Annotated in this window: 45 protein-coding genes and 1 pseudogene (1 of these 46 running past the window's edge); 17 read left to right on the top strand and 29 right to left on the bottom strand. The window is 43.4% G+C overall.

Annotated features, from left to right (window positions below; genetic code table 11):
• From JFC07_RS07435 to JFC07_RS07425, 3 genes are all read left to right on the top strand, one after another.
• Positions 1–1,108, top strand: the 3' portion of a protein-coding gene (locus tag JFC07_RS07435; protein WP_068406426.1) for a 5-(carboxyamino)imidazole ribonucleotide synthase. It extends 257 nt beyond the left edge of the window; only the last 1,108 of its 1,365 coding nucleotides appear in the window; its start codon lies off the left edge, out of view; the stop codon is at positions 1,106–1,108.
• Positions 1,108–1,557: a YaiI/YqxD family protein gene (locus JFC07_RS07430; RefSeq protein WP_102077572.1), complete on the top strand. Its 450-nt coding sequence runs from the start codon at positions 1,108–1,110 to the stop codon at positions 1,555–1,557. Before JFC07_RS07435 ends, JFC07_RS07430 begins: the two co-directional genes overlap by 1 nt.
• A 322-nt stretch (positions 1,558–1,879) precedes the next feature.
• The gene (locus tag JFC07_RS07425) at positions 1,880–2,518 is read left to right on the top strand and encodes an NAD(P)H-binding protein (protein WP_068406419.1); all 639 of its coding nucleotides are present in this window, start codon (positions 1,880–1,882) and stop codon (positions 2,516–2,518) included.
• Positions 2,519–2,664: 146 nt separating this feature from the next.
• Here JFC07_RS07425 and epmA read toward each other — a convergent pair whose 3' ends face one another.
• The 3 genes from epmA to JFC07_RS07410 all read right to left on the bottom strand — a co-directional run bounded on the left by epmA (position 2,665) and on the right by JFC07_RS07410 (position 6,198).
• Positions 2,665–3,690: an EF-P lysine aminoacylase EpmA gene (epmA, locus tag JFC07_RS07420; RefSeq protein ID WP_068406417.1), complete on the bottom strand. Its 1,026-nt coding sequence runs from the start codon at positions 3,688–3,690 to the stop codon at positions 2,665–2,667.
• A gap of 87 nt (positions 3,691–3,777) precedes the next feature.
• A complete protein-coding gene (locus tag JFC07_RS07415; protein ID WP_068406459.1) occupies positions 3,778–4,890 on the bottom strand; it encodes a 4-phosphoerythronate dehydrogenase in 1,113 nt (370 codons plus the stop codon).
• A gap of 150 nt (positions 4,891–5,040) precedes the next feature.
• Positions 5,041–6,198: an AI-2E family transporter gene (locus tag JFC07_RS07410; RefSeq protein ID WP_068406415.1), complete on the bottom strand. Its 1,158-nt coding sequence runs from the start codon at positions 6,196–6,198 to the stop codon at positions 5,041–5,043.
• 956 nt (positions 6,199–7,154) lie between these two features.
• Here JFC07_RS07410 and JFC07_RS07405 point away from each other — a divergent pair.
• Entirely contained in the window at positions 7,155–8,858 is a 1,704-nt protein-coding gene (locus JFC07_RS07405) for an NAD+ synthase (protein WP_102077573.1), read from the top strand.
• Positions 8,859–9,153: 295 nt separating this feature from the next.
• Complete coding sequence (locus JFC07_RS07400) at positions 9,154–10,431, top strand: polyamine export protein PaeA (RefSeq protein ID WP_198328760.1); 1,278 nt, start codon at positions 9,154–9,156, stop codon at positions 10,429–10,431.
• A 221-nt stretch (positions 10,432–10,652) separates the two neighbouring features.
• Here JFC07_RS07400 and JFC07_RS07395 read toward each other — a convergent pair whose 3' ends face one another.
• Positions 10,653–11,417, bottom strand: coding sequence for a YggS family pyridoxal phosphate-dependent enzyme (locus tag JFC07_RS07395; protein ID WP_082894340.1), 765 nt, complete (start codon positions 11,415–11,417; stop codon positions 10,653–10,655).
• Between the two features lie 261 nt (positions 11,418–11,678).
• Between JFC07_RS07395 and JFC07_RS07390 the strand changes: the two genes are divergently transcribed.
• Positions 11,679–12,734 carry a type IV pilus twitching motility protein PilT gene (locus tag JFC07_RS07390; RefSeq protein ID WP_068406410.1) on the top strand — a complete coding sequence of 352 codons (1,056 nt, stop codon included), beginning with the start codon at positions 11,679–11,681 and terminating at the stop codon, positions 12,732–12,734.
• Positions 12,735–12,903: 169 nt separating this feature from the next.
• Positions 12,904–14,025, top strand: a complete 1,122-nt coding sequence (locus tag JFC07_RS07385; RefSeq protein ID WP_068406407.1) for a PilT/PilU family type 4a pilus ATPase — start codon at positions 12,904–12,906, stop codon at positions 14,023–14,025.
• A gap of 135 nt (positions 14,026–14,160) precedes the next feature.
• On the opposite strand, the gene fur is transcribed toward JFC07_RS07385, so the two are convergent.
• Positions 14,161–14,595, bottom strand: coding sequence for a ferric iron uptake transcriptional regulator (gene fur / locus JFC07_RS07380; protein WP_068406404.1), 435 nt, complete (start codon positions 14,593–14,595; stop codon positions 14,161–14,163).
• A 312-nt stretch (positions 14,596–14,907) separates the two neighbouring features.
• Between fur and JFC07_RS07375 the strand changes: the two genes are divergently transcribed.
• Positions 14,908–15,327: an outer membrane protein assembly factor BamE gene (locus tag JFC07_RS07375; protein WP_068406454.1), complete on the top strand. Its 420-nt coding sequence runs from the start codon at positions 14,908–14,910 to the stop codon at positions 15,325–15,327.
• Between the two features lie 22 nt (positions 15,328–15,349).
• Here JFC07_RS07375 and JFC07_RS07370 read toward each other — a convergent pair whose 3' ends face one another.
• The 4 genes from JFC07_RS07370 to JFC07_RS07355 all read right to left on the bottom strand — a co-directional run bounded on the left by JFC07_RS07370 (position 15,350) and on the right by JFC07_RS07355 (position 18,512).
• Positions 15,350–15,748, bottom strand: a complete 399-nt coding sequence (locus JFC07_RS07370; protein ID WP_227514961.1) for an RnfH family protein — start codon at positions 15,746–15,748, stop codon at positions 15,350–15,352.
• On the bottom strand, positions 15,736–16,875 hold the full coding sequence (locus tag JFC07_RS07365) for a hypothetical protein (protein WP_068406401.1): 1,140 nt from the start codon (positions 16,873–16,875) through the stop codon (positions 15,736–15,738). The genes JFC07_RS07370 and JFC07_RS07365 overlap by 13 nt, the downstream gene beginning before the upstream one ends.
• Before the next feature lie 270 nt (positions 16,876–17,145).
• The gene (locus JFC07_RS07360) at positions 17,146–17,814 is read right to left on the bottom strand and encodes a c-type cytochrome (RefSeq protein WP_068406399.1); all 669 of its coding nucleotides are present in this window, start codon (positions 17,812–17,814) and stop codon (positions 17,146–17,148) included.
• A gap of 362 nt (positions 17,815–18,176) precedes the next feature.
• A complete protein-coding gene (locus tag JFC07_RS07355) occupies positions 18,177–18,512 on the bottom strand; it encodes a c-type cytochrome (RefSeq protein WP_068406397.1) in 336 nt (111 codons plus the stop codon).
• Between the two features lie 396 nt (positions 18,513–18,908).
• Here JFC07_RS07355 and yihA point away from each other — a divergent pair, with 396 nt between their 5' ends.
• Positions 18,909–19,649: a ribosome biogenesis GTP-binding protein YihA/YsxC gene (gene yihA, locus JFC07_RS07350; protein ID WP_225211681.1), complete on the top strand. Its 741-nt coding sequence runs from the start codon at positions 18,909–18,911 to the stop codon at positions 19,647–19,649.
• A 330-nt stretch (positions 19,650–19,979) separates the two neighbouring features.
• Here the strand turns inward: yihA and JFC07_RS07345 are convergent, their stop codons facing one another.
• Positions 19,980–20,690, bottom strand: a complete 711-nt coding sequence (locus JFC07_RS07345) for an HAD-IA family hydrolase (RefSeq protein ID WP_198328759.1) — start codon at positions 20,688–20,690, stop codon at positions 19,980–19,982.
• 167 nt (positions 20,691–20,857) lie between these two features.
• A complete protein-coding gene (locus JFC07_RS07340) occupies positions 20,858–21,883 on the bottom strand; it encodes an RluA family pseudouridine synthase (RefSeq protein ID WP_227678303.1) in 1,026 nt (341 codons plus the stop codon).
• A 1,250-nt stretch (positions 21,884–23,133) separates the two neighbouring features.
• Between JFC07_RS07340 and JFC07_RS07335 the strand changes: the two genes are divergently transcribed.
• Positions 23,134–27,378 (top strand): Rne/Rng family ribonuclease, encoded by a 4,245-nt coding sequence (locus JFC07_RS07335; RefSeq protein WP_198328758.1) that lies wholly within the window; start codon positions 23,134–23,136, stop codon positions 27,376–27,378.
• 128 nt (positions 27,379–27,506) lie between these two features.
• On the opposite strand, the gene JFC07_RS07330 is transcribed toward JFC07_RS07335, so the two are convergent.
• From JFC07_RS07330 to JFC07_RS07320, 3 genes are all read right to left on the bottom strand, one after another.
• On the bottom strand, positions 27,507–28,430 hold the full coding sequence (locus JFC07_RS07330; RefSeq protein WP_198328757.1) for a DUF808 domain-containing protein: 924 nt from the start codon (positions 28,428–28,430) through the stop codon (positions 27,507–27,509).
• 76 nt (positions 28,431–28,506) lie between these two features.
• Positions 28,507–29,268 (bottom strand): IS5 family transposase, encoded by a 762-nt coding sequence (locus tag JFC07_RS07325; protein ID WP_198328756.1) that lies wholly within the window; start codon positions 29,266–29,268, stop codon positions 28,507–28,509.
• Positions 29,269–29,423: 155 nt separating this feature from the next.
• Entirely contained in the window at positions 29,424–30,500 is a 1,077-nt protein-coding gene (locus tag JFC07_RS07320) for an RNA-guided endonuclease InsQ/TnpB family protein (RefSeq protein ID WP_198328755.1), read from the bottom strand.
• 355 nt (positions 30,501–30,855) lie between these two features.
• Between JFC07_RS07320 and JFC07_RS07315 the strand changes: the two genes are divergently transcribed.
• The 5 genes from JFC07_RS07315 to JFC07_RS07295 all read left to right on the top strand — a co-directional run bounded on the left by JFC07_RS07315 (position 30,856) and on the right by JFC07_RS07295 (position 36,905).
• Positions 30,856–31,713, top strand: a complete 858-nt coding sequence (locus tag JFC07_RS07315) for a DsbC family protein (RefSeq protein WP_144297399.1) — start codon at positions 30,856–30,858, stop codon at positions 31,711–31,713.
• A gap of 223 nt (positions 31,714–31,936) precedes the next feature.
• Positions 31,937–33,298 (top strand): homoserine dehydrogenase, encoded by a 1,362-nt coding sequence (locus JFC07_RS07310; RefSeq protein ID WP_198328754.1) that lies wholly within the window; start codon positions 31,937–31,939, stop codon positions 33,296–33,298.
• Positions 33,299–33,398: 100 nt separating this feature from the next.
• Positions 33,399–34,580 (top strand): thiolase family protein, encoded by a 1,182-nt coding sequence (locus JFC07_RS07305; protein WP_198328753.1) that lies wholly within the window; start codon positions 33,399–33,401, stop codon positions 34,578–34,580.
• Between the two features lie 526 nt (positions 34,581–35,106).
• A complete protein-coding gene (locus JFC07_RS07300) occupies positions 35,107–35,955 on the top strand; it encodes a DUF2382 domain-containing protein (RefSeq protein ID WP_198328752.1) in 849 nt (282 codons plus the stop codon).
• A gap of 212 nt (positions 35,956–36,167) precedes the next feature.
• Complete coding sequence (locus JFC07_RS07295) at positions 36,168–36,905, top strand: YsnF/AvaK domain-containing protein (protein ID WP_198328751.1); 738 nt, start codon at positions 36,168–36,170, stop codon at positions 36,903–36,905.
• 104 nt (positions 36,906–37,009) lie between these two features.
• Here JFC07_RS07295 and JFC07_RS07290 read toward each other — a convergent pair whose 3' ends face one another.
• Together JFC07_RS07290 and secA are read right to left on the bottom strand one after the other, a co-directional pair.
• Positions 37,010–37,567, bottom strand: a complete 558-nt coding sequence (locus JFC07_RS07290; RefSeq protein WP_068406375.1) for a hypothetical protein — start codon at positions 37,565–37,567, stop codon at positions 37,010–37,012.
• 296 nt (positions 37,568–37,863) lie between these two features.
• The gene (secA, locus tag JFC07_RS07285; RefSeq protein WP_198328750.1) at positions 37,864–40,644 is read right to left on the bottom strand and encodes a preprotein translocase subunit SecA; all 2,781 of its coding nucleotides are present in this window, start codon (positions 40,642–40,644) and stop codon (positions 37,864–37,866) included.
• A gap of 455 nt (positions 40,645–41,099) precedes the next feature.
• Here secA and mutS point away from each other — a divergent pair, with 455 nt between their 5' ends.
• Both mutS and fdxA read left to right on the top strand, forming a co-directional pair.
• On the top strand, positions 41,100–44,204 hold the full coding sequence (gene mutS, locus JFC07_RS07280; protein ID WP_082894338.1) for a DNA mismatch repair protein MutS: 3,105 nt from the start codon (positions 41,100–41,102) through the stop codon (positions 44,202–44,204).
• 100 nt (positions 44,205–44,304) lie between these two features.
• On the top strand, positions 44,305–44,628 hold the full coding sequence (gene fdxA / locus JFC07_RS07275; RefSeq protein ID WP_068406370.1) for a ferredoxin FdxA: 324 nt from the start codon (positions 44,305–44,307) through the stop codon (positions 44,626–44,628).
• Between the two features lie 99 nt (positions 44,629–44,727).
• On the opposite strand, the gene JFC07_RS13345 is transcribed toward fdxA, so the two are convergent.
• From JFC07_RS13345 to JFC07_RS13180, 13 genes and pseudogenes are all read right to left on the bottom strand, one after another.
• Positions 44,728–45,045 carry a hypothetical protein gene (locus tag JFC07_RS13345; RefSeq protein WP_068406368.1) on the bottom strand — a complete coding sequence of 106 codons (318 nt, stop codon included), beginning with the start codon at positions 45,043–45,045 and terminating at the stop codon, positions 44,728–44,730.
• Between the two features lie 5 nt (positions 45,046–45,050).
• Positions 45,051–45,392, bottom strand: coding sequence for a PilW family protein (locus JFC07_RS07265; RefSeq protein WP_068406366.1), 342 nt, complete (start codon positions 45,390–45,392; stop codon positions 45,051–45,053).
• Complete coding sequence (locus JFC07_RS07260; RefSeq protein ID WP_145989809.1) at positions 45,392–45,967, bottom strand: type IV pilus modification PilV family protein; 576 nt, start codon at positions 45,965–45,967, stop codon at positions 45,392–45,394. Before JFC07_RS07260 ends, JFC07_RS07265 begins: the two co-directional genes overlap by 1 nt.
• The gene (locus JFC07_RS07255) at positions 45,961–46,410 is read right to left on the bottom strand and encodes a pilus assembly FimT family protein (RefSeq protein ID WP_068406364.1); all 450 of its coding nucleotides are present in this window, start codon (positions 46,408–46,410) and stop codon (positions 45,961–45,963) included. Before JFC07_RS07255 ends, JFC07_RS07260 begins: the two co-directional genes overlap by 7 nt.
• A 401-nt stretch (positions 46,411–46,811) precedes the next feature.
• Positions 46,812–47,615 (bottom strand): ComF family protein, encoded by an 804-nt coding sequence (locus JFC07_RS07250; protein WP_198328749.1) that lies wholly within the window; start codon positions 47,613–47,615, stop codon positions 46,812–46,814.
• A gap of 27 nt (positions 47,616–47,642) precedes the next feature.
• Positions 47,643–49,082, bottom strand: a complete 1,440-nt coding sequence (locus JFC07_RS07245; RefSeq protein WP_193030074.1) for a phospholipase A — start codon at positions 49,080–49,082, stop codon at positions 47,643–47,645.
• A gap of 394 nt (positions 49,083–49,476) precedes the next feature.
• Positions 49,477–51,636 carry a cytochrome c biogenesis protein CcdA gene (locus tag JFC07_RS07240; protein ID WP_068406354.1) on the bottom strand — a complete coding sequence of 720 codons (2,160 nt, stop codon included), beginning with the start codon at positions 51,634–51,636 and terminating at the stop codon, positions 49,477–49,479.
• A 77-nt stretch (positions 51,637–51,713) separates the two neighbouring features.
• A complete protein-coding gene (locus JFC07_RS07235; protein WP_198328748.1) occupies positions 51,714–52,274 on the bottom strand; it encodes a protein-disulfide reductase DsbD domain-containing protein in 561 nt (186 codons plus the stop codon).
• 275 nt (positions 52,275–52,549) lie between these two features.
• Complete coding sequence (gene gspG / locus JFC07_RS07230; RefSeq protein ID WP_286796058.1) at positions 52,550–53,011, bottom strand: type II secretion system major pseudopilin GspG; 462 nt, start codon at positions 53,009–53,011, stop codon at positions 52,550–52,552.
• A 486-nt stretch (positions 53,012–53,497) separates the two neighbouring features.
• The gene (gene gspF / locus JFC07_RS07225) at positions 53,498–54,700 is read right to left on the bottom strand and encodes a type II secretion system inner membrane protein GspF (protein WP_068406348.1); all 1,203 of its coding nucleotides are present in this window, start codon (positions 54,698–54,700) and stop codon (positions 53,498–53,500) included.
• A 79-nt stretch (positions 54,701–54,779) separates the two neighbouring features.
• Positions 54,780–55,847, bottom strand: a complete 1,068-nt coding sequence (locus tag JFC07_RS07220; protein WP_068406345.1) for a hypothetical protein — start codon at positions 55,845–55,847, stop codon at positions 54,780–54,782.
• Between the two features lie 355 nt (positions 55,848–56,202).
• Entirely contained in the window at positions 56,203–57,138 is a 936-nt protein-coding gene (locus JFC07_RS07215) for an AraC family transcriptional regulator (RefSeq protein WP_068406344.1), read from the bottom strand.
• Between the two features lie 343 nt (positions 57,139–57,481).
• Positions 57,482–57,671, bottom strand: a pseudogene (locus JFC07_RS13180) (hypothetical protein); the annotation flags it as partial.

Below are 57,671 nucleotides of genomic sequence, written 5' to 3'. Positions count from 1 at the left end.
GTTAGCGCATCTATCAAAATCAGGCAGCAAACAAGGCATGTTTCCGCCACCGCTTGCCCTTGATATCGCCCAAGATCGCTTAAAAGAAAAAGGCATGTTTAATGAGCTTGATATCGCCACCGTACCATTTATGGCGGTCAATTCTGAAGCTGAATTGAAGCAAGCTTGCGCTGAGCTAGGATTGCCGATAGTGCTCAAGACCAGCCGCGGCGGTTATGATGGTAAGGGTCAGTTTGTCATCAAAGAAGACAGCGATATCAAAGCCGCTTGGCATGAGCTAAAAGACGCGGTTAGCGGTAAAGGTTCATTAACCCCAACGCCTGCGCCATTAATTGCAGAGGGCTTTATTAACTTTAGCCGTGAAGTGTCTATCATTGCCGTACGCGCGCAAAATGGTCAGGTGCGCTGCTATGATTTGGTCGAAAATCACCATCATCATGGTATCTTAGCCAAAACTCGCGCCCCAGCCGTTGGTACCAGCCATTTATTTCAGCAAGCAACCGATGCCATTACCACGGTGATGAATCACTTGGGTTATGTCGGTGTGATGGCGCTTGAGCTGTTTGTGAGTAAAGATGCGCGCGGTAACGATTATCTGCTAGCCAACGAGATTGCTCCGCGCGTCCATAACTCTGGACACTGGAGTATCGAAGGTGCGATTACCAGTCAATTTGAAAACCATATCCGCGCGGTGGTCAATCTGCCCTTAGGCGATACCGACAACGTCCATCCAGCAATTATGCTCAACGTCTTAGGTCAATATCCTGATATCAGCGCGGTGCTCAATATCGATGGCGCCCATTATCATAGCTACCATAAGGCTGAGCGCGAAGACCGTAAAATTGCCCATATCACCTTGATGCCAAATGACGTGGCGGATTTAGAACCTGCGCTAGCAAAACTGGTTGCCGTCTTACCAAATAAAGTGGGGCTTGATAAAAAACTGGCGCCAACCATGACCGATAAGCAAGCACTTGTATCTGTACCAGAGCAATCTACCAATGCCGAAACTGAGCGTACTTTAGAAAATACTAAAAGTGACGTGAAAGGTAGTCAAAAAGATGCCTTAGCAGAGGCATTATTAAAGACCGATAAGGCTGAGAAATAATGCAGATTTGGGTAGATGCCGATTCGGTGCCATTGATTGCTAAAGACTTAATCATCAAAACGGCTGAACGTACCCAAACGATGGCGATATTTGTTGCCAATCAGCCGATTAAATTGCGCAAATCACCGCTGCTTGTCATGACCGTGGTGCCGTCAGGGTTTGATAAAGCTGATGATTATATCGTCGAGCAAATCCAGCCAGGTGATTTGGCCATTACTAGCGACATTCCTTTGGCCAATGACATTTTGGATAAAGGCGGTATGGTTTTGACCACCCGCGGTGTGGTTTATGATAAAAACAATATCAAGCAAAAGCTCAATATGCGCGACTTTATGGATACCATGCGCGGTACAGGCGTGCTTGAATTGCAAGAAATGAGCGGGCATAAACCTTACGGCGACCGCGACAAGAAAGCCTTTGCCGATGGTCTTAATCGCTTGGTTCGTTAATTGGTGCAGTCATTTCTTTTACTTATCAATTTGAAAACCCTACTTTTTAAAACTTCTTAAAAAATTTCTTATCTCTCTAAATATTAACCTTCACAAAGTCCATTCTTGCAAACCCTATACACTCCATAACCAAACACTATGCAATCAGCACGCTTCATAACGAAGTGTGCTCGTCATTATTGTTAGGCTATATGCAGCTCTTAAAACAAATTATTTTAAAAAAATAGTTTTTGATTAAACGGTTCTTGAATAATCAGTTTTAAAACATAAATCTTTAAATAAAGATAAAGCATATAAAATTCATATAATAATAGGAATGATAATGAAAATATTAGTAATTGGCGCTAGCGGTCGAGTGGGTTCTGATTTGGTTAAACAACTATTAGCGGATAACCATCAAGTGATTGGCACAACCCGTCAAGATGAAAAATTATTTAGCGATAACAATTATAGTCAGTTAGATTTAGATATTACTGCTGAGAAAGACGCCATTCAACAGCAAATTAAATCAGATATCGATGCGGTTTATTTTGTTGCCGGCTCTGGTGGGAAAGATGTCTTAGAAGTCGATTTGCATGGCGCGGTTAAGACGATGCAAGCGGTTCAAGATAAAGGTATCAAACGCTATATCATGCTAAGCACGGTATTTTCCTTAGATACCAGTAAATGGAACCAGCCTGGTATTGCCGATTTAAAAGAATACTATATCTCTAAGCATTACGCCGATCAGTGGTTGGTTAAGAATAGCAGTCTTGATTACACCATTGTACAAGCAGGTGCGCTAAAAGAACGCGCTGGTACGGGTAAAATCATTATTAATGATGATAATGCGGGCGAAAACGCTATTGAAGATGTGGCCATGACGTTAGCAGCGGTACTTAATGCTGATAATACGATTAAAAAAGTCTTTAGTATGCATAATGGTGAGACTGCCATCGATGCAGCGCTGGCTAAACTTTAGTAAGTAAAAGCTATAACAAATAATAAGTAGTTTGTAGTGTAATAAAAAGTACAAAAATAAAAAAACACGTAAGCCCTGGTTTACGCGCTTTTTTCTTATGGGTTTTTTAATCATTGGCGACTATGTCAAAATCTACTAGCAAGCAACTAAGCTAGGCCACTTGGAAATGGAATGACGTCTTCTAAGCTGCTAGCGCCTGTGATGACCATCAGTAATCTATCAATACCGACAGCGATACCGCTACAAGGTATTAAGTCATCAGATGCTGCTAATAAATGCTCATCGATTGGCATTTGCGGCAGATTATGCTGCTTGCGCAATTGATTATCACGCTCAAATCGCGCTCTTAACGCCTGCCCGTCCGCCAGCTCATCATAAGCATTGGCAATTTCAATACCGTTAATATACAGCTCAAAGCGCTTGGCAACTGTATTACCGTCTTTATCGATGGCCGTCTTTGCTAGTGCTGCCGTCGCAGGCGGATATTCTATAATCAATGTCGGCAAATCGTGCCCCAAATTTGGCTCGACGGCATGACTAAACAATAAATCTAACCAACTTTGGCGAATATCTTCTTCACTATTGCTGGCACCATTTTCTGCACTATTAAAATCAAACCCTGTTAAACCTTTGTCTTCTGCCACCGCTTGTAGCGCGGCAAGATTCGCCGTTAAGGGATGAATACCCACAAAATCCATAAAGGCATCGACGTAACGATAATGGCTTAGCACAATCGGATAACCGTAAAGCGCTTCCAATAGCTCGCCCAATTCAGTGCCCATGTCCTCTAGACTATAGTTCGGCTGATACCACTCAAGCATAGTAAATTCAATATTGTGGCGCACGCCTATCTCGTTATCACGAAATACCGGACAAATCTGATAAATGGGCATCTGCCAGCTGGCAAGTAGGCGCTTCATGGCAAACTCAGGCGACGTATGCAGATAATAGGTACAAGGTTTATCTTGATACGTGACCTGCGCCGCTACCGACTGTAAAAAGGTATCGGTATTACCCGCTTGTGAGAGCAACGGCGTCTGCACTTCAAGCACGTGGCGACTGGCAAAAAACTGCCGAATAGCATTGATAAATTGCGCGCGCCTTTGTGCCATCGCTAATGTCATCGTTGGCGCATAACTGGGTTTAGAGGAAAGGTTATTTGCTTGGGTCATTACTCTCTACTGTAGTTTTCGAATAAAAAATCAAATAATTAAAATAGGCTTTGAAATTGAGTTTTAATCTTTAAAGCTGGTTGTCTTCTAAAACTGCCATTCGCGACGTAAATGATAATCTCGGCGCAATTGATCAAAGTCAGTACCCTTTATTTGTCCGTCTATTAATTTATCTCGCAGTGCCGCATCATCTGCCATGATGTCATAAAATTTCACCAATCTATCTGGATGCGCCTTTAATTCAGACCATAAAAACATATTGAGTGGCAGCAATTTATGCATGGTTTGCACAGGGGTCACTGTTAATTTTTCACACAGCGCATCATAAATCATTTGCGTACCGCGGAGCTTACCCTCCAAGGTATAGCCAGCAATATGTGCTGTGGCAATCGCAAGTTTCGATAGCAAACTTTCCGCTATCTCAGGCTCATGCTCAAACACATCAAGCACCACTTGGCGTCCAGTACGGGCAATATCTGCCTGCAAATCACCGGCATTAATCACTGGTCCACGCGCGCTATTAATCAACAAAGTATCTACTGGCATCGCAGCCAATGCTTCTTTATCAATTAAATGACGAGTTGGATAGTCGCTACCATTAGGATTAGTGGCATCTTTTTTATCGGTTAACGGCACATGCAAGCTAATTACATTACTTTGGCTCAATACTTGCTCAAAGCTGGCGTTATTGATGTTCGATGCAGGCAGTAGCGGATCGTAACCCAATACTTGCCAGCCTAAATCATGGGCATATTGCGCAAGAGTACTACCAATATTACCCAGTCCGATAATGCCCAAGGTCGCGGGCGGCGTCGATTGCTGCCAATATTGCGGACGTAAAGTTAAGATAGCGGTCAATACGTACTGCGCAACCGAGTGCTTACTGCAACCTGCGGCATTGGCAAAGGTGATATTGCGCGCTGCCAAATAGGCTTGATCGACATGGTCGGTTCCAATCGTCGCCGAACCAACAAATTGAACGCTATTATTGTTTGCCAATAGCGGCTCGCCTACTGGCGTCACCGAGCGTATCAACAGCACATCAGGTTGACACTCTGCAAGCAAATCGGCATTGATCGCGCGCCCAGCAACGCTAATAATATTTACTGGTCGTTTATTATGTTGCCCAAGCGTCGACGCATTAAAAAACTCATCAAGGCTAGCGATATTGCTATCAGCAACGATAGTTAGAGGACGCATATTTTCATTATTTGAAGCGCTCGCATGTGGCATTTTTAAACATCCCTATTTCTAAAGGTTTATTATCAATGATTGCTGGATTAGCAAGGTGTATTTTTTATAGGTTGGTTTTAATAGTTTTTAAATTGCTGTTTAAATTAAGCACATACCCTAATCCGTAGAAACAATATTTTCGTCTTTATTATTTTGTGCCGTAACTTTTGGTTGCAGCTGGGCGTCAGCAAGCATATCTTCGTGCTGCGCAAATAAATCATTCTTATGCTGCGATATCCATTCACGCCATACTGCAAGGCCGATTGCCAATACCACAGGACCAATAAACAAGCCGACAAAACCAAACGCCGTCAGACCGCCCAATACTCCGATGAAAATAATAATAAAAGGAATTTTGGTCGCACCGCTGATGACGATAGGACGTATAAGATTATCAACCCAGCTGATAACCAGTATACCCCAAAGCGCCAAACCAATCCCTTCTACGGTATGACCTTGGCTTAATAACCAAATCGATACCCCGCCCCAAACAAATGGCGTACCAAATGGGATTAAAGCGATAATAAAAGTGACAATGGTCAGTAGAATAGGACTTGGTGCACCAGCGAAATAATAACCAATACCAGCGAGCAAAGCCTGAGCCAATGCGGTCAAACCAATGCCATAGACTACCGCGCGCGTGGTCGTACCGACCGAATCAATATAACCATCGATGCGATTGCCAATGATATTGCGTAAGGCTTGGCGGATTTGACGTACCAAACTGGTACCATCGCGATAAAAGAAAAACAGCGTCATCAGCGCCATCCCCATTTTGGCAAGACCACTGAAAACGACATCGAACGCGACTTTGCCATAATATAGATGCGACTGTACCCACAGACGAAAGGCCTCTAGCGTGCCTTCTGGGTTTTTATTAATTCTCCACAACACATCTTTGACTTGCTGTCCGATGACGGGTAAGTCCTTGATAGAGTCTGGCACATCCAAATAGCCAACCTTGATACGATAAATTAAGTTGCTAATCAGGCTTAAGGCTTCTTGCTGCAAAATAAAGATACCAGCAACGAGCGGCAGACCTATCATCAATGTGATACTCACCGTCATAATAGCGGCGCTAAAGTTTGAGCTAAAGCGAACGCGCTGATGAAAAAAATTATAAATAGGAAAGGTGACGTACGCCAAAATCGCTGCCCACAGTGCCGGTACAATAAAAAACTGTACGACTTGAAAGCACAATACAATCAGCACCACCAGCAAAGTAATAGCCAATAAGCGCTGAATAATAAATTCTTTTGTCCAGTTTTCGATCATAGCGTATAAACCAAGAGCGGGCAGCAGACAGCCAATTTGGCGCTGCTGTAACGTTTATAAATAGGTGGATAAAAATCACAGACCGTGTCCATTATTTATATCCCTTAGCGAGTGTGTTGCGTTATAAATTCTACGTTGTCAGCTTTGCGAGATATTTGCTTCATAAATTAGGCGAAATCATTGCGGAAAATAAGTCTAATAATAGCGCTACCGTACCATAGCGCGCTTTTATAAACATGTTATTTGGTTATAAAAAACAGTATTCATCTATAAAAATAATTGTGATTCATAAAATCGCTCTTAACTTGCCATTTCTCTATATTTAGAAGAGTAAGCCCAAACATAATAACGGCTTATTATGCCTCAAAGCCTGCCAAATAAATAAGGCTATGTTGTAATCTTTACTTACAATTACCTGCACGCTATCGGCACCAATATTATTAAGTATTAATAGGTACTTTCAAAAATACCTTATTAGAATCATTGCTTTAAAACAATAGTTATTTATCTGCTTTTTAATTACTTGTACGCTGACAACTTGCGCGCTAAATCACTGTGCAGTTCTATTTGTGCAGACAATTGATGTTATACTAAAGGGATTAATTTGCACATTTAAACGCTGTTAAGCAGGTTTGCTGTTATTGGTTTATAGCAAAATCAGCCCTAGCGTTATTAACACTATTTCTGAAAACCTTTATTGATTGCCCTATTCTAAGCGGTTTTAAGCACTACCATTTAGAGCAGCGCCGCATATTTTAGTAATACCGATATTCATTGTATTAATGGCTATCCAAGTGCCGCGCTCAGCATAGGCTCACGATTTATGAGCCTTGATATGGGGGCATAAGTGCATACTCATATTTTGCATTACTTTCATAACCTATTTTGCTTTGGTTTTATTTAAAACCCAGCTAGATTCAATACATTTACACAACCTATTGATAGGAACAATAACAATGTCAAAAGACACCACCAAAGATACTGACAATCCCAACTTTAATTCGTCAAACGAGGCCAATACAGGCTCTAAATCGCAAGACAGCGTTACTTTTGCGTTAGCACAATCGCATTTTTTGGTCGGCGATATCACCGCCAATGCTGAAAAAATGCGCGCCCTTGCCCTACAAGCCCGTGAGCAAGGCGCTGATGTCATCATTTTCCCAGAGCTTGCTTTATTAGGCTATCCTCCGCAAGATTTGCTGCTACGTCCTAGCCTATCTGGCCGTGTCAAAAGCGCGCTGTCTAGCCTGAGTGATATCGATGATATCGTGATGATCGTGGGCTATCCGCATGTCGATCATCATGGTACCTTTAACTCGGCTGCGATTTTGCATAACGGTCATCAAAAAGGCTTTTATCATAAGCAAATCTTACCAAATTATGGCGTTTTTGATGAGCGTCGTTATTTTGATAAAGGTCGCAATCAAGTCTTATTTGACTATAAAGGCATCACCATTGGTCTGCTAATCTGCGAAGATTTGTGGGAAAAAGGTCCGATTGCCGAGCTTAAAAAACAAGGTGCTGACCTTGTGGCCTGCTTAAATGCCTCACCGTTTGAAATTGAAAAACAAGACAATCGTAAAACCATGCTCGCCAAACGTAGCCGCGAAAATAACTTGCCGATTATTTATCTTAATGCCGTTGGCGGGCAGGATGATTTGGTATTTGACGGCGGCTCTATGGCCATCCAATCTGACGGCAGCGTTGCTCATGAAGCGTCGCGCTTTATGAATCAGCTTATGCTGACGACGTTTGACGTAAAAACCGCAAAATTCGATACGCAAACAAAAGCGCCGTTGTCATTGAGCCGCGAGTCGGAGATGTACCAAGCGTTGGTCGTCGGTTTGCGTGATTATGTCAACCTATCCGGCTTTACTGGTATTATCGTTGGCTTGTCGGGCGGTATTGATTCTGCGTTAACCTTGTGTATCGCTGTCGATGCGCTGGGCGCTGATAAAGTTTATGCGGTAATGATGCCGTACGAATATACTTCTCAAATCAGTTTAGAGGACGCGCAAGCGCAAGCGCGCCGCTTAAACGTTTCTTATACGGTTTGCCCGATTTTTGATGCCGTTGAAGGCATCCGTCATACTTTAGCGCCATTATTTAACAAATCGCCTGCTGATACCACCGAAGAAAATATCCAAGCGCGCGCTCGCGGTGTGGTACTAATGGCCTTGTCTAATAAATTTGGGCATTTAGTCATCACTACGGGTAATAAATCAGAGCTAGCAGTTGGTTACTCGACTTTATACGGTGATATGGCAGGTGGTTTTGACGTACTAAAAGACGTTTATAAAACGCAAGTTTATAAGCTTGCCAGCTACCGCAACCGTTTAGAAGACACGCCAGTTATTCCTGAGCGCGTCATCATACGTCCGCCATCGGCTGAGCTACGTCCTGATCAAGAAGACCAAGACAGCTTGCCAGACTATGACGTGCTAGATGGTATTTTGATGTCGTATATCGACGAAGATATGGGCTATCAAGATATTGTCGATAAAGGATTTGATGCCGATTTGGTCGCTAAGGTGATTAAGATGGTTGATAATAGCGAATTCAAACGTGCTCAAGCGCCGATTGGGACTAAAATCAGCCATAAAGCCTTTGGCCGTGAACGCCGTTTTCCTTTAGTCAATAAATGGTCGATAAAAGGCTAAGCGTCAACGACTAAAGTTGCTATTTCAATCTTTTAGATGTCTCTGTAGTCTGAATACACTATCCTTTAGATAAAGGCTAAAAGGTTGAATAACTTTACGTTTCTATATAATTTGATATAATATAATCAGAATGTTTTATAATAAGCTGGGTACTTACCCAGCTTTTTTAGTTTTTATTGATAAAGTTTTCTTTATATAAAACTCTTTGAATAAATAATTAAACCCAGTTCTCTACTTTTCTATATTTCAACTACTTTCAATTTAACTACCCTACCTATCGTTATCCGAGTCCGTCATGAGTTTGCTAACCGCTAGTATTTTTCTTTTATTATTACTGGCTTTGAGTGCCTTTGTTTCTGGGGCAGAAATTGCTATCGCTGCTGGTCGCAAGATTAAGCTGCAAATCATGGCAAAAGAAGGTGAAGTCCGCGCCCTTGATGTCCTGCATATGCAAGAAAATCCTGGTGGATTTATTACGGTAGTGCAAGTCGTGCTTAATGCTGTCGCCATTTCAGCTGGTGCGGTTGGTGAGTCGGCGATTAGCCCGTATTTACAGCTGTTAGTCAAGAATGAAGCGGTGTCATCGGTTATCTCTTTCGTCGTGATTACCAGCTTATTTTCCCTACTTGCCGATTTGATGCCCAGACGTTTGGCGATGTCTAATGCAGAAGTTTTTGCAGTGCGGCTGGTACGCCCTATGATGGCGCTGACATTTATTTTTAAGCCCGTTATTTGGGTCTTTGATGGCGCAGCAAACCTGATTTTTGAGTTTTTTAGTATCTCAACCACACGCCAAGATGATATGACGCCAGAAGACATCTATGCGGTGATGGACGCGGGCGCCGAAGCTGGGGTAATTAAAAAACAAGAACATCATTTGATTGAAAATATCTTTGAGATGCAAGAACGTACCGTTACTTCGGTCATGAATCCGCGTGAGCATATCGTCTATTTTGATAGCAAAACCAGCACCGAAGAAGTGGTTGAGGTAATGATTGCCCAGCCACATAATAAGTTTTTAGTCTGCGAGGAAGACGATTTAGAGCAAATTATCGGCTATGTAGAGTCGCGCAGCTTTCTAGCTTTGGTGCTCAATCAGCAAGAAGTTAGCCTAACCGATAAAGCGCTATTAAAACCGGCGTTATTTGTACCTGACACCTTGTCTTTGTTTGAAGTGTTGGAGATGTTTAAATCGACCGGCGCTGACTTTGCCGTGATCGTCAATGAATATGGCTTGGTAGTTGGTGTCATTACCCTACGCGATGTGATGAGTATTGTCATGGGTGAGCTAGTCACGGTTGAGGAGCAGCCTATCGTGCAACGTACTGATAATTCTTGGCTCATCGATGGTATGACGCCCATTGAAGATGTGGTTCGCGCGCTCGATATCGTTAATTTACCGCGCAGTCAAAACTATGAAACCATTAGCGGCTTTATGATGTATATGCTGCGTAAAATCCCTAAAAAAACCGATACCATCGAATACGCCAACTATCGCTTTGAGATAATCGCGACTGACAATCTGAAAATTACCCAGCTACTCGTCACTAAACTTGAAGAAAAAGTTTTGTAAAAGCTGCATTTTAAAGTGCACTTCACGATAAATAACCGTATAAATTTAGAGAGTTTGAACCCCACTCTCAACTTATTTTTCTAAGGTATTGGTTTACTTAGTTTTTAAAATTTCAGTTAAAACAATTAAAATTTTAAATTCTATAAAAATCAAAGGCCTACGATAAGTTGAGATTGGCGTAGTTTGACCCTCAATTAATGGATTTAATGACATTAGAATAATCAGCCACGCGCGCCAAATATGGCTGTGCCAACGCGTACCATCGTAGAACCATTGGCAATCGCGGCGCTCATATCATCACTCATGCCCATACTCAGCGTATCCCACTGCTTTAATTCCGGATATTCTCGCTTGATACTGTCAAATAATTGTTTGGTTCGAGCAAAGGCGTCGGTATTAGCTTTCGCTGGAATAATCATCAGCCCGCGCAATTGCAAGCGCTCGTAATCTTTAATCGTGCTTATCAAGTTTGGCAGCTCAGCTGGCAAACATCCTGACTTACTGTCCTCGTTATCAATATTGACTTGTATCAACACATTAAGCGCTGGCAGCTCGGCTGGGCGCTGCTCATGTAAACGTTTGGCGATAATCTCACGCTCAAGCGTTTGCACCCAATCAAAATTCTCAGCAATATCACGGGTTTTATTACGCTGGATACTGCCAATATAGTGCCAAACGATGTGTTCGCATTGTGGCTGTTGTCGTAAAGCTTGTATTTTCTCAATAGCCTCTTGCAAGTAGTTTTCACCAAAATCTCGTTGCCCTTGACGCGCCAACGTCGCAATCATCTCAGCAGGTTTGGTTTTAGACACTGCTAATAAAGTGATCTCGTCTTTCTGCCTTTGCGCCTGTACAGATGCTTGCGCCACCTGCTCGCTTACTTGCTGCCAATTTGCAATCAATTCTGCCGCATCAAAATCATCTTCATTGTTTTTTTTATCAGCTAAACTCGTAGCGTTGTTTTGTGGTGTAGAGGTAGTGTTCATAAAAAACTCACAGAAATATTAGGTGATTATTTTATTAATTATAAATAGAAGGAGCTATGAAATTAAGCAGTTAAAATTTTGATAAAAAACAGACATAAACTTATATTAACAAACCAATGTATATTTGGATTATTTTTACATTTTATGCATATAGTAGATGGTTAAATAGTGGCATAGAATCGTAAAGTATCATAATTTCTAAGCGTTTCTTTGTCCATTCTTGTTTGGCTCATTTTTGTCTATCAATAGGGATATTCCACTATGGCTGAAAAGCATCGTTTAAACATCGAAGACTTGTTGCGCTTTACCGTTAAGCACAAAGCGTCGGATTTACATATTTCAGCCGGTATGCCAGCGATGATTCGTGTCGATGGTGAGATGACCCGTATTAATATGCCTGAAATGACGCATCAAGTGGTGCATCAGCTTATTTATGACATCATAAATGATAAGCAACGCGCTGACTTTGAAGAGTTCTTTGAGACCGACTTCTCTTTTGAGATTCCAAATCTAGCACGTTTTCGTGTCAACGCCTTTAATCAAAACCGCGGCGCTGGCGCTGTTTTTCGAACCATTCCTTCTAAAGTTCTCACTATGGAAGACTTAGGTATGGGTGACGTCTTTAAACGAGTATCCGACTTTAAACGCGGTGTGGTACTGGTCACGGGGCCAACGGGTTCAGGGAAATCTACCACGCTTGCTGCCATGATCGATTATATCAATGAAACCCGTAAAGAGCATATTTTAACCATCGAAGACCCGATTGAATTTGTTCATGAGTCTAAAAAGAGCTTGATTAACCAACGTGAAGTCCACCGCGATACTTTGGGTTTCGAGCCAGCATTGCGCTCGGCTCTACGTGAAGATCCAGACGTTATCCTCGTTGGTGAGTTACGTGACCTTGAGACCATTCGCTTGGCATTGACCGCCGCTGAAACAGGGCATTTGGTCTTTGGCACCTTGCACACCAGCTCTGCTGCCAAAACCATTGATCGCGTGATTGACGTCTTCCCTGCAGCCGAAAAAGATATGATACGGGCGATGCTCTCAGAGTCGCTACAAGCGGTCATCTCACAAACGCTACTACGCCGCCAAACCGGCGGACGTATTGCTGCTCATGAAATCATGCTGGGCACGCCTGCGATTCGTAACTTGATACGTGAGAATAAAATCGCGCAGATGTATTCTGCTATCCAAACTGGTGCTGGTGAAGGCATGATTACTCTTGATCAAACGCTTAAAAACTTGGTTTCAAAAGGCACAATCAGTAAAGATGTCGCTCGCCCTTATGCCAAGCAGCCTGAAGCCTTTATTTAGTATGGGTTTACATAGTATTAAAAGTTTTAATATAAATTTTTGTTAAAGTTATAGGTAAACGATGAAAAACTCTTACTCAGCTTTAGTTATTTTAACGGTTGTTGTTATTGCCCGCTTTAAAAGTTTATTGCAGCAGTTTTAAACTATATATTCCAAATGTAGGTACGTTATGGACATTGATAAGCTTTTACAATTAATGATTAATAAAAACGGCTCTGACCTTTTTATTACTGCTGATGTCGCGCCGTCCATGAAAATCAATGGCAAAATCTTGCCGGTGGGTAAAACGCCGTTAACCGCTGAGCAAACCATGAGATTGGTCAAAGGGGTGATGACCCCAAGCCAGCAAAAAGAATTTGACGAAACCAACGAGTGTCAATTTGCGATTTCAGATCAAGCGCAGCAAGCGCGCTTTCGGGTAAGTGCTTTTATTCAGCGCGACATGGCAGGGATGATTTTACGGAAAATCGAAAATAAAATCCCGACCGTTGAAGAGCTACGCCTGCCCCCAGCGCTAAAAGAGCTGGCCATGAAAAAGCGCGGTATTATTTTGTTGGTTGGGGCTACAGGTACGGGTAAATCAACTACCCTTGCGGCGATGATTGGCCATCGTAACCAGAATTCACACGGTCATATTATTACCATCGAAGATCCGATTGAGTTTGTGCATAAGCACCGCGGTTGTATCATTACCCAGCGCGAAGTTGGTATCGACACCCATTCTTTTGAGGCAGGTCTTAAAAACACCTTGCGCCAAGCGCCTGATGTGATTTTGATTGGTGAGATTCGTAACCGCGAAGTCATGAGCTACGCGATTCAATACGCTGAAACGGGGCATTTGGTCTTTGCAACTTTACACGCCAATAACGCCAACCAAGCGATTGACCGTATCATTCACTTTTTTGAAACCAGTCGCCATAATCAGTTGTTTATGGATTTATCATTAAACTTGCAAGCTATTATCGCTCAGCAATTGATTCCAACGCCTGATGGTAAAGGACGCCGCGCCGCTATTGAGATTTTATTAAACTCACAGCTGATCAGCGACTACATCCGTAAAGGCGAGGTGCACGAAATCAAAGATGTCATGACGCGCTCACGTGATAGCGGCATGCAAACCTTTGACCAAGCGCTGTTTGATTTATATAAAAATGGTGAAATCACTTATAAAGAAGCCATTCTGCACGCTGACTCCCCTAACGATTTACGCTTAAAGATTAAGTTAAGTGGTAAAAATGGCAACGTCAACTTAGATGAAGGCGCCGATAGTTTATCGTTAGATATCACTTGATATGGCACTACTTACCTAGAATTTCCCATAAAAAAGCCCTCATCAAATGTGAGGGCTTTTTTGGCGTTTAAGTTAATACTTGAATAGTAATAGACTATAAATTATCAATATCAGATAATTTTTTTTCTAAAACGCTTACTTAGCGTTGTCTCTACAGGCTTGATTATCACAAATACCGTACAGCACCAAAGAATGACCAGATAGCTTAAAGCCATGCTCTGCCGCTACTTTGGTCTGCTCTTCTTCAATGGTTTTGTTATGGAACTCGACGATTTTGCCGCAGACATCACAAACCAAATGGTCATGATGCTCTTCTTGAGTAATCTCAAACACTGATAAATTGTTTTCAAAGTTGTGGCGCTCAACGATACCCGCTTGCTCAAACTGGGTTAATACGCGATAAACGGTTGCCAGCCCCACATCTTCACCTTGGTCAATCAGTGCTTTATATACCTCTTCAGCACTCATATGATGCAGCTCCGCACTTTCGAGCAGCTCTAAAATTTTGATACGTGGTAACGTTACCTTTAAACCCGCTTTACGTAAATCTTGATTGGTAAAAGAAGCCATAATATCCCTTCTGACTATGAAAGTCTTAGCAAATGAATTCAAAAAACAGGAGTTAAATAAACATCAATAGTTAATAATAAGTGCTGATAAAATATAAAAACAATAAAAAATGAACGATTATGCAGAGCATTTTTTGCGAAAAATCGCTGCCAAGTGTTTGAATTTAAAATATAAATAATAAAGGCGGTAAAATAGCACTTGGTAAATAATGTCGTAAGTGGTAGGCAATTGCAAGTAAATGACGTATCATTTGTGCAAGATTGCCTGCAAGACCCACATTATCGGTTTTTAGCGGCGCCTAACCCATTTTTTATGAGTCATTTTACCATGATAAAGACCTTTAATTTTCGTTCGTTAAGCTCTGCAAACGCATTACGTAAGATTGCCATGACGACTATGCTCGGTGCTACTGTGGCTATGTCTGGCTGCTCGTTACTGAGTGTCTATAAGATTGACTTGCCCCAAGGCACTGCCATTACCCAAGCGCAGGCGCAAAAAGTGCAAGTGGGTATGAATCAAAATCAGGTGCTTTATATTCTTGGTAGCCCAGCAATCAGAGACACGCTCGCGCCAAAACGCTGGGACTACATTTACGACTATAAAGCCGGAACAGAAGGTCGCCGTAAAGGTATCGCCGATGTCAAAAATGCCAGCCAGCATTTGATTGTTTATTTCGATGATAACGGTATAGTGACCCGCATTGAAGGTATCGATAGCCTGCCTGCATCATAAGTCTGATAGAAATTTCTAAAAACTAACCGCGAGATTTATTTTTGCGCTGAGACATGGGATCAGCGCTTAAGCTGCGATATACCTCTACCCGATCAGACGGCTGCAATATATAATTGAGTGGCTGCTTTTGCGCGTATACCCCAACATGCCAGCGCTTAGCCGTTGGCGTCATCGTATTGGCAACCTGCTCGCACCAGCTTGCTAGCTCTTCAAACTGTTTTAGCCAACCTGCCTGAGCCAAGGCCTCATACAAAGTTGTGCCCTGCCTAACTTGAACAGTTTGATAATGCTGACGCGTCGCCTCTTCTGCATACGCCAGAAATACTGTTATCAAATCACTCTGCTCAGCCTGAGTTAGGTTAACGTTAACCTCATCTTTATCAGCTGTACTATGGTTAGCAGCAGTCCTCAGCTTAACCACTGCATCACCCAACCGATTAACGCTAACAGTAATGCCAGCGGCACAATAAGGCGTATCGCCACCCGCCACAAGTTATAAAAAGCTTCATTGCCAAAGTTTAAAGACTTACGCAAGTGGCTAATTTTCATCTGCCAACCAGCAAAGACGGACAATAACAGCACGGCGATACTACTGATAATCACCAAAATACCGACTAGCCAATTGGTCGGTATGGCGACAACTAACAATAGCGCTAGCACAAACGTTAACACCACACTGACTAGCAAACCAAATTTATGCGCCAATTGCTGCGTACTATAATGGAGCAAATAGCTGACCACAAACAGCACCCCAACCCAATAAAGTAACTGCCCAATCGGTGGTAGCGCCATGCCACTGATAAATAAAGCGACCACACCAACCACTAGCTGTAATATCCAAATCGGTAATACCAGCTTGGTTGCGCGATATGCTTGCGCGGCACTATTACGAGTGGTTTGCGCATTGTGATTATCAGCCCTTACCGCCGTGACCGTTTGCTTGCTCACTAGGTGTTGACCAAACCAGTATAAACCTGTACCCGCACCGACGCTCACTAATGCCAACGCCACGGCGCGCGCCCACTCGCTCAAGCTGACATCGGTCATGGCAAAAGCGATATTTGGCAGACCGTTGGCCACACCCAATAATAAACCGACCAGCATTAAACCCAAGCCTATTGGTAACGGTGCCACGCCTAGTAAGCTTAATAAGACGGCGATAACCATCAATCCTGCAGCAATGGCGAAGCTTGGTATATTAGGTACGCTATTGAGCTCCGTCAAGGCGGCTAAAATGCCGGTGCTTGCTCCCGATATGACAAGCGCCGCAATGAGGATAGAAACCAGTGCCGCGAGCCAACCAAAACTGCGCCAAAAGGTGCTGGCATCGGCTTCACGCGTAAGCTTTTGCATACCCGCTAAAGGTGCTTCAGCGCTACGATAAGCCAACGCAATTTCCGCATACACAACGGGCAGCGAAACCAATACCATCGCCACAAGCCACAGCAACCAAAAGTCAATCTCGCCTATGGATGCGGGCGCAAACCAGCGAAATAACAATAGCGGTAGCAACGCGGCGATAAAGTAAGAAGCATAGCGAATCATCATAATCTAAATCCAAGCGATTCAAAGTGAATAATAGTTAAGGCTATAAAGTACTGATAGACATCTATATTTTCTATGATAGCGTCATATGAAAGCGCTTAATTCTTATAAGGGTTATCAAAGCTTATGCAAATTATATAAGGACTAACAGTTATAAAAAAACCCCGAAATCGGGGTTTAAGAGCTAAATCATAACGGCGGCAGCAAATTGCTTCACTTATTATATAATCTCACTAAGCGCGTCAAAGTGCGAGCCGCTACATAGGTAGCAGATTAGTGAATCGCGCTCACATAATCTGACAAGATACGAATATCGCGATCAGACAGTTTTGCCGCAACCATCTGCATCATACCCATCTCGCCTTCTTTTTCCGCATCGTTAACACGTTTTTGCTCATCGCTATCGATATCATCAACACGACCAGCAGCACGGAAAAGCTTTAGCTGAGTGGCAATATATTCAGCGTGCTGTCCGCCTAAACGCGGAAATGCAGCCCAAACGTTACCCGCAGCATCTGGACCATGACAGCCTGCACAACCGATCACGCCACGGGATTTGTCACCACCTAAAAACAGCTTAGTCGCTTCTTGCGTCGTCGCAGGATTACCAAATGCGACGCCCCAAGGTTTTTGGCTGGCATAATAGCCTGCGACGTTGGCTAAATCTTGCTGAGATAAATTGGCAACTTGTGACTGCATGATACCGTTTTTACGGTAGCCTGATTTAAAATTGACCAATTGCTTATATAAGTACTTTACGTTTTGACCGCCAAGATTCGGCTGGGCTGGCACAGGACTGACACCATCAACACCATGACAAGCCGCACAAACGGTTTCTGCAATTTGCTTACCTGCATTGACGTCATGTTCAGGAACAATAATAGCAGCTTGTACGCTGAAACTTGCAACACATAAGCTGGCGGCAGCGATTAACTTTTTCATTGATACAAATCCTACTAACTCGACGTAAGCATTATTTAGAGTGATTGCATTATCAAAAGCCGCACCCACTACAAAGATAGCATCTAATCAGCTACGCTATGTATTACGCGGTCTTTATCACAAGCAGCCCGAAAGTACTTACTAATATCAGGGTTTATTTTGGATTATTATAGCAAGACTTTTTACTATTTGCCTACTTAATCGTAGCATTGGTTATTTTTTCTGGCTGTTCGATATTTATTCACTTAATAAAAAAACAAAAAGCGCAATAGGTTTACTCACCCTGCGCCTCGTATCATTTATCATTACATTTATTTAGCCATACAAAACTACTTACTGCTTGGCTATTTATTATTCATTTACTACTTGCTCATATACTCGATAAGCTTACGGTAATCGTCATCGCTACAGTCTTGGCATAAGCCGCCCGCTGGCATTTGAATCATGCCATTTTTGACAGACTTAACCAGCGCTGGCATACCTTTTTGTTTGATAAGCTGTTGCCATTTGGCACTATCGCCTTTTTTAATCGCATTAAGTGCGCCACTATCGTGACAGGCGGCACATGAGTTATTATAGGATGTTGCAATATCGGCGGCGCCTGCACTACTGATCGTCGCCATACCAATGATTAAAGCAGCACTACTGGCAGCTAAGAAACGATAGCTTTTGGCAAAAATGTCGGTGATTGAAAACATAAGACACCTCGTATCTTTTTCGTTTGCTTAATCCATGATTTTATTAAGCGTTTATTGTGCAATTGTCATTCACTTTATCTGACTAAATATTGTAACAATATATGTCATATTAATATATATAAATATGGTTTAGCTTTGTTAACAATGTTTATTGGAATAAAAATCGGGGCTCAAACACGATTTTATTTACGGTTATGTTGTCATTAATATGAGGGTAATTGCCTTTATTTCAATAACTAAGCGCTATAATAGTATAGAATAGGCGTTATCCTAAAATGCTCATGTTATTAACGGCCTACTTTTGCCGCTCACCTATTTTTGGCTTTGCTTACTGCCCTATTTTATTCACAAACTTTTCACTACTGTATCTAATTTTTTAAGATTAATGAGTCATTTATGAGTACCCCGTTTAAAGATGTCGCCGCCGAACATGCGGATTTTAATACCAAAGCCCGTCAGCGCATTCAGCAAACTGAATTTATGACGTCCGCGCCGACTTTTCGTCTTTGTCCGCCCGATGTAGGGCTCGAAGTCGCTTTTGCTGGTCGCTCGAACGCGGGAAAGTCGTCCGCTATCAACGCCCTAACCAATCAACGTCAACTGGCGCGCTCGTCTAAAACGCCTGGGCGGACGCAAATGATTAACTTCTTTAGTATCGGCGATACCTATACGCGTTTGGTTGACTTGCCGGGCTATGGTTATGCGGCCGTGCCCCTTGAGATGAAAAAAGAATGGCAAGTTGAGCTTGAAGAATATCTGGTATCGCGTTCAAGCCTAGCAGGTTTGGTACTGATGACCGATATCCGTCATCCGCTTAAATTCTTTGATGAGCAAATGCTGCATTGGGCAAAAGATGGCGAGCTGCCGGTGCATATTTTGCTCACCAAAGCCGATAAGCTTAAATATGGCGCGTCTAAAACTGCGCTGCTTAATACCCGTAAAAGACTTAAGCAGTTGGGTTTAGACTGCACGATACAGTTGTTTTCCGCATTAAGAAAAGAAGGTCTTGATGAGCTGGCAGGCGTCATGGGTAATTGGTATCAATATCAGGCCAAGGAGGATAAAAATGCTGAAGCGTCTGTTATTGAAAACCAAGAAAATAGAATAGAAACTAACGACCAAAGCGCTGATAAGTAAAAAAGTGCTAAATAGACTACTCAGTTTATTCAGTAGAAATCTCAAAAGGGTTTATCGTTGATAACGATAAACCCTTTTTTATGGAAATTTACTTTTCAATAATTCTATTTACTAGGGCGTGTCCTCATTTTAAAAATGGTGATAAAAATGAGATAAATTGCCGTCAAACGAGGAAAATAGCGCAAATAATATCGAGATATTAGTCAGCTATTTGACGATGTTTGATAAAATTTAGCCATTTTTAGCCCATTTAGATACAAGCGCTTGAATTGAGGACACGCCCTAGGTTTAAATGACGTTTTATTTACATACATAATTTACACGCACGATTTATGCACATAATAATGCCACTAATTCTTGCGGGGTATCCACTTGATAAGTTGGCTGCTCGGCAGCAAGCTCGCTGCTTGACGCTGTGCCATAATTGACCGCAATACTGGTCATGCCTAAACGATTGGCCATTTGAATATCGTAAATACTGTCACCGATAAATACTGCCTGCGAGATTGGCTGGTTGGTGTAATCTAAAATATCGCGCAGCATTTGCGGATCAGGTTTGGAGCCGGATTCATCAGCACAGCGCGTGATGGTAAAATAGTGATGGCTAGCAGAAGCCTCTAATACTCGATCTAACCCCTTTCTTTTTTTGCCGGTAGCGACCGCAAGCTGCTTATCTTGCTGCTTTAACGTCAGGAGCATATTTTCAATAGGCGTAAAAAACGGCGTACGATGGCTGTTCGGAATATAGTATTCTGCATAGCTTTGCTGAATGGCGAGCTTTTGCGTATCGCTTGCTTGCGGATATAAAATCTCAATGCCGTACATTAAGCTCAGCCCGATAATGTCTTTGACGGCCTGATCGGTAGTCCTAAAGCCATGCGCCTCGCCCGCTATATGCATAGACTCAACGATTAGGCCAATCGAATCCATCAAGGTGCCATCCCAATCAAAAATGATCAGCTTTTTACCCGCTAAATGATGCTCGGCTGCTAACTCAGAAATATTGGTTGGCGCTGTTTTACTAGCGATAGATGCTGTCATGGTCTAACCCTTTAAAAATAACAAATGGCAAATATGAAAACGTCACAGGTACTTATTTGGCGAATGTATGCGCAAATAAGCAACTGTGACGATTGTGTTAAATAGTCATTTAAAAACTGCATTGACTATCAGTCTTTAAACAGCCTTTAAAAAGAAATTTTTAAAACTTATTCAGGCAGCTGAATATCTGCTGGTAACCAATCCATCATCTCATCTGGTAATGGCGCGGTAATGGCTTCATAGCCAGGAATATCTAAACGCCACGCATGTAAACACAAACGATGCACGCCCGATTTGTCATGCACATTGTATTTATCGTCACCTAATATAGCATGGCCGATATGCGCCAAATGTACGCGAATTTGATGGGTGCGACCGGTCAAAGGTTTTGCTTCAAGCAGGCTCACTGGCTGTTCATTTAAGGTAAAGCGACCATGCACAATGATATCTGTCTGGCTTTCTTTCGCCTGTGGGTCTTGCGCATCTACTTTTACGCGGCGCTCACCGCTAGCCAACGTATAGCGCAGTAATGGCGCGTCGATACGCTGCTCATTGAGCGCAGGTTGACCTTTTGCTAGGCAAAGATAATGCTTTTGAATGGTTCTATCGACAAGATGCTGCTGGAGCACTTTCAACGCTGAGCGCTTTTTAGAAATCATCAGCAGACCTGAAGTATCTTTATCGATACGATGAATCAGCTCGAGATACTTTTTACCTGTCACTTCGCGCATGGCCTCGATAACGCCAAAATCTAAACCACTACCGCCATGCACAGCAATACCAGCAGGCTTATTAAGTACGATTAGACCCTCATCTTCGTAGACTACCCGCGCCAATAAGCTATTGGCAAATTCAGCGCTGATAATCGGTTTGTCACGAGTCGCGAGCTGTACAGGCGCAATACGCACCACGTCTTCACGCTGCAATCTGTCATGCGCTTTACAGCGTTTATTATTAACGCGCACTTCATCTGAGCGAATCATCTTGTAGATGTGGGATTTTGGCAGACCCTTTAGGCGATTAAGCAAAAAGTTATCCAAACGTTGGTCGTGCTGATGGCGCGTGACTTCAAGGTAATTGACCTTTTCAAAGTTACTGATTTCGTCATCGGCACTTTGCGGGCGCGTTTTACTATTAAAGATAGCGGGCGCTTCGTGGATAGGCTGTTCGGTTGGCATTTTTGAGTTTGTCATTTTTAGTTAGGTATTTACACAAAGATTTGCTATAGTTTAGCATGTTGAGCGCCAATTAAGCAGAGGCTGCGACAATAATTCCTTGTTGTTACAGACAATATTGCGCCGTTGCTACTACTGGTTAGTCAGGCGATGGCCGTTATAAAGGTTGCCAAACTTGTGCGTTTCATCTGATTTTAAGGGTGTTATATCCCTTGATATACCCTATAATGCCCCATAAATTGTAAGAACAACGCTGATAATTATCTATATATAGGATGTATCAGTACCCAAAATTTTTAGTACAACGTTTTTTAGTAATATAGTTTTTTATCAAGACAAAACACGCTGATATTAAACGACATCGCTTTGATAAATTGGCTAACAACCATTTTATCGCGCGATAACAACATAACATTTACTCACTACCGCCTAACCACGACTTATTTTGATAATTATTTATCACGCATAACTAATTATCAGCCAGTCCTTTAGCGCACAGTTGAGCAAGTTTGGGTCGCTTAAAGCCAGAATCGAGCATCATTGATTGATTATCGATAGCTGCCTGAGTATTGGTGGTCAAACAGAGCACGCGAAGTAGGATAGACAAGAGACACCGCGCCGATAAGCCGGTCATTTATTCTGTTTGCCAAGTACGCCCCGCTGATGATTAGAGCAGCGCCACCTAGCTTTGAGTTACCCCAGATATTTTTGACGTGATAGCCAAAAGAACGATAAATAAAGAATGACCAATTGCTTTACCTAAAAGGATAACCGCTGCACGGTACTGTTTTATGCACTAGCACTTACCGATAAAACAGTTCTTTATTAACAGCGCTATGATTGCTAGACCTTGATTGATTAATTGTGACAACACGATGCTTTTTTGGTAATTGTGACCTCTTAAATCTCAGTCCTTATCCATCGCCGCCCTTACAAGGTGTGCGGATTAAACTTGGATAAATGACTGTCAAAAAGACCACAAACCCGCACGTGCCTTAATCGTTAGACCAAGCCTACTCATAATATGATATAGATAGTAGCTTTACACCCTACCTTATCTATACGAACGTTACCGACATTAGCAGGATAAATGGCTAATACATTTTAGGTTAACAGCAGTGACGAAAAGCTCATGTGCTTGCCGATATTTCTGCTTTACGTTCTCCCGCTCATTAACATCTACTCAGGTTAATTTACCCTTAACCGCACTTGCTCCCTTGCCCGAAAGCCTGCCCCGTCGTTGTTATGCGTACTCATAGGATTCAAACATGAAACGCATTTTAATCAACGCTACTCAAAACGAAGAAATTCGCGTTGCCCTTTGTAAAGGTAATCATCTTTACGATTTCGATTTAGAAAACCGTACCCGCGAGCAAAAAAAATCCAACATTTATAAAGGTCACGTCACCCGTGTCGAGCCATCGCTTGAAGCGGTATTTGTCGAATATGGCTCACAGCGCCAAGGCTTTTTGCCGATTCGTGAAATCTCTGCTGAATATCTAAGCGGCAATCCACGCGATGAAAACATCAAAAAACTAATCAAAGAGGGTGACGAGCTGATCGTCCAAGTCGAAAAAGAAGAGCGCGGCAATAAAGGTGCAGCTTTATCAACGTATGTATCTTTGGCAGGGCGTTATTTGGTATTGATGCCAAATAACCCTCGTGGCGGCGGTATTTCGCGTCAAATCTCGGGCAAATTGCGCGAAGATATGAAGCGCATGCTTGGTAATCTTGATTTGCCAAAAGGCATGAGCGTCATCATTCGTACTGCTGGTATTGGCAAGACCCAAGAAGATTTGCAACACGATTTAAATCACTTGCTTAATATCTGGCAAGCCATCCAAGAACAAAATCAAAAATATCCGTCACCGCGTTTGGTGCACCAAGAAGCAGGCGTCGTCACCCGTGCCGTGCGTGATTATCTACGCGATGATATTAGCGAGATTTGGATTGATAACGAAAACGCTTATATCGAAGCGGCCGGTTTTATCGATGCCGTGATGCCAAAACAAGCAGAAAAATTGCGTAAATATACCGATTATGAGCCGATGTTTTCGCGCTTTAATATCGAAAAGCAGATTGAAACAGCTTATCAGCGTGAAGTTCGCTTGCCATCAGGTGGCTCAATCGTTATTGACCAAACGGAAGCCTTAGTATCTATCGATATCAACTCAGCAAAATCAACCAAAGGCTCAGATGTTGCTGAAACTGCCTATCATACCAACCTAGAAGCTGCCGATGAGATTGCACGCCAGTTACGTCTGCGTGATATGGGCGGTTTGATTGTCATTGATTTCATCGATATGAATGACAATAAGCATCAAAAAGAAGTGGAAAAACGTCTGGTTGACGCGACCAAATACGACCGCGCGCGTGTACAGTTTGGTGATATTTCTAAATTTGGTTTGATGGAAATGAGCCGTCAGCGCCTGCGCCCATCGCTAGAAGAGTCGACCGGCTATATTTGCCCGCGTTGCCATGGCAATGGCATGATTCGTGATTTGCGCTCGCTATCATTGTCGATTATGCGTCAGATTGAACAAATCGCCTTAAAAGAACGTCAAGGCGAAGTACAGGCCGAAGTGCCAACCGATATCGCGGCTTTCTTATTAAACGAAAAGCGCGATAGCTTGGTTTATTTGGAGCAAGACAGCGGTACGCGTATCACGATTTTACCGCACGCGCATTTAGAATCGCCAAACTTTAAGCTACATTTTAATCGTGATGGCTTTGCGCCATCGAGCTATGAGCGTATCACCGATACCCAGCAGCAAGAGCATAGCGATTTAGGTTATAACGTCGACTGGCAGACCGCTGATTCAGTGCGCCCTGAGCAGCAGCCAACGCGCCAGCCTCGTCAAGTAGCTGATAATGGTAGCAATAAAAACAGTCAAGCGACTCCTCGAGCCAGTAGTCAGCAGCAAAACACGACCAGTCATAGTAATGACCATCGTAGCAATGCCAATACTAACGCTAGCAATGCAACAACACGTGCGCCCCAACCCCAAACTCAGTCACAAAACACCCCAACTGTTGCGACTACCGCGGCGCCAGTAGCTTCACAAAACAATAACGCGACTGCTGCCCAACCGCAAGCAGTCGCTTGGTTATCCAACCTATTTGCCCAAGCGCCGCAAGCATCGACGACGCCTAAGGTCAGTAGTCGTGATGCTGCCAAAGCCATTGAAGCACTGGTAAACACGGGCGCTCAAAGCCTTGGCTCATTTGGACAAATCGATAACAGCGCCCTAGACGCCAACACTCAAGCCGCAGCAGCGCCGCAAACGGCAAGCAATCAGCAGAACACTGAGCAACAGCCGAACACTAATCGTCAGCAAGCCGCTAATAGTAATACTGATGATAACAACGACGCTGAAGACAGAAGAAGACGTAAATCGCGTAAATCAAGACCTTCTAAAACGCGTCAAAGAAAAGAGCAGTCAGATGAGTCCAATGGTAATGCTGCTAGCAACAACGTAGACGACAGCCGCTCAACCGGCACTGACGACAAGCAGGCTGATAGCCAAGATAAACGTCAGCATGATAATCGACGCACCAACGACCGTAATCGTAACAACCGCCAAGACAGCGGTCGTAATGGACATGACAATAGCAATACCGAGCACAATGACGCTGCTAGGAAAGACGCTAATACAATAGATGAGCAAACGCGTGCCAAGCGTAAATCAAACAGTCAGCGCTCCTCACGCGGCAAAATTGAGCGCGGTGAGACGTTAAGTGCGAATAACGAGCATAGCAATAAAGAAACTAGTAACGGTAATGACAAAAGCCAATCAAGCGCGCGCCGCAACCAAGACCCTAATGAAGTGGTATTACAGGTCAATGAAGCGTCTACAGAGCTCAAGTCGCCAGAAGTTGTGCACTTGTCTTTAGATGATAGTAAATCTGTAGCAGCCACTCGCCAAGCGCCTGAAAAGCAAAGCGCTGAGAAAGCTATCAATGAAGCTGATAAGCAGAAAGCAAGTCAGGAAGACAGCACTGCGAAAAATGCAGATAAGCAGGAAGCCGTTGAGCAAATTACTGATAGTCAAGCTGCTAAAAACCGCCGTGACTCGGTTGATAGTAGTCAAAAAACCAGTACGCAAACTGTGACTGCCGACGCTGCTAAAAGTGACAATCCTGCAAGTGGCGATGCAGTGATACCTGCAGCAAAAACGGATGAAACCAAGCTAAGCTCTACTGATGATAAAGTGCAAAAGTCTGACGCTAACTCTGTAGACGAGCGTAATGTCGAGGCTACACAACCAGCAGCAGAAAAATCATCAATGTCTAAAAGTCGTGATGCTGTCGAAACTAGCGGCAAAGATGACGATGTAGCACCTACTGAGAAAGCGCAGAAAACTGGTTCTAATGTTGATTTTAATACGGATGATACTGACAGTAGCAATCAAGCAGCGTTTGAACTTGACCATCAAGCTTTATTTGCCAAGCGTTATGTAACGGCTGAAAAGTTCGGTCAAGCCAGCAATGATCCACGCGTGGTTCGTCGTCAGCATGCTCAAGCCTCGACAACCACAGCATCGGATAACCAATCGCCTGTGGTAAATGAGCAACGCGCTGTGAACGCTCCAGCTATCCGCGGCACGGTTGGCGAGTTTATCCGCGCAACCTTGCCAGAGGCGCCAGCGCGTTTAGCCGCTGAAGGCGTGATTAATTGCTTTAATGCGGCTATCGCTTTGCACCTAGAGCAAGCTAACGCTGTTAACGAAAAAGTAGATAGTAACAACGAGTCTAAAGTCGAGACTGGCGAAGCTGCCAAGCAAGATTTTGACTTTAGTAACTATGGCTACGAGCCTTTAGCAGCGGATTATCTCGCAAGCTTTGAGGCGATGACGCAAGCCGTCAGTCAGTTTGCTGCGGCGCAAGGTAAAACAGCCGTTGAGCCCCGCCCTATTAGCAAGCGGGCGAGCAACGATCCACGTGGTCAGCATCCTGACTATCAGGAGCCAGCTGCAACCACAGTCGCCGAAGCGCCTAAAAATGGCTCTCTAGCAGCTGACAGCGACGTTGACGTTGACGCTCAGAATGTAGATGCGACTGCACTGGCCAATCAAGCTCAGACAGACGATGTCAGCGCTGATAGTGAAGAACTGCTAAAAGTAGAGCAAGCACTAGAAGCAGAGAACGCTGAGCAACCTGAGGTTAATGCTGTAGAAGCGGACAAAGTTCAGACAGTAGATACTGAAGCTAAAGATGCTGATGGTGACTCTGATGTTGTGCAAAACGAAAACGAGCAAGCGTCTGAGTCAACTGAACAGCTATCTGAGCAAGCGACAAAAGAGGAAATTCAGGCGGCGAAGTCAAAAACGACCATCGCCAGTTATAAAAACATGATCGAAAATGTGGCTGAGCAATTACTACCACAAAAAGGCATGTTTAATTTAACCACGCCAAAAGTCCCAAAAGCGCGGACGCGTAAGCCGAAAGCGGAGCATAAAAAGCCGACGCAAGCGGAAAAATCAGAGAATGACGATTCTGATAGCGAAAGCTAATAGCTATCATTAATACTCTTTTATAAAATATCAAAGCCCCAAAGTTGTTAGCAACTTTGGGGCTTTTTCATTAATAGAGCTTTATATCAATGCCAAGCTTTGATAAACAGAACTTTTGAGCAACAAGATCAATGGGCAGTAGGCTCGTCTTTATGACGTATCTTATTGATAACCGTAAATAGCGCAACGATAGCAGCGCCAATAATAAAACCGATAACGCCATTTAATAAGGCAGTGGTAAAGCTTTCAAACACGCCTGTCAAATGCGCAATATCTTCAACCTCATGATGCAAAAAGTTAATACCGTGCACCAAAATACCGCCACCGACTAAAAACATCGCCAAAGTCCCAGCGATAGATAAAAACTTCATTAATTTAGGCGCTGCCGTAAATAAAACCTTACCGACTTTTTGAGTAAAATCACCGTCTTTCTCCATCATATGCAAGCCTAAGTCATCAATTTTAACGATGCCCGCGACCAAACCATAAATACCAACAGTAATACCGATGGCTAAAATAGAGAGCACCAAACTACGCTGCAACAACGTAGCAGTTGCCGTCGCACCTAGCGCAATCACAATAATTTCTGCCGATAAAATAAAATCAGTACGCACCGCCCCTTTGATTTTTTCTTTTTCAAAGGCGACCAAATCAACGTTTTGATCTGCGTTGGCTTGCCGACGGGCATTTTGCTCTTCATCATCTGGCAAGGCATGCGGCCAAAAGCGATGAATCACTTTTTCAGCGCCTTCATAAACCAAAAACAGGCCACCACACATCAGTAAAAAGGTGATTAAAGGCGGATAAATGGCGCTAATAAGTATAGCTGCTGGCACCAAAATAAGCTTATTAATAAACGAGCCTTTGGCGACCGCCCAAACGACTGGCAGTTCACGATTTGCTGTGACGCCGGTGACCTGCTCGGCATTCAACGCCAAATCATCACCCAATACCCCCGCGGTTTTTTTGGCGGCGACCTTCGTCATGACCGAAACGTCATCGAGTATCACACTGATATCATCAAGTAGGGTTAATAAACTGGCACCAGCCATAGGGTCTCCTTAGAAAGTTAGAAAGAAATTAGAAAGAAAATTTATTTTAATGGATAATTTAGGGTGTGTATAGAATTCAAATGAGTGGCAACCAGATAAAGACACAAGCAAGCATTACCGCTGCTGCATAGCTATCTTTGAGCTTATCATATCGCGTGGCAATGCCCCTAAAATGTTTCAACCTAGCAAAAGCGTTTTCTACCAAGTGACGGCAACGATACAAATACCAGTCTAGTGTGTCATTGTTGCTATTTTTAGAGTTCGACTTAACGGGTATGACTGACTCAGCACAGTGCTTGAAGATACACTCTCTAATATCACTACTATCGTAGCCCCTGTCTGCAATCACCGCTTTAGTCTGGTTATTAATCGTGCTATCTATCAACGTCTTTGCCATCTTAGCGTCATGTACTTGCCCACCTGTCAGCTCAACATGTATAGGGTTACCACAAGCATCGACCACTAAGTGCAGATTGCTGCTATTACCTGCAACACTTTTACCAATGGCCTCATCAAGATGACTGGCTGCATCTGAACTATGCTGATGAGCTTTGACCACGCTACCGTCTATGAATAACCATTCACTATCATAGTTTGCTGTGATTATTTTCATGAGCTTTTGCCATTTACCGGTTTTACGCCAATAACGGTATTGATGATATATGCGAGACCAATGACCGAAATAAGAAGGTAAGTCTCGCCATGGACAGCCTACTCTTATGCGGTACAGCATGCCTTCAACGGTACGTCTTAGATTGGGCTTGTTATATACGTTAATTTGTCGCAATATAATAAATAGCTTGTGCCAAAGTTCATCGTTGAGCTTGGTGCGAGTCATAAGTGATGCCTTATTTCTTTGTTGTGGTAAACAGTAGAGTAAGGCGTTGCTTATGTTTTTCAATGGTTCCTCAATTCTATACAGCCCCTAATGTTTATGACAGTAGCCTACCTAGACTTGACTTCCTCCCCGACCTAAAGGAACGGGGATTCCTACTAAAGACGGCCAAGCCCGACCGCGAGAATGTTTTTTGCTCCATTAACGTCACGTTGATGGGTCGTTTTACAAGAACGACAAAACCATTTTCTTATACCAAGACCTTCTCTACCTTTCGGACTGTCTTGGCGAGAGCCGCAACACGAGCAGGTTTGGGTGGTGTACGCTTCATTTACTTCGATATAGTGGCAACCTGCGTTCGCGCATTTGTAGTCCAGTTGTCGCTTTATCTCAAACCAACCCGCATCATAGACGGATTTGGCGAGTTTGCTTGAAGTAAATGATTTTGACTTGATTTTACCAACTACGATTAGGCTGTTGGCTTTAACAAGCTTTGATGTAAATTTATGAATCAAGTCTAATCTAGTATTTTTAATCTTGGCGTGAATGGCCTTAACTCGTTTTTTGTTTTTGGCTCTTTGAGCAATGGCCAGTTTTTCTGCGTATTGAGTCGTCAGCTTAGTAGTTAGAACCTTGCCATCACTACTGACTGCGGCATCTTTACAGCCCAAATCAATACCGACTTGACCGTCACCACAGGCTGTTTCTGAAAACTCTTTAACAGTGATACAGGCGTACCAGTGGCCGCGAGAATCTTGTACCAACTCGCACGTATTGATGCTGTAGAGCGAGAGGTTATAGCTGTCCCACACATCAATAATCAGCTTTTGACCCTTAGCCAAACTGAATTGTAGAGTTGTTTTTAGAGATTTTTTGCCACTTTGTTTAGTGCTTAGATGCTTGATAGCAGTTTTTTTAAAAGGAATCCAGCCCAAACTTCTTTTCTTGGCTTTAGGATTGTTTGTGCGCCAGTTTAGTTTGGCTTTTTTAAACTGTTTACGGCTTTTGGCGTGAACCTCACTAATCGCTTGCAAGGTTTGGCTGTGCAGGTTCAGGTACTCACCAGCGCCTTTGGTGTAAGCGGCCAAGTCGTAGGCTGAAAAGAATTTGCCTGTGCGCTTAAGATGTTTAAAACTTAGCTCATTAACGTAATTCCAGACAAAGTTGACCGCACCAGCTAAGATATTTAGCTGAGTGGCATGTTTGTCTTTGATGCGTAGCTTGAGCGTCTTCATGGGTTTAGTATGATCCCAATGCGTTTGGTTAACAAGGTTCTTTTAATCTTAGGTGACAACGGCTGACGCCTGATATCCACGCCCTAGAAGGATGTGGTTTTACGGCGCTGGATGATAAATTTGGCGATGCCAATAAAACATCAACAAATAGCCTTTGGTGGTTATTTCTAAAAATATGTTAATATAACCAGTATTGCTACTTATCTTTTATTATCAATAAATTGCCCCTCGTCCTTGAAATATATCGCTCTGATAACAAAATCTAGTGGATACGGGATAAGCGTTCATACACTATCTATGTCCCTGTTTTTATATCTATATCTTGCTTAGGCACCACCGCCTAAAGGAAATACCTATGTTTTTACCTTCTTTCTCTAAAGCCACTTCTGCTCGCGCTCTATTTTCTCGCAAACCTTTATCGAGGATGATGATGGGCGCGTTGCTGGTCGTGGTTGCAGCAGGCTGCTCGAATAATGCGGCAGATGCGACCAGCAATACAGGTATCGTCAATAGCGCTAATGCCAAAGTCAGCACCGCACAAGTCGCCGATAATGATGCAGCAGTGGTCAAAGCCTTACAAACAAATCTAAAAGCCTCAGGGATTGAAGAAGAAATCATTTCAGCCGTACCAACGGATATGGACGATATTTACTGGGTAACGGCATCGGGCTTACCATCGTTTTTTACCGATAAATCTGGCAAACATATTATCCAAGGACAAATCATCGCAGTTGGGCAAGAGGCGCCAGTTGATATCAGTGGCGCTTTGGTTGCCAAAGCCGCGCAAGACGCTCTAAAAACGGTCGATAAAAAAGACATGGTTATTTATCCAGCAAAAGGCGCCACTAAATCAGTTGTTTATGCCTTTACTGATGCCGACTGCCCTTACTGCACCAAGCTTCATGAAGAAATGAGCGATATCAATGCACGCGGTATTGAAGTGCGTTATTTGGCATGGCCACGCAGCGAAGGCAGTATCCCAAAAATGGAAGCTATTTGGTGTAGCGAAGATCGCAAGGCGGCGATGGACCAGGCAAAAATGGGCGCTAATGTCCAAGCGCCTAGCTGTAATAACCCAGTAAAAGAGCAAATCGAGCTTGGAATGTCGTTAGGAGTACGCGGCACGCCTGCTATCTTTACCGAGTCTGGCCAACAAATCGGCGGCTATCTACCCGCGGCGCAATTGGCGCAAACAGCGATCGATGCCAGCTAGTCCTCTCCCCTCATATTGTTGACTTTACCGACAGTGAGATTGGGTAGACGCCACAAGCGCTTATCGGTATGATACGATGAAGCGCTAGGTAAAATTAGCGGTGTATTTTTATACTTTTCTTCTTTATATCAGCCTCATTTATAAGCACTTTTATATAAGTCTTTTTATGTAAGCGCTGTCATAGAAGCATTTTTATCCAACTCTATAATCTCTTGAGGATACTGTGAGCAAATCCATCAAACTAGCGATACTTGGTCTGGGCACCGTCGGAACGGGCGTGATCAATCTAATCAATGACAATTTAGATGAGTTAAAACGCCGTAGCGGACGCGACATTGTGATTACCGAAGTCGGTACCCGTCGTCAGCGCGATGATATCGACGCTACCATCGTACAAAATAGTGACTTGATGGCAACCGCTGCCAGTGACAATGTCGATATTGTCATCGAAGTGATTGGCGGTACGACCTTGGCTAAAGATGTGATTATGCATGCCATTAAACACGGCAAACATGTGGTCACTGCCAATAAAGCCTTGCTCGCCGAACACGGCAATGAGATTTTCGCCTTTGCCGAAGCCCATAATGTACACGTTGCTTATGAAGCGGCGGTGGCAGGTGGTATTCCAATTATCAAAGTCATGCGTGAAGGCCTTGCTGCCAATAAGATTGAGTGGTTAGCTGGTATTATCAATGGCACTGGCAACTTTATCATGACTGAAATGCGTGATAAAGGTCGCCCGTTCGCCGATGTTTTAAGCGAAGCACAAGCACTTGGTTACGCCGAAGCCGATCCAACCTTTGATGTCGAAGGCATTGATGCGGCGCATAAGCTTGCGCTCCTCGCCTCTATCGCCTTTGGGATTCCGCTACAGTTTGACAAAGTTTACTGCGAAGGTATCACCGGTATTACCTTGCAAGACGTCAACTACGCCGAAGAGCTTGGTTACCGTATCAAACATCTAGGCTTTGCGGTACGCCGCGAAGACAACGGTTCAGGTGATGGCCAAGGAAATAACGGCGCGGCTGGTATCGAGCTGCGTGTTCATCCAACCCTCATTCCACAGAACGCCCTACTTGCCAACGTTAATGGCGTAAAAAATGCGGTATTAGTCAACTCGCACCCACTTGGTCAGACGCTATATTGCGGTGATGGCGCTGGTGCTGGAGCAACGGCTTCTGCAGTCATGGCGGATGTCATGGATTTGGTTCGCGTTCTTGGTAGTAAAGATAACAACAATGAAAGCACGAACGGACACCATGTGCCGCATCTAGCGTTTATCCCAGAGCAATTATCAGACACACCCATCTTGCGTGCTGAGCAAATGATTACCGGTTATTATCTGCGCGTGCATGCGCATGACAATCCGGGCGTTTTAGCGGATATTACCCGTATTTTGAGTGACGCGGGTATCAATATCGATGCCATTTTACAAAAACCTGCGCATAAGCTTGGTCAAGTACCAGTGATTATTTTGACGCTGCCTGTGATTGAAAGTCAGATGAATCTGGCGATTGAAAAAATCGAGAAGCTCGATACCATTACAGATAAAGTCGTCCGTATTCGCTTAGATGAGTTGGCGTAATTTATCCAGCGATTCATCTATAAACCTGTGACCTTAGCTAAAAACTTTTTTTAATGACTAAAAAACTTTCGTTTCAAATACCGAAAAAGGAAAAATAACGATGTCAAATGATGCAATTGTAATTTTAAATGGCGCCCGTACTCCGATGGGTGGTTTTCAAGGCGCTTTAAAGGACGTCAGCGCAACTGAACTTGGCGCAACCGCTATCAAAGCAGCCGTTGAGCGTTCAGGCGTGAGCGTTGATAATATTGATGAAGTCATCATGGGCTGTATCTTGACTGCTGGTCTTGGTCAAGGCCCTGCCCGTCAGGCGATGCGTAAAGCAGGTCTTAACGATGCTACTGGTGCCGTTACCATTAATAAACTTTGTGGTTCTGGTCTAAAAGCAGTTATGCAAGCGCACGATGGTATCAAAGCGGGCAGCTTTAACGTCGCAGTGGCTGGCGGTATGGAATCAATGACCAATGCGCCTTACATCATGCCAGGGTCACGCAGCGGCTACCGCATGGGACATAAAGAAGTCAAAGACCATATGTTCTTAGACGGTCTAGAAGATGCCGAAACCGGCAAATTAATGGGGCAGTTCGCGCAAGAAATGGCCGATGAAAAAGGCTATAGCCGTGAGCAAATGGACGAGTTTGCTATTGAATCGCTAAACCGTGCTTTGACAGCGATTAAAGACGACCATTTTAAAGATGAAATCGAGCCTGTCACTTTCAAATCGCGTAAAGGCGAGCAAACGGTTGATACCGACGAGCAGCCTGCCCTTGCCAATGCTGAGCGCATTCCTACCCTGCGCCCTGCTTTTGCAAAAGAAGGGACGATTACAGCGGCAAACGCCAGCTCAATCTCAGACGGCGCGGCGGCGGTTGTGATGATGAAAGAGTCGCAAGCAAAAGCCGAAGGTTTAGATTATCAAGCACGTATTGTTGCCACCGCCTCTAACTCGCGCCACCCAAGCGAGTTTACCATTGCTCCGATTGGCGCGATTGAAAAAGTTCTGGACAAGGCGGGTTGGTCAATTGCAGACGTCGATTTATGGGAAATCAACGAAGCTTTTGCGATGGTGACCATGGCAGCGATGGATAAGTTAAAAATCGACCACGCTAAAGTCAACGTCGAAGGCGGCGCTTGTGCACTTGGCCATCCAGTTGGCTGCTCTGGCGCGCGTATCTTAGTTACCCTTATCAACTCGCTTAAACGTACTGGTGGTAAAAAAGGCGTTGCAACCTTATGTATCGGTGGCGGTGAAGCTGTTGCCGTTGCCATTGAACTGGCTTAATTTTAAGCCAATTCAACGTTTGAGCTTTTAAATTCGAAGTTCTGATTTAAAATATCGACTGATTTTCTTAAAATTTTAAGACCGCATAGCTACTAGCTGTGCGGTTTTTTTATACCTAAAAATGACAAATACCGCAAAGCGGTAAACACGCTGTAAGAAAGCCTTAACTTAATTTTATATAGTAACGGCGTCATTTACAGCCTATTACACGCAATTACCTCAAGCGCACACTTTGCTACCTTGCTCATATATCGTATCGAAAAACCTGCTGCTACGATAATAACAAGTTGATGGAGAGGCTGCTTATTAACGATAGCTAGTCCTTAATGATAGCGAGATTCTATTAATAACCACGGTAATATCTTCTTCATCTAATCTTGTTGATTTATAAAATCTAAGTTTAAACAAGTTCAAAAGAAATAGCCGACATTTTTTTAGCAACGCAAATTTTTACTGTATTGCTATTTTATAAAAAATAATTATTAATCCAAACAAATAAATTTACTCATAAAAAAGGAAGACAATAATGAGCCAACTAATTCGTTTAAGAGATATCCAAGCAACTCACCGTGACCTAATTGGTGATGACTATTATGACCCAACAGGTAAAACTGCTTATGGCGTCAATGAAGAAAAAATCGGTAAAATCGAAGGTGCGCTAGTAGAAGATACTACTGGTCGTATTCGTTATTTAATCGTTGATGCAGGCGGTTGGTTCAGCTCAAAAGAAGTTCTAGTGCCAGCAGGTCTCGCTCGTATCGTCGGTGATGACGTTTTCTTTGATAGTTTAACGCAAGCACAAGTAGAAGCGATGGAAGTATACGATCACGATTATCAGTACAGCTATAAAGAGCAGTACGAAAAAGATCGTCAATCATTCGCTGCTGATACTGTACCAGAAGCAGAGCGTATGGAGATTGCCGACCATGCGTATAATGCGCCAAACACGCTAGAGCTACTAGAAGAGCGTTTGACAGTCAATAAAGACCGCATCGTTGCAGGCTTAGTAAAAGTTGGTAAGCATGTCGTTACTGAAGAGCGCAACATAGATGTTGACCTTGAAGAAGAGCATGCCAATATCCAACGTACCAATGTAGATCGTCCAACAGACCGCCGCATTGGTGATGTAGATGGCAATCAAACGGTCGAAGTTGAACTAGAAGCAGAACGTGCACGTGTGAATAAAGAAACCTATGTCGCTGAAGAAGTAAACGTTGGTAAAACTACCGAACGTCATACTGAAACTATTGCTGAAACCATTCAACGTGAAGAATTAGATATCGATGGTGATGGTAATGTGGTTGACCGCGAAGGTAACCTTTTTGACCGCGATGATATCACTGCCGAAGATGTCCGCCGCGCTCGTGGTATGTAATACGCAATACTTGCGCACCTTGCATAATTCTTAAGGAAGATTTCTTAGCAATTGATAATAAGAAATAATCATTAGAAAAATAATCGTTAAATGTGCATCGCGCGATAGTAATGAGCAGCTGAGTTTCAAGCTCAGTGACTAAGACCAGAGCTTGCCTCTGGTCTTTTTTTATACCTCTTTTTAAGCTACCTCACCATTTAAGGAACACTACCATGATTAACGACGACAAAAAAATTGACCCACAACAAACGCATCCACGCTCATCTTTGGCAAATGCCCCTAATCCTACTTCGCATTTAGAGCAAATTGCCAATCATAGCGGTGAGAACAAATTGCCTGCGCCAGATTTGTCCGCTACGGATTTATCCAATACTAATCAGCAGCAAACTGTGTCAAGCAGTACACAACAAGGCTTAGCAAATAATTTATCTACTAATTTAGCAAACCATCAAACCGATACAGGCAATGGTGGCTATTTAGAATTATTAGAAGAGCGTCCTGTCATTAACAAAGAACGCTTGGATGTTGGCAAGGTCACAGTAACCAAGCACAGACGCACCAAAACCATTGAGGTGCCTATTGAGCTGGTAGAAGAATATATTACCGTGCGTACCGACTATCAAGACGTACAGAGTCAGGATTTACTATCAGGTGATTATGATGATAAGGACATATTGCGTCATGTTGAGCCGTCGCTAGATAGTAAAGCAGTCGTGACCATCAATGGCAAGCAGGTTGAGATTGGTGACGCGCCGATTGAGATTATCTTATCGCGTCAGGTAGCGACGATTACCAAAGACACTCATGTGATCCAAGAAATAGAGATTAATAAAACCACGCATACCCATACCGATAGCATTCAAGTAGCGCTCCAACACGAGGAGCTAGACGTTAAAGAAGAAGGTTATCTAGCCCATGAGCAACAAAGCAATGCCGCTGATAAAAAATAGCGTTTATAAAAAATAGGCTGATAAAGCATTTTTGTAAGCAGTCGTAAGACCAAACCAAAAAAAAGCAACGTTAACGTTGCTTTTTTTATGCGAGGTATTTGTTGTTAGGCGGCTGTTTCTGCCGTTTTAGTTTCAGACGCTGGTGATGTTTTACATTCATAGGTACTGACGTTTTCTGAATCGGCACCAGCAGTACGCATCACACCAGTTTCACGATCTTCGTGCGCCACGCGCCACTGGATAAAGCCTTCACCACCGTCAAACGCTGTATCTAGATTGAAAACTTCAGGGTTGGTCGCATCATTGGTTTTGGTCAGAGTTACTGTACCTTGAGCAGTCTCAAGAATCACTTGTTTGTCAGCGTCTTTGTAAGTGGCTTCGACGGCTAGTGCCGGTGAACATGAGTAGCTCATTTGCTTGACGCCAGAATTAACAGACGCTACGGTATCCTCTTCCACATCGCTGACTGGCGCATCTACCACCACATCACTTGGCTCGGCAGGCTCAGCGGACATAGGCACCGATTGCTCTTCACTGATGCTGTCTTCTAGACTTGGTTCTGGCTCTTGCTGTTGTTGACAAGCACTAATTGTCATCGCGCCAGCGAGCAGACCGGTAACAACGACAGAGGTACGAAATTGTTTTAATAATTCTATATTCATGACACTCTCCAAAAAAATATGTTAAACACTATAGCGTGTATGTAAATTCACGCCTATGTTGAATTTGTAATTAATCACTACAAAAGCGCTGTTACTTTTATATTCTTAATAGTTAGACTATTTATTAATAGAGTTACAGTCACTTAAAAGTGCTAAAAAGAAAGGTAGAAGATATCGCCCGATAATTTTTCCTATCGAAATTCTTATGGCTATAAATCTTATCGCTATAAAAAAGTCCCTATCTAAATAAGACAGGGACTTTTTATCATAGCTTAACAATTTTTGATTATCAATATTTAGATTTTACCGTGACATTGTTTATACTTTAGGCCTGAACCACAAGGACATGGCGCGTTACGGCTGATATTCATCCCAGCGTATGGGTCAGGCTCACTGGCATTGTTGCTACCACTGCTCGCGATAGACCCTGCTGTTACGCCAGCAGCAACGCTACGGTTTTGCGCCGCTGGTCGCTCTACGCCGCCATCCATATTGTCGATATCACTGTGTTCAAACTGCATTTGCATATGCGCGGCGTTTTCACGCTGCTGAGCTTCTAACGCTTCTAACTCTTCTTTGGTTGGGATATGGACGCGTGATAAATCTTGTACGGTTTCAGATTTAATCGCACCAAGCATCATTTGGAACAGCTCAAACGATTCACGCTTATATTCTTGCTCAGGATTTTTTTGCGCATAACCGCGCAAATGGATACCTTTACGTAGCTGATCCATTTGGGTTAAATGCTCTTTCCAGTGCTTATCCAAACTTTGTAGCATAAAATGACGCTCGAGCTGGGCGGCATCTTTTTCGCCCATTTGCTCACGGCGAGCATGATAGCGATCCAGCGCAGTTTGGATAATTTTGGCACGTAAACCTTCTTCATCTAGGCGGCGGTCTTCATCCAGCCAATCGTTAATCGGCATGGAAATTTTAAACTCATCTTCAAGCTCGTCTTCTAAGCCGTCGATATTCCACTGATCATCAATAGAGCCTGGCGGGATAAACTGATCAATCATGGCATTGTAGACTTCATGATGCATGACTTCGATGGCCTCCAATAAATCCATCTCTGCCAGCAAGTCATCGCGCTGACCATAGATAACTTTACGCTGCTCATTGGCGACGTCATCGTATTTCAATAGGTTTTTACGGGCATCAAAGTCACGACTTTCGACTTTACCTTGGGCATTTTCAATCGATTTTGAAACCATTTTATGCTCGATGGCTTCATCTTCTTTTAGACCCATCGCCCGCATCATATTAACAACGCGGTCACCGGCGAAGATACGCATCAAGTCATCTTCAAGCGATAAGAAAAAGCGCGACATCCCAGGGTCACCTTGACGACCGGCACGACCACGCAACTGGTTATCGATACGGCGTGATTCATGACGCTCAGAACCAATGATATGTAGGCCGCCAGCCGCAACGACTTGGTCATGCTTGACCTGCCATTCTGCTTTTAGGCGCGCCATCTCTTCCGGACTGACCGCATCAATGTCTTCGATAAACGACTGCCAGTTACCGCCCAAGATAATATCGGTACCACGACCTGCCATATTGGTGGCGATGGTCACCGCTTTTGGACTACCTGCCTGCGCGATAATTTCTGCCTCACGTTCGTGCTGCTTGGCGTTTAGGACATTATGCTTGATGCCTTCTTGATCGAGCAGATAAGACAACTCTTCACTGGCTTCAATCGTCGCCGTACCAACTAAGACCGGCGCACCTTTGGCTTGGATCTCTTTAATCTCGCGAATGATACCTTTGTACTTTCCTAACTTGGTTAAGAAAATCTGGTCATCCATATCGATACGAGCAATCGGCTCGTGCGTTGGAATCACGATGACGTCTAAATCATACGTTGATTTAAACTCTGCTGCTTCGGTATCGGCGGTACCGGTCATACCGGATAGTTTGTCATAGAGACGGAAATAGTTCTGGAAAGTCGTCGTCGCAAGGGTTTGGTTCTCTGCTTGAATCTCGACGTTTTCTTTGGCCTCTACCGCTTGGTGCAAGCCTTCTGACCAGCGGCGACCGGGCATGGTACGACCGGTGTTTTCATCGACGATAATCACTTCGCCGTCGTCAACGATATAATGGACGTTTTTGACAAATACATGATGGGCGCGGATTGCCGCTTGTACGTGAGCGAGTAGCGGCAAACGACTCGGGCTATATAAACTTTCGTTTTCACCAAGCTCGCCCACTTCGATTAAGAAGCGCTCAATTTTCTCATAGCCTTTTTCGCTGATTTCGATTTGACGATTTTTTTCATCAATCCAAAAATCTTCGTCTTCATTATTTTTATTGGCTTCTTCATCTTTTGAGCGTTTAAGCCATGGAATAATGGTATTAATCAGCGCATACATACGTGATGAATCTTCTGCTTGACCCGAAATAATCAGCGGCGTACGCGCCTCATCGATTAAGATAGAGTCAATTTCATCAATAATGCAATAATTTAGCGGACGCTGTTTTTTCTCAGCCAGGCTAAAGACCATGTTATCGCGCAGATAATCAAAGCCATATTCGTTATTGGTACCGTACGTGATATCCGCTTGATAAGCGTCGATTTTTTCTTGTGGTGGCTGCTGCGAATAAATAACGCCGACCGTCATACCCAAAAAGCCAAATAATGGGCGGTTTAACTCGGCATCACGCGCCGCCAAATAATCGTTGACCGTGACCAAATGCACGCCTTTGCCACTAATAGCGTTTAGATACATCGCCAAGGTACCCATTAAGGTTTTACCCTCACCGGTTTTCATCTCAGCGATTTTGCCTTCGTGCAAGGTGATACCGCCGATGAGCTGCACGTCGTAGTGACGCATACCATTGACGCGTAAGGAAGCCTCGCGGCAGACGGCAAACGCTTCTGGTAATAAGGCGTCTAAGCTTTCACCGTTTTGGTGTCTTTCTTTAAATTCTGCGGTTTTTTGTTGTAATTGCTCATCAGACAGGGCTTGAATGTCAGCCTCATATGCGTTGATTTTGCTGACCACTCTACGCATGCGCTTGAGTTCGCGGTCATTTTTGGTGCCAACGACACTGCCTATAATCTTTGATAACATAATTTTTTGACCTATGGAAATATTCGATAATTAGTGCGCATTCGCCAAGGGTTTATATACTGCCGCTTGGTCATTTCAATGCTGACAATCATCACTGACTAAATACCTTTTAATAACTTACTGATTAATAACGCCCTGATTGTCAAAATGCGGATTAACAAAGCACGCAATAATAAGGTACTGCCTAATGATGAGTCGCTTAATGAAGTATCGCCCAATTAAGTGTGCCGTCATTATATATGGTTATGACGCCGATGGATACAAGGGCAGCGAGTAGATATTTGCCGACGTAAAAAGGTCGCTGAACGTGTTAAAATAGTGCCTATATCCTTCATTTAGCAGCTGTTTCGCGATATCAATAAACGCAAATAACTGCCAACCTGCATCCCTGATTTATTCTAAAAAACAGCCATTGTTTCTAAGCAAACCCAATTAAGCAACATAAGAGATTCTGCATGACCGTAAAACCATCCGCGAAAAACCCTAACGCTTTAATATTTGATACATCTAAAACCTTAAAAGCTAAGCACGTAAAAACTGAGCATTTAAATAACGATCAGTTGCTAATCGGCGATGCTATTTATCATTTAGCCGACCATACGCCGATGATGGTGCAATATCTAACCATGAAAGCCAACTATCCACAAGCGCTACTGCTGTACCGGATGGGTGATTTTTATGAGTTATTTTTTGATGATGCTAAGCGCGCGGCGCAGATACTCGATATCACGCTCACTCGCCGTGGTACGGATAAAGCCGGCAATACCATTGCGATGGCAGGTGTACCGTTTCATGCGGCTGATAGCTATATGGCGCGGCTCATTGCAGCTGGGCAGACAGTGGTCGTTTGTGAGCAAATTGACGAGTCAGTTACTAGCAGCCCGTCCAATACACCGACAATGGGCGATAAGCAAAAGAAAGATAAAAGTAAATCTGCAACCGGCACTATCATGCGCCGTGAAGTAGTTAAAACCCTGACTGCCGGTACGATTACTGATGACGCCTTAATTGCACCCAACCACACCCCGACTGTCGTTGCCATTGATATCGAAACTCCTAAATCGAACAGCAAACAACCTATGCAAGCTGCTATTAGTCAAATGGATTTAGCCGCTGGAACCCTAACCACACAAACACTCAGCGCGCCTCATGGTGATATTGAAGGTTTGCAAACTCAAATACTGACGGTGCTGGCACGTTTTGCGCCGAGTGAATGTATTATTAGCGAGGTGCATGGAAACAGTTTTGACAGTAGTGGTAGTAATGGCGAAGATTGGCTGCTGTGGCTACGGCAAAATCTCGACTGTCCTATTATCGAAGTTGCGGCTAATGACTTTCATCGTGAGCATGCCAGCGAGACGCTTTGCCAGCAGTTTGACGTCCAACGCCTCGATGGACTTGGTATTAATGACTCGCCACTTGCCCAATCTAGCTGCGCCGCCCTTATTCATTATGCACGGCAAACCCAGCAACGCCACGTGCCACAAGTGAATCAGCTTATCGTTGAATATAATGATGATTATTTAATCATTGATGCCAATAGCCAGCAAAATCTTGAGCTGTTTACCCCCGTTAGTAGCAATGGTACATCATTAATATCAGTGCTCAATCATTGTCAAACGCCGATGGGACGTCGTTTACTCATGCAGCAAATGAAGCGCCCACTGCGTCAGCATTCACGTATTAATCTGCGCTTAGATGCAATCACTAGCCTTTTGCAGTCAGACAATAATTTTGGCGAAAATAAGCAGGTTAATGAAAATTTAGAAAAACATTCATTGGTCAGCAGTTTACGTGAAACCTTAAATGCTATCGGTGATATCGAACGTATCAGTAGCCGTATCGGTCTAATGAGCGCCAAACCGCGTGACTTGCGTAAATTGGCTGATGGTATTGCTAGTAGCAAGCTGCTTAATACCCTACTGAGCAATGCAGGTATCAGTCATAAGCGAGCAGGATTATTGCCCATGCTGATGCAGCAATTGCCAGACCAGCTACCGGCGGTGCAATCTGTCGCCGAGCTGATTGAGCGTGCCATTATCGCAGAACCGCCGGCGCATATCCGTGATGGTGGTATGCTAGCAGTTGGTTTTGATGCTGAGTTTGACCGCCTCACCCACTTACATGACAATATCCAAGTAACGTTAGATGAGATGCTTGAACGCGCGCGTCAAGACTACCAATTACCTAGCTTAAAAGTAGGCTTTAATAAAGTCAGCGGTTTTTATTTTGAACTGCCCAAAATGCAGGCAAAAAATGCCCCTGCGCATTTTATCCGTCGGCAAACGCTCAAAAGCAGCGAGCGCTTTATTACCGATGAGTTAAAAGCAGTCGAAACCGAATATCTAAGCGCACAAACATTAGCATTGACTCGTGAAAAACAGCTGTATAATGAACTATTGACCATATTAGGCGGTCATTTAGCGGAACTACAACAGCTGAGCGCGGCTATCGCGCAGATAGATGTGCTTAGCAATTGGGCACAGCTTGCGACCCTTTATAATTGGCAACGTCCAGTCATGAGTAATGATTCACAAGATGGCAATTATTCGAAAAATGGTAGCCAAACCAGTATTGATATTAAACAAGGTCGTCATGTCGTTGTCGAAGCGGCGCTCAACCCCGCCAACATTAACAATACTACTCAACAGAGCAGTACGAAACCTAGCAGCCATTTTGTCGCCAATGACTGTGCGCTCGGCAGCGATGCAGACCCTGAAAGACTTCTGATGATTACTGGCCCTAATATGGGTGGTAAATCCACCTATATGCGCCAAACTGCACTCATTGTTCTACTTGCGCATTGCGGTAGTTTTGTCCCAGCATCAAGCGCTCATATTGGTGATATCGACCGTATCTTTACTCGTATTGGCTCAGCGGATGACTTAGCAGGTGGCAAATCGACCTTTATGGTTGAGATGATTGAAACCGCGAATATCCTTAATCAGGCGACCAATAAATCGCTGGTACTAATGGATGAAGTCGGACGCGGCACCGCAACTACGGACGGTCTAGCAATCGCTCATGCTTGTGTCAATCGATTGGTCGAGATTGGTTGCCTGACATTATTTGCCACCCATTATTTTGAATTGACGCAATTGGTCAACCCTGCTGAGAGCCAACACGCCAGCATTCGTAATGTGCATGTCGCCGCCAGTGAAATCGATGGTCAACTACTACTACTCCATCAAATCCGCGAGGGCGCAGCAAGCTCTAGCTTTGGTTTACATGTGGCAAAAATGGCAGGGATTCCTACGCAGGTATTAAATGATGCCAAGCGCTATTTAGTAGATAACTTAGAAACTGAGAGTACCAAGACCATTGATGATAAAAATGAATTAGCTAAGTCGTTAAACGATAAACAGCAGCAAAATCATTACAATGAAGTAGAAAAACCAAGCTTACGCGACAATGTTCAACCTCAATCGATAAGTAATATTCCACAACAAAATCAATTGTTTAGCTTGCAAGATGAACTGACAGCAATTAATCCTGATAACCTGACGCCAAAGCAGGCGCACGATTTACTGTATCATTTAAAGGAAATCATTAGTCATTAAAGGGATTTGTCAAATAGTGGCAAAAGCGCTAAAATATGTCTTATTTTCAGCTATAGTACTTACAATTGTACTTTGCCAAACCAATAACAGGTAGACCACTATGACCTTTGTCGTTACAGATAACTGCATTCTTTGCAAATACACCGACTGTGTGGAAGTCTGCCCTGTGGACTGCTTTTATGAAGGCCCGAACTTCCTTGCTATCGACCCTGATGAGTGCATCGACTGCGCGCTATGCGAGCCTGAATGCCCTGCCAATGCGATATTCTCAGAAGATGAAGTACCAAAAGGCCAAGAAGTGTTTATTCAATTGAACGAGGAGCTGGCGCAAAAATGGCCAAACATCACTGAGATGAAAGGTCAGCTGCCAGAAGCGGCGAAGTGGGACGGCGTCGAAGGTAAGATTCAGTATTTAGAGAAGTAGCTAGTGTTTTAAAGCCGAACAACGTTGAGACAATAAAAAACCACCTATCTATTATTTAGATAGGTGGTTTTTTATGGCAAACGAATCTTTATAAGGACTTTAAGGTAATACCACACATGGCGTACCTTTAGGAATATTACATTCGATACGCGCGTTAGAAGGCGCTTTTGTAATTGCTTCAATCTTTTGCCAAGTGTTTAATGTCCAACCTGTAGCATCCGTAATAGATTGACAGGAATTCAAGATTAGTGATCTTGGAGTTGAAGCAGAGTCTTCATCGTTTAATACAATGAAAACTTCGTTACCATAGCTTTTTACTTCTGATAGACAAGCATTAACTTTTGCTTTATTTGAGTAAACCTGATACGCAGGTGTAGCAATGGCTGCTAATATGCCAATGATAGCAATCACTATCATCAACTCTATGTTCCACCCATTTTAATGCCATTCATATTGTTTTTAGATTTATCTGTTTGCGAGGCACTAACTAGACTAGTATCACTGGTCATAATCACACCAGCTAAAGGAGTGAAAGGGTTATTGGAGTCCGCCATACCTAAATTACTAAGCCTGATACTTTTCTCAATATTTTGAATACCAAAAATACTCGCTTCTAATATATCTGTACCACCGGACTGCACGCTACTGGTTTTTATACTTGTGAGATAAACCTGCATAACTGCTGCTGATATGAGAAGCCCTAGTGTGAGGGAAATCATGAGTTCGATTAATGAAAAGCCATCTTGAGTATGTTTAGCTTGCATTAGTATGACTCCATAATCAAACAGTCAGAACCTGCATAATAGACGCCAGATGTATCAGCACAAGCTTTATTACTGTCTGTATTAGCACCAAAGACTGGTTTAGTACCACTCCAGGAAGTAATAATACAGTGGCGTAATTGTTTGTTTGCTGTACCAGGACAAGTAACCATATTTAATAAAACACCATTATCACAGGCTTTTTGCATGGCATTCGAGCTATTATATTTTCCTAGTTCCTCTGCAGTGCATAAATCATTATCACAATTTTTTGTGACACTCGCAGCTTTATATGCTGCAACAGCAGTACAATAATCTTTTGTATCAGATACACTGCCTAAAACACTTTGAATATCCTGTTGATAAATTAATATATTGTCAGGATTCAATCGTAAGTCTTCAGATAAACCACGCATTACTGTATTGGCATTGGCAATTAATACACTATCATCTGTGGCTTTCACTGAAACCATATTTAATGCGCTGAATCCTAAAACCGCAACCGCTAATAATAATAGAGCTACCATAACTTCTATTAATCCTACACCACTTTGAGAGTTTGAATTCTTCATTAACATGTTCCTCCCAATTTAGTAGTGATATTAGCGATTTTATTAACCTCAATCTGGCGCGGCGTCGCATTATTACTGCTATCACAGATTGTGTAAGTACGTGCCGTGTTAACCCGTTTACTTGGCTCAAAGACAATAGTTACGGGTGTGTCTGGCTTGATAGTACTTTTAACGTTATAACTATAATTTGCGATAGTGTTTGAATCAGGGGCAGTAATCGTAATCACTTTAGGTGTGCTAGTATTGTTATAGCTCAAAGTAAGGTTCTGCCGACGAATAATGCTTTCAGCTTTCGCTTCTTTTAACGCATTAGCCAGTGTAGCCGTCGTCGACTTTACGCGCTGATTGGCAAGCTGAGTACTGATACTAGGTGCAGCAATACTGACAATAATAGCAAGCACGGCAATCGTTACCATCAGCTCAATCAGGGTAAATCCTGAGCTGGTCATTTGTAACTTTTGTGCTACCTTATTCGTAGATGCGTTCACATCAAATCCCTATCTATAGCTGTCATTGTCTTTGATAAATGCTAGGTCTGTCATAGTAATAATTACCGTACCTAGCCCTTCTAAAATCTATTCTCAGCTTATTATTTTTTAACTATATCCATTAAGATACATGCAATTTTTGTTCCAATAGAAACAATCGTCATACAGTAACGATACTTTTGTCCAATGTATTTTTTGATTTAAGCGTTTAGAACACGAATCGGAGTTATGGGATTTTATTTAAACGATAAAAATCGAAATATGTAGGTAAAATGTGTCAATAATATAACGTTAAGGCAACATATTAGCAACATAATAGTTATTTTAAATGAATAGAAGCAATTTTTTGATAGGAACAGATTTTACAATTGACTGCCGTGTGCTAACGCATAGGCTGATAGATGATATTGATGAGAGTTCTTAGAATTAATGACTGACAAGCCTGTAGATTGACTGCTTAAAGCATGACCTAATGCTTGTAGGCTAGCACCTGTAGTCGCGACATCGTCAAATAATAATAAGCGTTTAACCGGAGGGTTTTCGCTTAAAGCAAAGGCGTTTTCTAAGTTGGTTAAGCGTTCGGCACGTGTCAGCCCTTGTTGACTGATAGCATCATCGATACGTTCTACGCCTTGCCAAAGTGGAATGTGCCAATGCTTAGACAATTGCGCGACTAAAATACTGACCGGGTCAAAACCTCGTTTAATAAGGCGTTGCTCCGTCGTCGGCATCGCAACAATGACACTATTATCCTGATGACAGCCGTGCGGCCTAGGCAATTGACGTAATACATGTAGCAATAACGGCAACTTGGTCATATCTTCATGATGCTTAAAAGCACGAATAGCTTGACGTATCGGATAATCGTAATAGGTCGCTGCTTGAATAGAGAGAACAGTACCCGAAGCGATATCAACCTCAAAGGGTTTGGGTCGCCATGCGATACTGTTATGACAATCGGAGCAAAGCAAGCCGCTGTTAAAACGGTTATTAACTTGCTGGCGCAGTTTGGCAAAAAATGAATGCTTATTTGGCGGACTTGGTGAGGAATGAGTTGATAGGTGTTGTGATTGCGACGCACTGCGATAAAGACGGCACAACTGACAGCGTATGTCCCCATACTCTGCCAGCCATAATCCAGTTTGATAAGGCGCTAAGTGTCGCATCACTCGATGCCCATCGCTGCGTTTATTCTAAAAACCTTTCCAGTCATTTAGCACGATACCAAAACCAATCGAAGTATTTTCATGGTTATAATCAATAATAGATTCGCCATAACCTTGGAATAATTGAATATAGCCGTTGACGTTTTTGGATAATGGATAGACATAGTCGATTTGGGCAGCACCCTTGTTGGTACTCGGATTATAACGCAAAGTACCGCTTAGGCTTTGCTGATCAGGCAAATCATATAAAAATTTGATATCGCCATAGCCCATGTAATCTTCGATATCTGGATTGTCCTCACTGCTAGAGCTCTCGTTATTGACGCGCGCCCATAGACGCGGTATGACCGACAATTTGCCCCACTCTGCCCCTGCCATCAGATAAGCACGGTTCCACGAGCGCGATAAGGGATCATCTTGCCCATTAGAGTGGTGAATCGCACCCGCTCCTAACATGCGCAGACGGCCACCAAAAGGCAGATCAGCTGTGACAGGCTGGGTCAAAAATATCTCTGGCTGATAATCAGTGGCGCGAAATGGTCGTGAGTTGTCTTCGTTATAAACCTGCCAGTGCGACTCTTGGGTATAACCAAACCATAAATCGGCACTGGTATCAAACAAATCCTCCATCACTTTGGTCTTTAGTGACAGCTGGAACTTTAGCTCTGTATTACGGGTGTCGTTAGAGGTAAACTCTTCTTTATCTTGCGACGGCGTGCTTGGTCCTAAATTGGGATCAAAAGTATAAAATAGCGGTAGCAAATAAGTTGGTCGGTGTGGTCTGACTGTCCAGGTACCTCGCTCGCTGTTTTTATCCAAATCATAAGCCAAACTTAACGGCGTGTATTTCTCGATATCAGCTTGGGTGACGCCGACGTTTTCTAATACTTCCGCCTCCCTTTGCGTCAATCCAACCGTATCCAAACTCTCGCCATTACCAGCTTCGTTATTTGCTGTATTATTACTGTTTGCAGAAATGGTGGTATTTTCTTCTACTAGGACAACTTGCGGATTACCAGCAAGGGTACTTTGTAGGGTTTTTGCCAAATCAACTGGTTGTTTAGTCGTGGTGTAACTCGGCGTTTTGCCTTGCTCGGCAACTTTATCAAAACAAGCCAAACGCGCACCACTGGTTTGTACTTGTGTACATTCATAAAACAGTCTTGCTTGTTCGGCGACAAACTCCTTACTAATCACCTTGTCGCTTTGAGCCGCCGCATTTGGATTGACCACGCGCTTATTGACAACTTTTGCCGCCTCATCAGTATCATACTCAAATGCGATACTCTCTACCGGTAGCTCTTCATAGCTTGGAGTGCCATTAGCGGCGTTGGCTTGTAAGGTAAAACAAGCAAGCGCTGTCCCAACCGCCATGGTTAAATAGCATTTGGACCGCTGACTGTTATTATTTTTGCCTGCTTTGTTAAGCGCTAAAGAGGGACGCTGCGGCGTAATAGGAGAAAACATAAGTGTCCTTTATCTAACTGGCATGAGCGCCAGCAGAGTCTATGAGATAATTGATATAACCATTAGCATGATTGCTAAAATAGAGTAAAAACCAAAGAAAACCAATAAATATGGACGTGTCAGGTAGCCATTACTCGTGGTAATGCGCCTTTCGCAATGTTGCTTTATTGTAATGAAAATAAGGGCACTATACTAGCGTTATTGCGAGCAAATTCTGATGTAAATAATAAGGTAAGTAGTTAAATGAATAGTAATAAATAACGTTAAACCAAGGATTTAGCGTCTATATTAAAAAAGCTATTTAGTAAGATTGAAAAAGCCAACGTCCTATTATCAAAGGACGTTGGCTTTTTAATGGGTAGAAATGATGTGGAATTTATCTACATTTAAACGATTAATTTAGCGCGGTTAAGGTTTGCTCAAACGCTGCGTGCCCGATTTCACCCACTTGCTGATTGACCAATTGCCCGTCTTGATAATACAGCAATGCTGGCGGACCAAATAGTTTATAACGCGCTAAGATTGCTTTTGAATCAGCCGTAGTCTCCGTGATATCAAGTCTGACCAATTGCCAATCTTGCATTTGCGCAGGGCGATTATGAAATAAGTTTTTATCCATAATCCGGCACTCAATACACCATTCGGCGGTGACATCGACCAGCACTTTAGGGTTGGCGGCGACAATAGCATCTAATTCAGCGAGCGTCGTGACCGTCTTATCGGTTGCATTACTGCTGGCTGGTTGACCAGCAGTCGTCTGCATCACTGGCGCGGCGCTTAATGACGCGAGCGGATGTAAGCTGTCGTCATTACCCAATGCGGCGCCGACGATTAAACACGTCGCCCAAATACCAGCGATTAAGCTTAATGCTTGGGTCAACATTCGACCTTTGCCTAGCCAGCTCCATGCCCACATCGCCACGACCATAAACCACAGGGCCCACACTATCAGCATTACAGGCGAGATAAAGACGCGCTCAATTAATAACAACGCCACGGCAAACAGCAGCAAAGCAAAGCCTTGCTTGACCCAGTTCATCCACTCGCCAGCTTTAGGCATGATTTTACCTTGGGTCGCGCCGATTAAGATAAGCGGCGCTGATAAACCAAAACCGAGCATAAATAAAGCGGCAAAGCCAAGGAGCGGACTGCCAATCGTCGATACGGCAAGCAGCGCCCCAAATAAGGGTGCCGAAACGCATGGCGATACCACGAGCGCCGATAAGAATCCCGCAATTAAACTGCCACCCGTACTACCAAGTTTGCTATCCCCCGCTTGGCTTAGACCCTGCATTTTACTACTGATGAATCTTGGCAGACGAATGCTAAATACGCCCAACATATAAAGGGCTAATAAGACAAAAACGATGGCAAACCCAATTAAAATAATCGGATTTTGTAGCCAACCGATAATGCCTAACGATTCGCCAAATACCGCAATGACCGCGCCTAAAATACCATAAGCGATGGCAACACCAATAGCGTAGCTGGTCGTTAAAATAACACCGCGTTTTACCGTTGGATTGTCTTCACGCGCGACGATATTGGCAACAATCGGTAGCATCGGTAACACGCATGGCGTCAATGCCAAGCCCAACCCTGCCAAGAACAATAACACCAATGCCAACCACGGATGCGAAGCTAAGCCAAAAGGGTCACTATTAATGGCGTTATCAACGACAACGGTATTGTTTGTTGCAGTTGTAGCGCTATCGTTTGCTGGCATATTACTTGTGACATTGTCGCCTACAACTTCTTCATCGGCACCAGAGATGGTATTGCTAGTACCAAGCTCTGCATCTAATGCTTCATCATCTAACAAAGCGTAATCAATCACCTCGTCATCTGGCGTAGTTTGCTCTGTAGCAAGACGATCAGTATCAGTCGCCTCTGTAGATGCTTGCGCAGTTTCTGCATTGCTGTTATTGCTCGCAGAAACTGTAGCAGTGCTACTTGAACTATTGGCTGCCGATTGTGACGCAGCAGCAATTTTGACCGTGGTTTTTATTTTCTCCGGTGGATAACAAAGTCCTGCTTTGGCACAGCCTTGCCAACCTATCGTCACGGCGGCATTATTTATCGCCTTGCCATTACTACTCAATATAGTGCTAGCAACCATATTGGCTTGGTCAAATACCAGTACTTTTCCAAAGGTCGGATCATCAATGGAGACAGGCTTTTGGCTAAAGGTAAAAGGCGCGGCGGTCACGCCAGCAGGCAGCGTTAGCTTAATTTGGTCTTTATAAACATAGTGCTCAGGCGTAATGTCAAAGTTAATCGCTAAGCGCGTGCCATTATTGGTCGGTTTGCTGCTACTGCTAACTTGAAACGCTTCGTTAACGGGTAAAAATTTCGGTTGGGTCGCGCTTTTATCACTGCTAAATAAATCGCCCAACCCTGCCGCTTGCGATGCCACTGGCACGGCCATCAGCCCAGTCGCTGCTAGCCCTGCCAATAATGAACCAGCGCTTAAAGCGAACGCCAACAGATAAGATTTTTTTGACGGTTTATTTTGCGTTAATGACAGAGACTTTTCTGCGCTCTTAAGGGACATGAAGGGCTACCTATTATTACCAAAATTCGAATTGACCAATTCACTGTCTGTATGGACTTTTCTATTTACATCATTATTTATTTACGAGCTGTGCCAATATTGACCGTGGTTTTAATTTTCTCGGGCGGATAGCATAAACCCGCTTTAGCACAGCCCTGCCAGCCGATGACAACGAGTACATTTTTGGCGCCTTTACCATTATTGGTACTCAGGGTGGTGGTAGCGATGATATTTTTTTGCGTAAAAACAGGCACTTTCCCAAAGGTAGGATCATTAATAGAAATTGGCGACTGGCTAAAGCGAAATGGCGTCGCACTGATGCCCTTTGGAAAGCTTAGCATCAGCTTGTCTTTATAAACGTAATGGCCGGGCGTGATATCAAAGGTAATCGATAACTGCGTGCCTTTAGACGTCGCCTTGGTAATACTATCTACTTTAAAAGCTTTATCGACTGGCAAAAACTTCGATTGTGCTGCATTATTATTGCCAAACAATTCACCAAGCCCTGCTGCCTGCGCGCTCATTGAAATTGTTGATAAACCTGTCATCAACGAAGTGCTTATAAGCGCCATTGCCAATAGATGAGGTTTTTTAGCAAGGCGTTTATTGATAACTGGGGTGGCTGTTTTGATAAACATAAATAACTACCTTTGATAGCGGGTTTTAAAGGTTACTTTTAACAACTGTTTGTAATGACTTTTAATTAAAAAGGCTAAACGTATATGGTGGCCGTCTGTTTAGCATGGTACTTACTAACATAGTACTTATTTTATGCTTTCATAAAAAATATCAACCAATAAAGCCTTATTGGTTGATATATAGAAATTTTAACGCCGCTTTAATCAGTAAAGTGTTAGAAAATGCTATGTTGCTCAGCGCTAATCACTTTAATCTAATCACTTTAAATCGCAGCTTACAACTGAGCATAAATATCAGCATCTTGCCCTTCGCCGCCTTGCTGCCCATCAGCGCCTAATGAAAATAAATCATAAGGACGACCTTCGCTACCTGGCGCAACATATTGCAACTCGTTTTCCCAACCATCGGTCGGATAGCCACCTTTGATATAACCGCCATCGGGATAGTTTTTGGCGTCAGCAGGCGGTGTGGTTAGGGCTTCTAAACCTTGCGCCGTCGTCGGATAACGTGAATTATCAACTTTGTACATATCAAGCGCATTGGATACCGTTGCCAGCGCCGTTTCTGTGGTTTTGACGCGCGCTTTATCACTTTGTCCGACCACTTTTGGTACGACTAGACCTGCGAGAATGGCCAAAATCACAATCACTACCATAATCTCAATAAGGGTAAATCCAGACTGGCTATGAGACATTGACGGACGACCTTTCAGAGCAGCGGGCATATTTTCATTCATGTTTTCTGCCTGCAACTTATCGTCATTCCTAGCGTTTTTTGGCATGGTATCTACTTGCATCGTGTCAATTATAGTCATCGCTTTGGTCATCGCTTTTGGTATCAGGTGATATAAATAATGAATGTACTGTTCAGAGCGTTTTAGTGGGTTGGCTTTAGATTAATGAACCCTCAACCGTTTATCACTATAAACCATGCTTTTATTTTTATCCAGCGCTGCAATGGATTGTTATGAATATCTACTTTTATGGATACATGCCGTGAAATGTTGGATAACCGCTATCCTTTATACTAAGCAGTTTATAAGCAAAGCTTTTGACTGGCGCTTACTATAGCCTGATGACTGGCTGCGCTCTAGTAAAAACATACCGTTGTCAACAATCTACAACACTAAGCAAGGCTTAAGAAATTTAGCGGAAGCTTTAGCAAGATAAAGGTAATGGATTTTGAGCCAGCTACAGAGAAATTAACAAAGCTTAAGCGTTTACTAACCTGCCAAATCATTCATATTCACTATCGGTAGCATCACTGCCATGACAATAATCATGACCACCACGCCCATCAATACCAACATGAGCGGCTCAAGTAACGACAGCAAGGTGCTGATAAAGTTGGTCGCTTCGGCTTCTTGCATATTGGCGGCGCGGCTGAGCATATTTTCAAGCTCGCCTGAGTTTTCCCCACTTTTAATCATTTGCACCATCATTGGCGGAAAGTAGGTAGATTTTCCTAACTGACTCGATAAGCTTGAGCCTTCGGTGACTCTATCGGCTGCGGTGATAATGGTTTTTTGAATGTGTAAATTGGTCGTCACCGCCGCCCCTATATGCAGCGCTTCAATCAACGGTACCCCTGAGCGCACCAATATCGCAAGCGTACTGGCAAAACGGGCCGCATTAAGCCCTTTTGATAAGCGCGCCAATATCGGTAGTCTCAGTACCATACTGTCTATGGCTAATTTGCCTGCTTGGGTTTGCGCAAAGCGATAAAACAAAAACGCCGCCCCTGCCAATACCAGAAGCATCAACCACCACCACTGGGTAATGATATTTGATAAGTTCAGGACGATTTGGGTAATCAGCGGCAGCGCTTGCTCAGATTGCTCAAAAACTTTGACAATCTTGGGAACCACAAAGCTCATTAGCCCCATAATGACCCCGACTGCCATTACCATTAATACAATTGGATAGACCATCGCCCCTTGGATTTTCTTTTGTAGGGCAAAACGGTTTTCGGTGTAATCTGCCAACTGATTAAGGATTAAATCTAAATGACCGGACTTTTCCCCTGCCGCAATGGTGGCGATATAAAGCGGCGGAAAACTAGCGGCTTGTTGCAGGGCGCGTGCGAGGCTTAAACCTTCTAGCACATGCGAGCGCACGGCAAGCATTAATGATTTAATATGGGTTTTTGGTGATTGTTTGGCGACGGCAGCCAGCGTTTCCTCTAAAGGAATACCGGCGGCAAGTAATACCGATAATTGACGAGTCAGCAGTGCTAATTCATAAGCCGATGGTTTTTTATAGCGGTTTTTACTTTGGCTTTGTCGGTCATTGACGGCGGTGACTTCGACGGGCGTCCACTGTTTATCACGCAGCTGCTGGCGCACTTGCCGCGCAGAATCGCCTTCAAGTAAGCCTTTTTGGACACTGCCATGGTCATCTAACGCTTTATAATGATAAGCGGGCATAGCAGCAAATATCCTAAGGTGAGCAATTTAACATGCTGATAAACAGAAGTTTTACAATAGATTTTAAAGAGTAAAAGTCTTAAAAAAGCGGCGTAGAATCACTGCTATCTGGCATTAAACCTTGTAACAGTAAAACATCTAGATGCTGTTGTTGCAATTTTTTATCAAAATCATTGACTTCAGCAATCAGCATGCGCTCGATACGCTTGTCACTGGCGAAGACGCTAAGGCGCGCGCAAATAACGGCCAATTGATAAATACGTTTTTTGCAATAACCATCCAAGCCTTGTAGCAGTCTTACCATATGTGGCGTCTCTAAACTAGCGTATTCATAGTCGCTCACGACCTGCGGACCAAGTGCGGTAACCCCATAGCTGATAGACAGATGAGCACAAAAATAGCAGCTAAATAAGTAACCAACTACATGACCAATATAATAAGCGCGGTCATAGGTAAAACTACTGACGCCAAAATGACCAAGCACATAACTGTTTAAGCTGCCTTGATCTACAATAGGCTTGTCATGTTTGAGCTTACCAACGGTAGGGAAACGCAGTGGATTATGACCATCTTGTGTCGTCAGCTGCCAACCGGCGGGCTGCTGTGCGGGCATATGACGCACGATATCTTCGATAATATCATCGACCACGTGCAACTGTTGCCATAAACGCTCTAGCCCATCGGTATCCATCAGACCACGTTTATCAAGCTGCTGCGCCAGTAAATATTGCTGATATTCTGCAAACTGCGTTTTTAGCGTTTGCACCAGATACGTAGGACGAGTAGCGGCGGAGGCCATATATAGCTGGCGTGTGCGCTCATGCTGACGACGATAAAGCGCTAACCGCTGCGTGGCGACATTGGTTTCGCTGCTGTTCGACTCACTGCTGCTAAGAGTATTTAGACTTGCTTGCTCAACGCCTAATTCAACATTTGACTCAGTATTTGATAACGTAAATAACGCGAGCAGCGCCGCTTTATCAAGCGCAGGCGTAATATTGGTTTTTTGCTTGTTTTTTGCCGTACGCGGTTTATTTTTCGCCTTACTTTTTACGTCTTTTTTATCAGCGTTGCCCGTCGGCGTAGCGGACGCAGTAGTACGCTGGCTATTTGAAGTCACGGTTGGCTTAGCGGTTGGTTCAGTCATAAAATACCATTAGCTGCAAAAATAAACTTTGCCCAAGTTATCCTAAATGAATAGTCTATCAGCGTTTAAAACCAACTACTTATCGATAGCGGCCAGCAGACAGTGCCATAAAATGCGCTAAAATCTCACTACTACGCTTGGGCAAAACATGACTCTATAGTACCTTAACCTAAGTGCATTGTCAGCTAGCCATCGCCGAAATACTCAGTATCGAAATCAGTGATAAAGGTGATGGTAAGTAATAGTTATGGTAAAAGGCGGGAGTTTTAATTAATAATGAGCATCGAGCAAAAAAGCGCTAAGGCCGATAAATAGCCTGAGCGCTTTTTAAAAAGGTATAGCAGTTAACAGCTAATTAAGAGAGCGTTTGTTGTTGATACTGCTGCCGATAAGCTTTAGGTGAGATGCCGTAAACACGCTTAAACGCTTGGCTAAAGGTTGAATCCGAGGCATAACCGACCAAACCGCTAATACGGCTGATACTGTTTTGCTGCAAACGCAAATAACGCGCGGCCAAGCGCAAGCGATAATCCATCAAATAGGTCAACGGCGGTATACCAACGACCTCTTTAAAGCGCTGAGCAAAGCTTGAGCGTGACATGCCTGCTACCTCAGCAAGCTTATTAATGGTCCAATTTTCGCTTGGCATCTCATGCATCGCAACCAGCGCTTTGGTCAAAAACGGATCCTTCATCGCTTTTAGCCAATTCTCAGTGGCTTCAGGCAGACTTTCAATATATACCCGCAAACATTCAATCATCATAATACTTGCCCAATGATTGATCACCGCGGTTTTACCCATGCGCTCGTGCTCAGCCTCTAGCGTCAGTAGCCTAATCTCAACATCAATCACCTCAAACCGGCCATCATCTTCATCATTGACTTCCGGCAGAATCGATGGCAGTACGGACAATAAAGGCCGAATCATCGCCTTATCATACTTACACTCGATTAATATCAATGACGCTTCAAAATCACCGTCACCCTTTAAATCCAGCGTATGATCTTTACAGCTCGTCAATAACTCATCTAACGGCTGCGCCTCATCACTATAATAATTTAGCGCATAACTCACGTGCTGATGCGCGCTTGGAATCATAATCATGTCACCGGCGCGCGTTTCTCGTGGGCCATTGCCGACGTCGATACAAAAACCACCCGACATCACCAAATAAAATAAAATCGTATCTTGCCTAGTGAGTGAATAAGACCAATTGCCCGTCACATTTAATCGATAATACTTCGTTTCGAATAAATGTACATTTTGTAGCAACACGCTTAGTGCGTCCATCCATCACTTCCTCAATCATGGGTAATTAATATAGAAAAATTTAAAAATAGAAACAAAGCACTGATGACTGCAAAATCTTTTAAAATAATGGGGCAAAAAATTTTATTTTTATTTGATAGGCATTTTATTTTGGATAAAATCAAAGCAAAAATTTGAATAAGAATATCGAGTAAATAATTTAATGTGATAGCTTAATTGAACAAGGCTTAACAAATGATAGAACAATCGCGAGCCTATCTATCATAAGAAAAATAGCGAAAAAAGGCTAGCAGATGTTTAAACATTAAATGCCTAGGAAGTTTATAACTTATTAGAATCTTAGATTAACACACCAAGTGCAACACTAATTAATATTATAGAACGCCTGCATAGGCGTTTTAAACCCTAATCGTTTTCTTGGTCTGTTGTTTAGTTTGTTCTCAATGTCCTGTATTTCATTATCAGAGACTTGTCTAAAGTCACAACCCTTAGGCAAGTAGGGAGTTTCCCAAACTCTGTGTAACTGCTTATAATCCACTAACAGGAGAATAAGC

The sequence above is a fragment of the Psychrobacter faecalis genome (assembly GCF_016107575.1).
GTDB lineage: Bacteria > Pseudomonadota > Gammaproteobacteria > Pseudomonadales > Moraxellaceae > Psychrobacter > Psychrobacter faecalis.
The sequence above is the reverse complement of the archived record's forward strand: the minus strand, read 5'-3'. Positions and strand labels throughout refer to the sequence as shown.

Excerpts from the sequence above, each read along its gene's own strand:
- JFC07_RS07430 (WP_102077572.1), top strand. The coding sequence starts at position 1,108 with ATGCAGATTTGGGTAGATGCCGATTCGGTGCCATTGATTGCTAAAGAC.
- JFC07_RS07425 (WP_068406419.1), top strand. The coding sequence starts at position 1,880 with ATGAAAATATTAGTAATTGGCGCTAGCGGTCGAGTGGGTTCTGATTTG.
- epmA (WP_068406417.1), bottom strand. The coding sequence starts at position 3,690 with ATGACCCAAGCAAATAACCTTTCCTCTAAACCCAGTTATGCGCCAACG.
- JFC07_RS07415 (WP_068406459.1), bottom strand. The coding sequence starts at position 4,890 with ATGCGTCCTCTAACTATCGTTGCTGATAGCAATATCGCTAGCCTTGAT.
- JFC07_RS07410 (WP_068406415.1), bottom strand. The coding sequence starts at position 6,198 with ATGATCGAAAACTGGACAAAAGAATTTATTATTCAGCGCTTATTGGCT.
- JFC07_RS07405 (WP_102077573.1), top strand. The coding sequence starts at position 7,155 with ATGTCAAAAGACACCACCAAAGATACTGACAATCCCAACTTTAATTCG.
- JFC07_RS07400 (WP_198328760.1), top strand. The coding sequence starts at position 9,154 with ATGAGTTTGCTAACCGCTAGTATTTTTCTTTTATTATTACTGGCTTTG.
- JFC07_RS07395 (WP_082894340.1), bottom strand. The coding sequence starts at position 11,417 with ATGAACACTACCTCTACACCACAAAACAACGCTACGAGTTTAGCTGAT.
- JFC07_RS07390 (WP_068406410.1), top strand. The coding sequence starts at position 11,679 with ATGGCTGAAAAGCATCGTTTAAACATCGAAGACTTGTTGCGCTTTACC.
- JFC07_RS07385 (WP_068406407.1), top strand. The coding sequence starts at position 12,904 with ATGGACATTGATAAGCTTTTACAATTAATGATTAATAAAAACGGCTCT.
- fur (WP_068406404.1), bottom strand. The coding sequence starts at position 14,595 with ATGGCTTCTTTTACCAATCAAGATTTACGTAAAGCGGGTTTAAAGGTA.
- JFC07_RS07375 (WP_068406454.1), top strand. The coding sequence starts at position 14,908 with ATGAGTCATTTTACCATGATAAAGACCTTTAATTTTCGTTCGTTAAGC.
- JFC07_RS07365 (WP_068406401.1), bottom strand. The coding sequence starts at position 16,875 with ATGATGATTCGCTATGCTTCTTACTTTATCGCCGCGTTGCTACCGCTA.
- JFC07_RS07360 (WP_068406399.1), bottom strand. The coding sequence starts at position 17,814 with ATGAAAAAGTTAATCGCTGCCGCCAGCTTATGTGTTGCAAGTTTCAGC.
- JFC07_RS07355 (WP_068406397.1), bottom strand. The coding sequence starts at position 18,512 with ATGTTTTCAATCACCGACATTTTTGCCAAAAGCTATCGTTTCTTAGCT.
- yihA (WP_225211681.1), top strand. The coding sequence starts at position 18,909 with ATGAGTACCCCGTTTAAAGATGTCGCCGCCGAACATGCGGATTTTAAT.
- JFC07_RS07345 (WP_198328759.1), bottom strand. The coding sequence starts at position 20,690 with ATGACAGCATCTATCGCTAGTAAAACAGCGCCAACCAATATTTCTGAG.
- JFC07_RS07340 (WP_227678303.1), bottom strand. The coding sequence starts at position 21,883 with ATGACAAACTCAAAAATGCCAACCGAACAGCCTATCCACGAAGCGCCC.
- JFC07_RS07335 (WP_198328758.1), top strand. The coding sequence starts at position 23,134 with ATGAAACGCATTTTAATCAACGCTACTCAAAACGAAGAAATTCGCGTT.
- JFC07_RS07330 (WP_198328757.1), bottom strand. The coding sequence starts at position 28,430 with ATGGCTGGTGCCAGTTTATTAACCCTACTTGATGATATCAGTGTGATA.
- JFC07_RS07325 (WP_198328756.1), bottom strand. The coding sequence starts at position 29,268 with ATGACTCGCACCAAGCTCAACGATGAACTTTGGCACAAGCTATTTATT.
- JFC07_RS07320 (WP_198328755.1), bottom strand. The coding sequence starts at position 30,500 with ATGAAGACGCTCAAGCTACGCATCAAAGACAAACATGCCACTCAGCTA.
- JFC07_RS07315 (WP_144297399.1), top strand. The coding sequence starts at position 30,856 with ATGTTTTTACCTTCTTTCTCTAAAGCCACTTCTGCTCGCGCTCTATTT.
- JFC07_RS07305 (WP_198328753.1), top strand. The coding sequence starts at position 33,399 with ATGTCAAATGATGCAATTGTAATTTTAAATGGCGCCCGTACTCCGATG.
- JFC07_RS07300 (WP_198328752.1), top strand. The coding sequence starts at position 35,107 with ATGAGCCAACTAATTCGTTTAAGAGATATCCAAGCAACTCACCGTGAC.
- JFC07_RS07295 (WP_198328751.1), top strand. The coding sequence starts at position 36,168 with ATGATTAACGACGACAAAAAAATTGACCCACAACAAACGCATCCACGC.
- JFC07_RS07290 (WP_068406375.1), bottom strand. The coding sequence starts at position 37,567 with ATGAATATAGAATTATTAAAACAATTTCGTACCTCTGTCGTTGTTACC.
- secA (WP_198328750.1), bottom strand. The coding sequence starts at position 40,644 with ATGTTATCAAAGATTATAGGCAGTGTCGTTGGCACCAAAAATGACCGC.
- mutS (WP_082894338.1), top strand. The coding sequence starts at position 41,100 with ATGACCGTAAAACCATCCGCGAAAAACCCTAACGCTTTAATATTTGAT.
- fdxA (WP_068406370.1), top strand. The coding sequence starts at position 44,305 with ATGACCTTTGTCGTTACAGATAACTGCATTCTTTGCAAATACACCGAC.
- JFC07_RS13345 (WP_068406368.1), bottom strand. The coding sequence starts at position 45,045 with ATGATAGTGATTGCTATCATTGGCATATTAGCAGCCATTGCTACACCT.
- JFC07_RS07265 (WP_068406366.1), bottom strand. The coding sequence starts at position 45,392 with ATGCAAGCTAAACATACTCAAGATGGCTTTTCATTAATCGAACTCATG.
- JFC07_RS07260 (WP_145989809.1), bottom strand. The coding sequence starts at position 45,967 with ATGTTAATGAAGAATTCAAACTCTCAAAGTGGTGTAGGATTAATAGAA.
- JFC07_RS07255 (WP_068406364.1), bottom strand. The coding sequence starts at position 46,410 with ATGACCAGCTCAGGATTTACCCTGATTGAGCTGATGGTAACGATTGCC.
- JFC07_RS07250 (WP_198328749.1), bottom strand. The coding sequence starts at position 47,615 with ATGCGACACTTAGCGCCTTATCAAACTGGATTATGGCTGGCAGAGTAT.
- JFC07_RS07245 (WP_193030074.1), bottom strand. The coding sequence starts at position 49,082 with ATGTTTTCTCCTATTACGCCGCAGCGTCCCTCTTTAGCGCTTAACAAA.
- JFC07_RS07240 (WP_068406354.1), bottom strand. The coding sequence starts at position 51,636 with ATGTCCCTTAAGAGCGCAGAAAAGTCTCTGTCATTAACGCAAAATAAA.
- JFC07_RS07235 (WP_198328748.1), bottom strand. The coding sequence starts at position 52,274 with ATGTTTATCAAAACAGCCACCCCAGTTATCAATAAACGCCTTGCTAAA.
- gspG (WP_286796058.1), bottom strand. The coding sequence starts at position 53,011 with ATGAATGAAAATATGCCCGCTGCTCTGAAAGGTCGTCCGTCAATGTCT.
- gspF (WP_068406348.1), bottom strand. The coding sequence starts at position 54,700 with ATGCCCGCTTATCATTATAAAGCGTTAGATGACCATGGCAGTGTCCAA.
- JFC07_RS07220 (WP_068406345.1), bottom strand. The coding sequence starts at position 55,847 with ATGACTGAACCAACCGCTAAGCCAACCGTGACTTCAAATAGCCAGCGT.
- JFC07_RS07215 (WP_068406344.1), bottom strand. The coding sequence starts at position 57,138 with ATGGACGCACTAAGCGTGTTGCTACAAAATGTACATTTATTCGAAACG.